The 57,671-nt window shown below is 69.7% G+C and carries 48 protein-coding genes and 1 pseudogene; 24 read left to right on the forward strand and 25 right to left on the reverse strand.

Going from position 1 to position 57,671, the window contains the following annotated elements; all coding sequences use genetic code 11:
• The first annotated feature begins 167 nt into the window (after window positions 1-167).
• The 4 genes from ACIPEK_RS34850 (at window position 168) to ACIPEK_RS34865 (ending at window position 6,237) form a co-directional block, all read left to right on the forward strand.
• Window positions 168-839: a LuxR C-terminal-related transcriptional regulator gene (locus tag ACIPEK_RS34850; RefSeq protein ID WP_402004681.1), complete on the forward strand. Its 672-nt coding sequence runs from the start codon at window positions 168-170 to the stop codon at window positions 837-839.
• Window positions 840-1,145: 306 nt separating this feature from the next.
• A complete protein-coding gene (locus ACIPEK_RS34855; RefSeq protein WP_402004567.1) occupies window positions 1,146-3,101 on the forward strand; it encodes a 2-oxoacid:acceptor oxidoreductase subunit alpha in 1,956 nt (651 codons plus the stop codon).
• Complete coding sequence (locus ACIPEK_RS34860) at window positions 3,094-4,152, forward strand: 2-oxoacid:ferredoxin oxidoreductase subunit beta (protein WP_351263972.1); 1,059 nt, start codon at window positions 3,094-3,096, stop codon at window positions 4,150-4,152. The genes ACIPEK_RS34855 and ACIPEK_RS34860 overlap by 8 nt, the downstream gene beginning before the upstream one ends.
• Window positions 4,153-4,281: 129 nt before the next feature.
• Window positions 4,282-6,237, forward strand: a complete 1,956-nt coding sequence (locus ACIPEK_RS34865) for an APC family permease (RefSeq protein ID WP_383073540.1) — start codon at window positions 4,282-4,284, stop codon at window positions 6,235-6,237.
• On the opposite strand, the gene ACIPEK_RS34870 is transcribed toward ACIPEK_RS34865, so the two are convergent.
• Window positions 6,225-6,623 (reverse strand): winged helix-turn-helix transcriptional regulator, encoded by a 399-nt coding sequence (locus tag ACIPEK_RS34870; RefSeq protein ID WP_383073538.1) that lies wholly within the window; start codon window positions 6,621-6,623, stop codon window positions 6,225-6,227. The genes ACIPEK_RS34865 and ACIPEK_RS34870 overlap by 13 nt on opposite strands.
• A gap of 108 nt (window positions 6,624-6,731) precedes the next feature.
• Between ACIPEK_RS34870 and ACIPEK_RS34875 the strand changes: the two genes are divergently transcribed.
• From ACIPEK_RS34875 to ACIPEK_RS34895, 5 genes and pseudogenes are all read left to right on the forward strand, one after another.
• On the forward strand, window positions 6,732-7,592 hold the full coding sequence (locus tag ACIPEK_RS34875) for an SDR family oxidoreductase (RefSeq protein ID WP_402004571.1): 861 nt from the start codon (window positions 6,732-6,734) through the stop codon (window positions 7,590-7,592).
• A 165-nt stretch (window positions 7,593-7,757) separates the two neighbouring features.
• Entirely contained in the window at window positions 7,758-8,744 is a 987-nt protein-coding gene (rarD, locus tag ACIPEK_RS34880; RefSeq protein WP_402004574.1) for an EamA family transporter RarD, read from the forward strand.
• A gap of 218 nt (window positions 8,745-8,962) precedes the next feature.
• Window positions 8,963-9,243: pseudogene (locus ACIPEK_RS34885) on the forward strand (winged helix-turn-helix transcriptional regulator); the annotation flags it as partial.
• A 70-nt stretch (window positions 9,244-9,313) separates the two neighbouring features.
• The gene (locus ACIPEK_RS34890) at window positions 9,314-10,879 is read left to right on the forward strand and encodes an FAD-dependent monooxygenase (protein ID WP_402004577.1); all 1,566 of its coding nucleotides are present in this window, start codon (window positions 9,314-9,316) and stop codon (window positions 10,877-10,879) included.
• 93 nt (window positions 10,880-10,972) lie between these two features.
• On the forward strand, window positions 10,973-11,239 hold the full coding sequence (locus tag ACIPEK_RS34895) for a hypothetical protein (protein ID WP_402004580.1): 267 nt from the start codon (window positions 10,973-10,975) through the stop codon (window positions 11,237-11,239).
• A 146-nt stretch (window positions 11,240-11,385) separates the two neighbouring features.
• On the opposite strand, the gene ACIPEK_RS34900 is transcribed toward ACIPEK_RS34895, so the two are convergent.
• Both ACIPEK_RS34900 and ACIPEK_RS34905 read right to left on the reverse strand, forming a co-directional pair.
• Window positions 11,386-12,093, reverse strand: coding sequence for a response regulator (locus tag ACIPEK_RS34900; RefSeq protein WP_402004583.1), 708 nt, complete (start codon window positions 12,091-12,093; stop codon window positions 11,386-11,388).
• On the reverse strand, window positions 12,090-13,292 hold the full coding sequence (locus ACIPEK_RS34905) for a sensor histidine kinase (RefSeq protein ID WP_402004586.1): 1,203 nt from the start codon (window positions 13,290-13,292) through the stop codon (window positions 12,090-12,092). Before ACIPEK_RS34905 ends, ACIPEK_RS34900 begins: the two co-directional genes overlap by 4 nt.
• Window positions 13,293-13,471: 179 nt before the next feature.
• Between ACIPEK_RS34905 and ACIPEK_RS34910 the strand changes: the two genes are divergently transcribed.
• On the forward strand, window positions 13,472-14,392 hold the full coding sequence (locus ACIPEK_RS34910) for an ABC transporter ATP-binding protein (protein WP_402004589.1): 921 nt from the start codon (window positions 13,472-13,474) through the stop codon (window positions 14,390-14,392).
• Window positions 14,389-15,162, forward strand: coding sequence for an ABC transporter permease subunit (locus ACIPEK_RS34915; RefSeq protein ID WP_402004592.1), 774 nt, complete (start codon window positions 14,389-14,391; stop codon window positions 15,160-15,162). The genes ACIPEK_RS34910 and ACIPEK_RS34915 overlap by 4 nt, the downstream gene beginning before the upstream one ends.
• Window positions 15,163-15,231: 69 nt before the next feature.
• Here the strand turns inward: ACIPEK_RS34915 and ACIPEK_RS34920 are convergent, their stop codons facing one another.
• Window positions 15,232-15,846 (reverse strand): CGNR zinc finger domain-containing protein, encoded by a 615-nt coding sequence (locus tag ACIPEK_RS34920; protein WP_402004594.1) that lies wholly within the window; start codon window positions 15,844-15,846, stop codon window positions 15,232-15,234.
• Window positions 15,847-15,868: 22 nt separating this feature from the next.
• On the opposite strand from ACIPEK_RS34920, the gene ACIPEK_RS34925 reads away from it, so the two are divergent.
• Entirely contained in the window at window positions 15,869-16,318 is a 450-nt protein-coding gene (locus ACIPEK_RS34925; RefSeq protein ID WP_402004597.1) for a VOC family protein, read from the forward strand.
• 183 nt (window positions 16,319-16,501) lie between these two features.
• Here ACIPEK_RS34925 and ACIPEK_RS34930 read toward each other — a convergent pair whose 3' ends face one another.
• Entirely contained in the window at window positions 16,502-17,437 is a 936-nt protein-coding gene (locus tag ACIPEK_RS34930) for a nitroreductase/quinone reductase family protein (RefSeq protein ID WP_402004600.1), read from the reverse strand.
• Between the two features lie 401 nt (window positions 17,438-17,838).
• Between ACIPEK_RS34930 and ACIPEK_RS34935 the strand changes: the two genes are divergently transcribed.
• A complete protein-coding gene (locus ACIPEK_RS34935) occupies window positions 17,839-18,651 on the forward strand; it encodes an HAD family hydrolase (RefSeq protein WP_402004603.1) in 813 nt (270 codons plus the stop codon).
• An 18-nt stretch (window positions 18,652-18,669) separates the two neighbouring features.
• Here the strand turns inward: ACIPEK_RS34935 and ACIPEK_RS34940 are convergent, their stop codons facing one another.
• The 4 genes from ACIPEK_RS34940 to ACIPEK_RS34955 all read right to left on the reverse strand — a co-directional run bounded on the left by ACIPEK_RS34940 (window position 18,670) and on the right by ACIPEK_RS34955 (window position 22,731).
• Complete coding sequence (locus ACIPEK_RS34940; protein WP_383073514.1) at window positions 18,670-19,293, reverse strand: TetR/AcrR family transcriptional regulator; 624 nt, start codon at window positions 19,291-19,293, stop codon at window positions 18,670-18,672.
• 195 nt (window positions 19,294-19,488) lie between these two features.
• Window positions 19,489-20,376, reverse strand: coding sequence for an ABC transporter permease (locus ACIPEK_RS34945; RefSeq protein ID WP_402004607.1), 888 nt, complete (start codon window positions 20,374-20,376; stop codon window positions 19,489-19,491).
• A complete protein-coding gene (locus ACIPEK_RS34950; protein WP_402004610.1) occupies window positions 20,363-21,346 on the reverse strand; it encodes an ATP-binding cassette domain-containing protein in 984 nt (327 codons plus the stop codon). The genes ACIPEK_RS34945 and ACIPEK_RS34950 overlap by 14 nt, the downstream gene beginning before the upstream one ends.
• Before the next feature lie 134 nt (window positions 21,347-21,480).
• A complete protein-coding gene (locus ACIPEK_RS34955; RefSeq protein ID WP_402004613.1) occupies window positions 21,481-22,731 on the reverse strand; it encodes an outer membrane lipoprotein carrier protein LolA in 1,251 nt (416 codons plus the stop codon).
• Window positions 22,732-23,136: 405 nt separating this feature from the next.
• Here ACIPEK_RS34955 and ACIPEK_RS34960 point away from each other — a divergent pair, with 405 nt between their 5' ends.
• The 5 genes from ACIPEK_RS34960 to ACIPEK_RS34980 all read left to right on the forward strand — a co-directional run bounded on the left by ACIPEK_RS34960 (window position 23,137) and on the right by ACIPEK_RS34980 (window position 29,692).
• Complete coding sequence (locus ACIPEK_RS34960) at window positions 23,137-23,910, forward strand: DeoR/GlpR family DNA-binding transcription regulator (protein WP_402004616.1); 774 nt, start codon at window positions 23,137-23,139, stop codon at window positions 23,908-23,910.
• A 115-nt stretch (window positions 23,911-24,025) separates the two neighbouring features.
• On the forward strand, window positions 24,026-25,576 hold the full coding sequence (locus ACIPEK_RS34965; protein ID WP_402004618.1) for an APC family permease: 1,551 nt from the start codon (window positions 24,026-24,028) through the stop codon (window positions 25,574-25,576).
• Entirely contained in the window at window positions 25,573-27,006 is a 1,434-nt protein-coding gene (locus ACIPEK_RS34970) for an FGGY family carbohydrate kinase (RefSeq protein WP_402004621.1), read from the forward strand. Before ACIPEK_RS34965 ends, ACIPEK_RS34970 begins: the two co-directional genes overlap by 4 nt.
• A complete protein-coding gene (locus ACIPEK_RS34975) occupies window positions 27,003-28,445 on the forward strand; it encodes an NAD(P)/FAD-dependent oxidoreductase (RefSeq protein WP_402004624.1) in 1,443 nt (480 codons plus the stop codon). The genes ACIPEK_RS34970 and ACIPEK_RS34975 overlap by 4 nt, the downstream gene beginning before the upstream one ends.
• On the forward strand, window positions 28,445-29,692 hold the full coding sequence (locus tag ACIPEK_RS34980; RefSeq protein WP_402004627.1) for an NAD(P)/FAD-dependent oxidoreductase: 1,248 nt from the start codon (window positions 28,445-28,447) through the stop codon (window positions 29,690-29,692). Before ACIPEK_RS34975 ends, ACIPEK_RS34980 begins: the two co-directional genes overlap by 1 nt.
• 582 nt (window positions 29,693-30,274) lie before the next feature.
• On the opposite strand, the gene ACIPEK_RS34985 is transcribed toward ACIPEK_RS34980, so the two are convergent.
• On the reverse strand, window positions 30,275-31,285 hold the full coding sequence (locus tag ACIPEK_RS34985; RefSeq protein ID WP_402004628.1) for a polyprenyl synthetase family protein: 1,011 nt from the start codon (window positions 31,283-31,285) through the stop codon (window positions 30,275-30,277).
• A 156-nt stretch (window positions 31,286-31,441) separates the two neighbouring features.
• On the opposite strand from ACIPEK_RS34985, the gene ACIPEK_RS34990 reads away from it, so the two are divergent.
• The 5 genes from ACIPEK_RS34990 to ACIPEK_RS35010 all read left to right on the forward strand — a co-directional run bounded on the left by ACIPEK_RS34990 (window position 31,442) and on the right by ACIPEK_RS35010 (window position 37,817).
• Window positions 31,442-32,941: a peptide MFS transporter gene (locus tag ACIPEK_RS34990; protein ID WP_402004630.1), complete on the forward strand. Its 1,500-nt coding sequence runs from the start codon at window positions 31,442-31,444 to the stop codon at window positions 32,939-32,941.
• Between the two features lie 9 nt (window positions 32,942-32,950).
• Window positions 32,951-34,945 (forward strand): CocE/NonD family hydrolase, encoded by a 1,995-nt coding sequence (locus ACIPEK_RS34995; RefSeq protein WP_402004632.1) that lies wholly within the window; start codon window positions 32,951-32,953, stop codon window positions 34,943-34,945.
• Between the two features lie 137 nt (window positions 34,946-35,082).
• Window positions 35,083-36,312: a fumarylacetoacetase gene (fahA, locus tag ACIPEK_RS35000; protein WP_402004634.1), complete on the forward strand. Its 1,230-nt coding sequence runs from the start codon at window positions 35,083-35,085 to the stop codon at window positions 36,310-36,312.
• Complete coding sequence (locus ACIPEK_RS35005) at window positions 36,309-36,986, forward strand: GPP34 family phosphoprotein (RefSeq protein ID WP_402004637.1); 678 nt, start codon at window positions 36,309-36,311, stop codon at window positions 36,984-36,986. The genes fahA and ACIPEK_RS35005 overlap by 4 nt, the downstream gene beginning before the upstream one ends.
• Before the next feature lie 222 nt (window positions 36,987-37,208).
• Window positions 37,209-37,817: a Uma2 family endonuclease gene (locus ACIPEK_RS35010; RefSeq protein ID WP_402004684.1), complete on the forward strand. Its 609-nt coding sequence runs from the start codon at window positions 37,209-37,211 to the stop codon at window positions 37,815-37,817.
• A 31-nt stretch (window positions 37,818-37,848) separates the two neighbouring features.
• On the opposite strand, the gene recQ is transcribed toward ACIPEK_RS35010, so the two are convergent.
• The 15 genes from recQ to ACIPEK_RS35085 all read right to left on the reverse strand — a co-directional run bounded on the left by recQ (window position 37,849) and on the right by ACIPEK_RS35085 (window position 56,039).
• Complete coding sequence (gene recQ / locus ACIPEK_RS35015; protein ID WP_402004640.1) at window positions 37,849-39,948, reverse strand: DNA helicase RecQ; 2,100 nt, start codon at window positions 39,946-39,948, stop codon at window positions 37,849-37,851.
• Window positions 39,949-40,102: 154 nt separating this feature from the next.
• Entirely contained in the window at window positions 40,103-41,767 is a 1,665-nt protein-coding gene (gene nuoN / locus ACIPEK_RS35020) for an NADH-quinone oxidoreductase subunit NuoN (RefSeq protein ID WP_402004643.1), read from the reverse strand.
• Complete coding sequence (locus tag ACIPEK_RS35025; RefSeq protein ID WP_402004646.1) at window positions 41,764-43,335, reverse strand: NADH-quinone oxidoreductase subunit M; 1,572 nt, start codon at window positions 43,333-43,335, stop codon at window positions 41,764-41,766. The genes nuoN and ACIPEK_RS35025 overlap by 4 nt, the downstream gene beginning before the upstream one ends.
• 4 nt (window positions 43,336-43,339) lie before the next feature.
• The gene (nuoL, locus tag ACIPEK_RS35030; RefSeq protein WP_402004648.1) at window positions 43,340-45,235 is read right to left on the reverse strand and encodes an NADH-quinone oxidoreductase subunit L; all 1,896 of its coding nucleotides are present in this window, start codon (window positions 45,233-45,235) and stop codon (window positions 43,340-43,342) included.
• 14 nt (window positions 45,236-45,249) lie between these two features.
• Window positions 45,250-45,549: an NADH-quinone oxidoreductase subunit NuoK gene (gene nuoK, locus ACIPEK_RS35035; protein ID WP_093543641.1), complete on the reverse strand. Its 300-nt coding sequence runs from the start codon at window positions 45,547-45,549 to the stop codon at window positions 45,250-45,252.
• On the reverse strand, window positions 45,546-46,373 hold the full coding sequence (locus tag ACIPEK_RS35040) for an NADH-quinone oxidoreductase subunit J (RefSeq protein ID WP_383073478.1): 828 nt from the start codon (window positions 46,371-46,373) through the stop codon (window positions 45,546-45,548). The genes nuoK and ACIPEK_RS35040 overlap by 4 nt, the downstream gene beginning before the upstream one ends.
• The gene (nuoI, locus tag ACIPEK_RS35045) at window positions 46,370-46,999 is read right to left on the reverse strand and encodes an NADH-quinone oxidoreductase subunit NuoI (RefSeq protein ID WP_402004651.1); all 630 of its coding nucleotides are present in this window, start codon (window positions 46,997-46,999) and stop codon (window positions 46,370-46,372) included. The genes ACIPEK_RS35040 and nuoI overlap by 4 nt, the downstream gene beginning before the upstream one ends.
• Window positions 46,992-48,392: an NADH-quinone oxidoreductase subunit NuoH gene (gene nuoH, locus ACIPEK_RS35050; RefSeq protein WP_383073476.1), complete on the reverse strand. Its 1,401-nt coding sequence runs from the start codon at window positions 48,390-48,392 to the stop codon at window positions 46,992-46,994. The genes nuoI and nuoH overlap by 8 nt, the downstream gene beginning before the upstream one ends.
• Complete coding sequence (locus ACIPEK_RS35055) at window positions 48,389-50,896, reverse strand: NADH-quinone oxidoreductase subunit G (protein ID WP_402004654.1); 2,508 nt, start codon at window positions 50,894-50,896, stop codon at window positions 48,389-48,391. Before ACIPEK_RS35055 ends, nuoH begins: the two co-directional genes overlap by 4 nt.
• Entirely contained in the window at window positions 50,893-52,263 is a 1,371-nt protein-coding gene (gene nuoF / locus ACIPEK_RS35060; RefSeq protein WP_402004657.1) for an NADH-quinone oxidoreductase subunit NuoF, read from the reverse strand. Before nuoF ends, ACIPEK_RS35055 begins: the two co-directional genes overlap by 4 nt.
• Entirely contained in the window at window positions 52,263-53,033 is a 771-nt protein-coding gene (gene nuoE / locus ACIPEK_RS35065) for an NADH-quinone oxidoreductase subunit NuoE (protein ID WP_351263978.1), read from the reverse strand. Before nuoE ends, nuoF begins: the two co-directional genes overlap by 1 nt.
• Window positions 53,034-53,062: 29 nt before the next feature.
• Window positions 53,063-54,385: an NADH-quinone oxidoreductase subunit D gene (locus tag ACIPEK_RS35070; RefSeq protein ID WP_114246031.1), complete on the reverse strand. Its 1,323-nt coding sequence runs from the start codon at window positions 54,383-54,385 to the stop codon at window positions 53,063-53,065.
• Window positions 54,385-55,110 (reverse strand): NADH-quinone oxidoreductase subunit C, encoded by a 726-nt coding sequence (locus ACIPEK_RS35075; RefSeq protein WP_402004660.1) that lies wholly within the window; start codon window positions 55,108-55,110, stop codon window positions 54,385-54,387. Before ACIPEK_RS35075 ends, ACIPEK_RS35070 begins: the two co-directional genes overlap by 1 nt.
• On the reverse strand, window positions 55,107-55,661 hold the full coding sequence (locus ACIPEK_RS35080; RefSeq protein WP_402004663.1) for a NuoB/complex I 20 kDa subunit family protein: 555 nt from the start codon (window positions 55,659-55,661) through the stop codon (window positions 55,107-55,109). Before ACIPEK_RS35080 ends, ACIPEK_RS35075 begins: the two co-directional genes overlap by 4 nt.
• 18 nt (window positions 55,662-55,679) lie before the next feature.
• Window positions 55,680-56,039 (reverse strand): NADH-quinone oxidoreductase subunit A, encoded by a 360-nt coding sequence (locus tag ACIPEK_RS35085; protein WP_003992243.1) that lies wholly within the window; start codon window positions 56,037-56,039, stop codon window positions 55,680-55,682.
• Between the two features lie 759 nt (window positions 56,040-56,798).
• Between ACIPEK_RS35085 and ACIPEK_RS35090 the strand changes: the two genes are divergently transcribed.
• Window positions 56,799-57,626, forward strand: coding sequence for a C40 family peptidase (locus ACIPEK_RS35090; RefSeq protein WP_402004666.1), 828 nt, complete (start codon window positions 56,799-56,801; stop codon window positions 57,624-57,626).
• Window positions 57,627-57,671 lie beyond the last annotated feature (45 nt).

Here is a 57,671-nt window from a genome sequence, read left to right on the forward strand (position 1 = left end):
CTTTTTTGTGTTTGTGGGGCGGTGGTGGCCGCGCGCCGCCCCCCCCGCCCGGCCGGCGGGCCGGCCCCCCCCCCCCCCCCGCGGGCCGGGGACACGGCACTGCCGATACTGGGATGCTGGACGTCATACAGGCGGGACCAGCGAGCAGTGGGGGATACAGCGTCATGGTGGAGGACAGGGTGCGAGTAGTCATCGCCGAGGATTCGGTACTGCTTCGGGAGGGGCTCACCCGGCTGCTGACCGATCTCGGGCATGACGTCGTCGCCGGGGTGGGGGACGCAGAGGCGCTGATCAAGACGGTGCACGACCTCGCCGGACAGAATGCGCTGCCCGATGTGGTGGTCGCCGATGTGCGGATGCCGCCCACCCACACCGACGAGGGCGTGCGGGCGGCGGTGCAGCTGCGCAAGGACTATCCCGGGATCGGGGTACTGGTCCTTTCGCAGTACGTCGAGGAGCAGTACGCGACCGAGCTGCTGGCCGGATCCAGCCGAGGCGTGGGGTATCTGCTGAAGGACCGGGTCGCCGAGGTCCGGGAGTTCGTGGACGCGGTGGTCCGGGTGGCGCAGGGCGGGACGGCACTGGACCCGGAAGTGGTGGCGCAGCTGCTGGGGCGAAGCCGTAAACAGGACGTCCTGGCCGGGCTGACGCCGCGCGAGCGCGAGGTGCTCGGCCTGATGGCGGAGGGCCGGACGAACTCCGCGGTGGCCAGGCAGCTGGTGGTGAGCGACGGGGCCGTGGAGAAGCACGTCAGCAATATCTTCCTGAAGCTGGGCCTGTCCCCCAGTGACGGGGATCACCGCCGGGTGCTCGCGGTGCTGACCTACCTGAACTCCTGATGAGCTGACACCCTGTCAGATGCTTGGTGAAGGTCACCGCGGGGGGCCGGAGGCGGCCGTCGCGGTGACCCGCACCCCGGGCAGGGCCGATCGGGGTCCTAGAACCAAAGAATGAGTGCACAGCGTCTTCACCGAACGGCTGAGGGGCTTGCGAAACATGACAAAGCGGTATCAAATCGCGTCTCAAAACGACGTCCACCATATGACCGGTTCAGGGAAGGCGACCCTTACCGACGTAGGGTGGGCCTTGGGACCGCCGGCGGGCCGGCGGGTCCCGAGCCGCCGCCCCGAGGGAGGTCCAGTTCAGTGACCAGCCAGGTCAGTAGCCCAGCCGAACAGGCCGATGAGGCCAGCGAGGCGCTCGTCGGGGGGCCGCGTGCCCCCCATCCCGATCACGCGGGCGCCGGCGAGAAGGAGATCCGCCGCCTGGACCGGGTGATCATCCGCTTCGCGGGTGACTCCGGAGACGGTATGCAGCTCACCGGTGACCGGTTCACCTCGGAGACCGCGTCCTTCGGGAACGATCTCTCCACGCTGCCGAACTTCCCCGCCGAGATCCGCGCCCCCGCAGGCACCCTGCCGGGGGTTTCGTCGTTCCAGCTGCATTTCGCCGACCACGACATCCTGACGCCGGGCGACGCGCCGAACGTCCTGGTCGCGATGAACCCGGCCGCGCTCAAGGCCAACATCGGCGATGTGCCGCGCGGCGCCGAAATCATCGTCAACACCGATGAGTTCACCAAACGCCCGATGGCGAAGGTCGGCTACGAGACCAGTCCCCTGGAGGACGGCTCGCTGGAGGCGTACAACGTCCACCCGGTGCCGCTGACCACCCTCACGATCGAGGCGCTGAAGGAGTTCGGGCTCTCCCGCAAGGAGGCCGAGCGCTCGAAGAACATGTTCGCGCTCGGGCTGCTCTCCTGGATGTACCACCGGCCGACCGAGGGAACCGAGGCGTTCCTTCGCGCCAAGTTCGCGAAGAAGCCGCAGATCGCCGAGGCGAACGTGACCGCGTTCCGCGCCGGGTGGAACTTCGGGGAGACGACGGAGGACTTCGCGGTCAGCTACGAGGTGGCACCCGCCTCGCAGACCTTCCCGCCGGGTACGTACCGCAACATCTCCGGGAACCTGGCGCTGTCCTACGGGCTGATCGCCGCCGGCCGGCAGGCGGATCTGCCGCTCTACCTGGGCTCGTACCCGATCACCCCGGCCTCCGACATCCTGCACGAGCTCAGCAAGCACAAGAACTTCGGTGTACGCACCTTCCAGGCCGAGGACGAGATCGCGGGCATCGGCGCCGCGCTGGGCGCCGCGTTCGGCGGATCGCTTGCGGTGACGACGACGTCCGGGCCCGGGGTGGCCCTGAAGTCGGAGACCATCGGGCTCGCCGTCTCCCTCGAACTACCACTGATCGTCATCGACATCCAGCGCGGCGGCCCGTCCACCGGTCTGCCCACCAAGACCGAGCAGGCCGACCTGCTCCAGGCGATGTACGGGCGCAACGGCGAGGCCCCGGTCCCGATCGTGGCCCCGAAGACCCCGGCGGACTGCTTCGACGCCGCGCTCGACGCCGCCCGGATCGCGCTGACGTACCGCACCCCGGTGTTCCTGCTCTCGGACGGCTATCTCGCCAACGGCTCCGAGCCGTGGAAGATCCCCGAGATCGACGAACTCCCCGATCTGCGCGTCCAGTTCGCCACCGGTACGAACCATGAACTGGCCGACGGCACCGAGGTCTTCTGGCCCTACAAGCGCGACCCGCAGACCCTGGCCCGCCCGTGGGCCGTCCCCGGCACCCCCGGTCTCGAACACCGCATCGGCGGCATCGAGAAGCAGGACGGCAGCGGCAACATCTCGTACGACCCCGCGAACCACGACTTCATGGTCCGCACCCGTCAGGCCAAGGTCGACGGCATCGAGGTCCCCGACCTCGAAGTCGACGATCCGGGCGAGGCGCGGACGCTCGTGCTCGGCTGGGGTTCCACCTACGGCCCCATCACCGCCGCCGTCCGCCGGCTGCGCGCCGCCGGACAGCCCATCGCCCAGGCCCACCTGCGCAACGTCAACCCCTTCCCGAGGAATCTCGGCGAGGTGCTGAAGCGTTACGACAAGGTGGTGGTGCCGGAGATGAACCTCGGCCAGCTGGCCACGCTCATCCGGGCCAAGTACCTGGTGGACGCGCGCAGTTACAACCAGGTCAACGGTATGCCGTTCAAGGCCGAGCAGCTTGCGACGGCTCTCAAGGAGGCCATCGATGCCTGACACCAATGAACTCCTGCAGCTGGTGCCCAAGGCCGAGGCCAAGCAGTCCATGAAGGACTTCAAGTCCGACCAGGAAGTGCGCTGGTGCCCCGGTTGCGGTGACTACGCGGTCCTCGCCGCCGTGCAGGGCTTCATGCCCGAGCTCGGACTGGCGAAGGAGAACGTCGTCTTCGTCTCCGGCATCGGCTGCAGCTCCCGCTTCCCGTACTACATGAACACCTACGGGATGCACTCGATCCACGGCCGCGCCCCGGCCATCGCCACCGGTCTCGCCTCCTCCCGCCGCGACCTGTCCGTCTGGGTCGTCACGGGCGACGGCGACGCGCTGTCCATCGGCGGCAACCACCTCATCCACGCGCTGCGCCGCAATGTGAACCTGAAGATCCTGCTCTTCAACAACCGGATCTATGGACTCACCAAGGGGCAGTACTCCCCCACCTCCGAGGTCGGCAAGATCACCAAGTCGACACCGATGGGCTCGCTCGACGCCCCCTTCAACCCGGTGTCCCTGGCCATCGGCGCAGAGGCGTCCTTCGTCGCCCGTACGATCGACTCCGACCGCAAGCACCTCACGAGCGTGCTGCGCGCGGCGGCCGACCACCCGGGCACGGCGCTGGTGGAGATCTACCAGAACTGCAACATCTTCAACGACGGCGCCTTCGAGGTCCTCAAGGACAAGGACCAGGCGCAGAACGCGGTCATCCGGCTGGAGCACGGGCAGCCGATCCTCTTCGGCTCGGACAGCGACAAGGGTGTCGTGCGCGACCCGGCCACGGGTGACCTCAAGGTCGTCGCGGTCACCGAGGAGAACCGGTCGCAGATCCTCGTCCACGACGCCCACGCCGCCAGCCCCACCACGGCCTTCGCGCTGTCCCGGCTCGCCGACCCCGACACCCTGCACCAGACCCCCATCGGGGTACTGCGCAGCGTCGACCGGCCGGTCTACGACACGCAGATGGCCGAACAGCTCGAGACCGCCGTCGAGAGGGACGGCAAGGGCGACCTGGCCGCACTGCTCGCGGGCAACGACAACTGGACGGTCGTCGGCTAGCTGATACCCCAGGGGTACATCGGCCGACGGCACCCCTCAGGGGTACTTCCCCTCGCCGGACGGGCTGAATTTCGGCCCGTCCGGCGATTGCGGTCAGGCGTGCGACCGGCCACCGCGCACCATGTGGCCATGGCCCTGGACCGCCCCGCGTACCGCATCAAGCGGCGTCTGCTCGGCAGAGCGCTCACCACCGAGCGCATCAGCGAGGAGAAGCTGAACAACCGGACGGCGCTCGGGGTGCTCGCCTCCGACTGCATCAGTTCGTCCGCGTACGGCTCCGAGGAGATGCTCCGGGTCCTCGTACCCGTCGTCGGCGCCGCCGCGTTCACCCTGCTCATGCCGGTGACCGGCGCGATCCTGCTCGTACTGCTCCTTCTCACGCTCTGCTACAGCGATGTCGTGATGATCTACACGCGGGCGGGCGGGTCGTACGTCGTCGCCCGGGAGAACTTCGGGCCCAACATCGCGCAGATCGCCGCCGTGGCGCTGCTCGTCGACTACATCGTCACCGTCGCCGTCCAGGTCTCGGCCGGCACCAACGCCCTGATCTCGCTCGCCCACCTGGCCGGCAACGACTTCACCGGCCTGGACCATCTCCAGCTCCCGGTCTCCGTCGCCGTCATCGTGCTGCTCGCGTACGGGAATCTGCGCGGGGTCCGCGAGGCGGGCCGGGCCTTCGCGCTGCCCGCCTATCTCTTCATGGCCGCCGTCGGCCTCGTGCTTCTCGTCGCGGCGGTGCGTGGGCTCACGGGCGAGCTGCCGCGCGCCGATCTGCACGCCGCCGGGGTCGTGCCGCTCGGCACTCCGGGCAACGGCTGGCTCTACGGCGCCTCGCTCTTCATCGTGCTGCGCTCGTTCGCCAACGGCGGGTCGTCCCTCACCGGGCTCGAAGCGATCTCCAACGGCATCTCCACGTTCCGTGAACCCCAGGGCCGCAACGCCCGCCGCACCCTCATCGTCATGAGCACGGTGCTCGGCATCCTCGTGCTCGGCGTCTCCACGCTGGCGCACTTCACCCATGCCGTCCCGTACACCGACGGCACGCCCACCGTCATCGCGCAGGAGGCCCATCTCGCGTTCGGCGGCGGGCCGCTCGGTACGGCCGGGCTGGTCTTCGTGCAGCTGGCGACCGCGCTGGTCCTCTACACCGGCGCCAACACCCCGTTCACCGGCTTTCCGTACCTCGCGAGTTTCGTCGCCAAGGACCGGTTCCTGCCCCGTGTGCTGACCCGGCGCGGGCACCGGCTGGCGTTCTCCAACGGCATCATCTCGCTGGCTGTCGTCTCCCTGGCGCTGCTGCTGGTGACCGGCGCCAGCGTGGACAAGCTGGTGGCGCTGTACGCGATCGGCGTCTTCACCGCCTTCACCATGGCGGGGGCCGGCCTCACCGCGTACCATCTGCGGCGCCGCGAGCCGTACCGCAGGCTCAAGATCGCGGTCAATGGGACCGCCGCGGTCATCTCGGCCGCCGTGGTGCTGATCTTCGCCGTCACCAAGTTCACCGAAGGCGCCTGGCTGGTCGTGGTGGTCTTTCCGCTCGGGGTGTGGGCGCTGATGCGGATCAACCGCGAGTACCGGCGCGAGGCCGCCGTGCTGCAGAGCATCCACGCTCCGGGCGCCGACCGGTCGCGGTTCCGCCGTCATCTGGTCTTCGTCCTCGTCGAGACGCTCGACCTGGCGACGCTGAAGGCCCTGCGGTACGCCCATGAGCTGCGCCCGGACGAGATCCGGGCGGTGCACTTCGCGATCGACGAGGCGTACGCCAGACGGCTGGCCGCCCGGTGGGAGGCGACGGCCGCCACGTCCGTGTCCCTGGAGCTGGTGACATGCCCGGACCGGCGGCTGCGCCATGCCATGAAGGAGCTCGTGTCCCGCACCACGGAAGACGGGGAAACCTGGCTGACGGTGCTGGTACCCCGGCGGCTGTACAGCAACGCGCTCGGGAAGCTGCTGCACCGGGGCACGGGTGAGCAGATGGCGAAGACGCTGGCGCAACTGCCGCACGTGGCGGTGACGATCCTGCCGTTCGACGTCTCGCGGGCGCTGCGGACGCTGGAGGAGGGCCGCGCGCCTCAGCCGGACTGAGCCTGCTCCTTCTTCTCGGCGTCATACGTCTCGCGCGCCGCGTGCACGGCGTCCAGGCGCCGCTCCGTCCAGCGGGCCAGCGCCCATACCTGCTCGGCGGCCTCCCGGCCCAGCCCGGTGAGCGAATAGTCCACCCGCGGCGGGATCACCGGCTTCGCGTCCCGGTGCACGAAGCCGTCGCGCTCCAGCGTCTGGAGGGTCTGGGCCAGCATCTTCTCGCTGACGCCGCCGACCTCGCGGCGCAGCTCGCTGAAGCGGTACGAGCGCTCCAGCAGGGCGGCGAGGACCAGGACGCCCCAGCGGCTGGTGACATGTTCGAGCACCAGCCGGGAGGGGCACATCTGCCGGTTCACATCGGGCTTCCTGCTCAGGTCACTCACGCTCATGCCAGTACCTTACTTCAAAGTGGGTACTTTCGATTGGTTAGTGCACCCCGTACAGTGAGTCTGCGAGCCCAAACAAGGACCAGTGCCCCCAAAGAGGAGAAACCCCCCATGAGCATCGTTGTCACCGGAGCCACCGGAGAGCTCGGCCGTCTCGTCATCGACCAGTTGCTCACCGCCGTGCCCGCGAACGAGATCGCCGCCGTCGTCCGCAACGAGGAGAAGGCCGCCCCGCTCGCCGCCCGCGGCGTCGAGCTCCGCGTCGCCGACTACGACCGTCCGGAGTCCCTCAAGGACGTCTTCCGGGCCGGTGACCGCGTCCTGCTCATCTCCGGCAGCGAGGTCGGCAAGCGCGTACCGCAGCACACCGCCGTCATCGACGCGGCCAAGGCGGCGGGCGTGGCGCAGCTCGCGTACACCGGCGTGCTGGGCGGCCCCGACGCCGACTTCAAGCTGGCCGACGAGCACAAGGTCACCGAGCAGCTGATCCTCGACTCCGGGCTGCCGCACACCTTCCTGCGCAACGGCTGGTACACCGAGAACTACACCGCCAACCTCGCCCCCGTCCTGGAGCACGGCGCCGTCGTCGCCAACGCGGGCGACGGACGGGTCGCCTCCGCCACCCGCGCCGACTACGCCGCCGCGGCGGCCGCCGTGCTGACCGGTGAGGGTCACATCGGCGCGGTCTACGAGCTGAGCGGCGATGTCGCCTGGTCGTTCGCGGACTACGCGGCGGAGGTCGCCAAGGCCACCGGCAAGGAGATCGTGCACAAGAACGTCCCGGCCGCCGTGCACCAGGAGATCCTGGTCGGCGCCGGTCTGCCCGAGGGGTTCGCGGCGATCCTCGTCGACGTCGACGCCGCGATCGAGCGCGGACTGCTCGCCGGTACGAGCGGTGACCTGGCCCGGCTGATCGGCCGGCCGACGACGCCGCTCGCCGAGACGGTGGCCGCGACGGTGGCCACGGCGTAACTCCGCCCCGTCACCGACACGGCGGACGCGACGCAACTTCGCTCCCCCGCACCTCACGGGCCCCATGTCATGACCGTATGGCGATACGGCTATGACATGGGGCCCTCCCGGCGCTACCGTCGTGCAGTCGGCGGAGCAGTTGACACAGACGTGCCGGGAGGGCCCGTGAAGGGAACAAATGAACAACGGGCCGGGCTGCTGTCCGGTATCGGCGCCTACGGCCTGTGGGGCGTCGTCCCGCTGTTCTGGCCGCTGCTGAAGCCCGCCGGCGCGATCGAGATCCTCGCCCATCGCATGGTCTGGTCCCTCGGGTTCGTCGGCATCGCACTGCTGGTGCTGCGCCGCTGGTCCTGGATCGGTGAGCTGGTACGGCAGCCGAAGAAGCTCGGCCTGATATCGGTCGCCGCGGCCGTGATCACGGTCAACTGGGGTCTGTACATCTGGTCCGTGAACAACGGCCATGTCGTCGAGGCCTCGCTCGGCTACTTCATCAATCCGCTGGTCACCATCGCCATGGGCGTTCTGCTCCTCGGCGAACGGCTGCGCCCCGCGCAGTGGGTGGCGGTCGGCACCGGTGTCGCGGCGGTGCTCGTGCTGGCGATCGGGTACGGACGGCCGCCGTGGATCTCGTTGACACTGGCGTTCTCCTTCGCGACATACGGCCTGGTGAAGAAGAAGGTCAACATGGGCGGCCTGGAGTCGCTCACCGCCGAGACCGCCGTACTGTTCGTGCCCGCGCTCGGCTATCTGCTGTGGCTGGGCGCGCAGGGCGATGCGACGTTCACCTCCGAGGGCCTCGGTCATTCGGCGCTGCTGGCCGCGACGGGTGTCGTCACAGCCACGCCGCTCGTCCTTTTCGGAGCGGCGGCCATCCGCGTACCGCTCTCCACGCTGGGCCTGCTGCAGTATCTGGCGCCGGTCTTCCAGTTCATCCTCGGCATCCTGTACTTCCACGAGGAGATGCCGCCGGAGCGGTGGGCCGGGTTCGCCCTGGTGTGGCTGGCGCTCACCCTGCTGACCTGGGACGCGTTCCGGACGGCGCGGCGGACGAGGGCGCAGGCGCAGACTCGTGCGGCCCGGCTGGCGGCGCAGCAGACACCGACGGCCGGGGATTCCGCTTCGTCCTCCTCCGCCGCAACCCCAGCGAAGTGACCAGCGCCCCCGCCGCCACCATCACCACCAAGACGACGAGCGCCGCCCGACAGGCCGCCAGGGAGGCTCCGGGCGAGCCGTCCGTACCCGCCGACGCGATCCCGTACACCGCCGTCACCGCCGAGATCCCGACCGCCGAGCCGAACCGGGTCGAGGTGTGCAGCAGCCCGCCCGCCAGGCCCTGTTCCCGGTCCGGTACGCCGTCGGTCGCCGCGTACTCCAGGCGCAGGCTCCGCTTCACCCAGCCCGTCGCGAGATCGACGGCATCAGCCGGCGGATGCTGACGGTCACCCTGCGCCAGCTGGAGCGCGACGGACCGGTCGAGCGGACGGTCCACACCGTGGTGCCGCCGCGCGTGGAGTACGAGCTGACACCGCTCGGAGGCACGCTGCACACCACGATCCGGGCGCTCGTCACCTGGACACAGGAGCACCGGGGCGAGATCGCGATGGCGCGCGCCGCCTACGACGCCCGCGAGGCCGCGGACGCACAATTTTAGTTACTGAGTTGCTTTTTTGACTTGGTTGCGTTTCTCTGGGGGTCCACGGACCCGTAACCGAGGAGCCTCCATGCCCGCATCCGCGCCCACCACCCACGTACTGATCGTCGGCTCGGGGCCGACCGGTCTGACCCTGGCCTGCGATCTGGCCCGGCGCTCCATCGACGTACGGATCATCGACAAGTCCCCGGAGTTTCCGCGCAGTTCACGGGCCAAGGGCCCCAACCCCCGCTCCCTGGAGGTCCTGGAGGACCTCGGCGTGGTGGACAGGGTCCTGGCCGCGGGCTCGGCGCCACTGCCCATGCGCAAATACCGGAACGGGCTGCCGATCGCCGACACCGACCCGTTCGGGGCGTCGCACCCGACTCCGGACACCCCGTACGACCGGGGGTGGCTGATCGCCCAGTGGCGGCTGGAGGAGATCCTGCGGGACCGCCTGGCGGAGTACGGAGTGCACGTCGAACTCGACGCGGAAGCCGATCGGTTGACGGCGGGCTCCGACTCGGTGACCGTCGGGCTCGCAGACGGCCGGAGCATCGAGGCGCGGTACGTGGTGGGCTGCGACGGCGGCCACAGCCCGGTGCGCAAGCTGCTCGGCGTCCGCTTCGAGGGGAAAACGACCGAGGAACAGATGATGGTCTGCGGGGACGTGGAGGCGGACGGCCCCGACCGCGGCTACTGGCACCAGTGGTTCGACGAGGACGGCGCCGTGATGCTGTGCCCGATCCCGGGTACGCGCTCGGGCTGGTGGTTCCAGGCGGGGCCGGAGCGGGACCGGGCGGGCGCCCCCGTACCGCCCTCGCTGGAGAGCTTCCGGCGGCTCTTCGCCAAGCACACCGGACTGCCGGGCGCCCGCCTGACGCAGGCCACCCTGCTGTCCACGTACCGGGTCAACGAGCGCATGGCCGACCGCTACCGGGTGGGTCGCGTACTGCTGGCCGGGGACGCCGCGCATGTGCACTCCATCGCGGGCGGACTGGGCATGAACACCGGGATCCAGGACGCGTTCAACCTGGGCTGGAAGCTCGCCCGGGTCGTCACCGGCCAGGCCGCTCCCGGCCTGCTGGACACGTACGAGGAGGAGCGGCTGCCCGTGGCCTCCTGGGCGCTGGACATCAGCTCCGAGCGACTGCGGGTCACCCTCGATGCGATCAGGCAGCCGGGCGGCGGCCTGGACTCGGCGTTCACCGGGGAGACCACGGGCCTCGGCCTGGGCTACCGCTGGAGCTCCCTCTCCCCCGCAGGCTCCACCGCCCGCCTGCGAGCGGGCGACCGCGCCCCGGACGCCCCCTGCCGCGACGCCGGGACGGGCGCACCGGCCCGGCTGTTCGAGGCGTTCGCCGGACCGCACTTCACCCTGCTGGGCTTCGGCCCGGCCACGACGGACGCGCTGCGGGCGACGGAAACGACGTACGGCGACGCGGTGCGGGCGTACGGGGTGGACGCGGAGGCACGGCACGGCCTGACCGACGACGCAGGCCACGCCCGCTCGGCGTACGGCATCGAAACGGGCGCCGACACCCTCGTCCTGGTCCGCCCGGACAACCACGTGGGGCTGATCGCGCCGGCCGACGACGGCCGGGCTGTCATGGACTACCTGGACCACCTGAGCGGTACGGCATTCAGGCGGCTTTGAGCGCGTCACGGCGAGCAATCCCGGAACTACCGCATGCTCATATTTTCCTGACATGTTATGAGCCGATTTACGCGCACGTCCGGGAACTCCCGCGTGCTCCTGCGCACCGCCACCGCGGCCCTGTCCACGCTGTCCTTCCTCGTCTGCGGAACCTCGCCCACCACGCACACGGACGACAGCGTGGAGCAGGTCCACCCGTCCGGCCTCGATTCCCTGCGCTCCGGTGCGACGGCCGACGTCCGCCGCACCGATCGCACGATCGCCACGTACCGCGTCCACGCCATCGAGGAGTACCTGGAGAAACGCTTCCCCGGCACTGTCGTCCACGGCCTCACGATCAAGCCCAAGTACGCAGCATGACGGCGTAGCGGTGGGGGACCCCTTACCCGGCTGCGCCCGGCGGTTGCGTGATGGTGCCGGGGCGTGGCGGAACATGGCGAGGCGTCAGCACTTCGCCTGGCCCGGGGCCCCCGTCCGCACTGCGACGGGGGCCCCGGGCCACCCCCTCAGGAACCGAGCGGTGGTCGTGCCACCGTGACCAGGCCGCTCTCGTACGCGACGATCACCAGTTGGGCGCGATCGCGGCAAGCGAGCTTGGTGAGCAGGTGGCTGACGTGGGTCTTCACGGTGGCAATGCCGAGATACAGCCGTTCGGCGATCTCGGTGTTGGACAGACCGCAGGCGATGAGGGTGAGGACTTCGCGTTCGCGCTCGGTCACGCCGTCCAGGGTGCGACGCAGCGGTCGCGAGGGCTCCGGGCGGCGGACGAACTCCGCGATCAGGCGTCGCGTCACGGCCGGTGCCAGCAGCGCCTCGCCGGCGGCGATGACCCGTATCGCCGCGAGCAGCTCGCCGGGCGGCGTGTCCTTGAGCAGGAAGCCGCTGGCGCCGGCTCGCAGCGCGGCGTAGACGTACTCGTCCAGGTCGAACATCGTCAGGATCAGCACTTTGACGTTCGCGGTCCCGGGAGAGCCGCAGATCCGCCGGGTCGCCTCGATGCCATCCATCCCGGGCATCCGCACGTCCATCAGGACCACGTCCGGCTGATCCTGCTCGGCAAACCGCACCGCCTCCGTCCCGGTCGCCGCCTCCGACGTGGTCACCAGGCCGGGCTCGGCATCGACGAGAACTCGCAGACTGCCGCGCAGCAGCGCCTGGTCGTCCGCGATCAGGACCCGGACCGGGTTACCGGGCGGATCGGCGGGCCGGATCATTCGTCCTCCTGGTACGGCAGGGACACGTGCACCGCGAAGCCTCCCTCCGGACGCGGTCCGGCGGTGAAAGTGCCGCCGTACACGGCGACGCGTTCGCGCATGCCGACGATGCCATGACCGCCGGGTGTCGTCGCGAGGGTCGCCCGGTCACCTCCATCGTCGATGACGGCGAGCCGGACGTCGTGGCCGTTCGCATCGACCACCACCCGGCAGCGGGTTGCCGGGCCGGCATGCTTGGCAACGTTGGTGAGCGCCTCCTGCACGATCCGGTAGACGGCCAGCGCGACTCCGCCGGGCAGGCTTTCGACACCGCGCATGGTCAGCTGCGCGCCGGCCTGCCCGACGAGCTCGGGGAGAGCAACGGCGCTGGGAACCGGGCCAAGAGCCGCCGCCTGCCGCTCGTCTTCGGAGGTGCGCAGCACACCGAGCATCCGGCGCATGTCGTTCAGCGCGATGCGGCTCGTGCGCTCGATGACCTGCAGTGCGTCGTACGCCTCTTGCGGCCTGATATGCAGCACGTGGTTGGCAACGCCGGCTTTGACCGCGATCAGGCCCATGCTGTGCGTGACGACGTCATGCAGTTCGCGGGCGATCCGCAGGCGTTCCTCCGTGACGGCCCGCTGCGCGAGCTGCTCGGCCGCCCGGACGGCGAATGCGCGCCTCTGCCGCGCGGCGCGCCCCAGCTCCCAGGCACCGAGCAGTGCGGCAAAGCCGAGCAACAGCAGACCCGGGCCGTCGCGCCACCAGTACGCTTCGCCGGCACGCGCCACTCCGACAGCGCCGGCCGCGGTCAGCACGGCGATCGTCAGGCCGGGCAGCCATCGTTGCCACCAACGGCGCAACGGCATCATGACAGCGACGGTGTAGATAGCGAACGCCGCCGACAGGAACGGGTCCCACGCCGCGTCCCGTACGACGGCCACGACGGTCACCGCCAGCACGACAACGAACACGGGCAACGGCCAGATCCGCCGTACGGCGACAGGCGCGGTGGCCGCGGCTATGAGCGCGAGCCGCTCCCACGGCACCGGGGCCGGGGGCGGCGGCGCGGACGACGACGAGATGGCCGTCGGCCCGGTCAACAGCAGCGCGACCGCGTAGACGAGCACGAACACGCAGTCCAGGGCAATGAGTTGGCGTCGGCTCAGCCGCCGGGCCAGGATCGGATGGTCGGGGTCCACCGCAGTACCTGCTTGCACCGCTCGACCCTATCCAGGCGTACGGCGCTCCACTTCCGTCCAGGGGTTGTCGCAGCCGCTCCTCCTGCAGTCGGATGCGCGGCCGCGCGTGACGGTCAGCCTCCACCCGCGGGTGGAGGAAGGACAGTCAGCCCCGAGCCGGATGCGGCGGGCGCCTCGCGTCGCGGACCATCACCGGCATGATCGAAGTAACCGACCTGACCAAGCGCTACGGGAGAACCACCGCTGTGGAGGGGCTCACCTTCCAGGTACGGCCCGGCCGGGTGACCGGATTCCTGGGCCCCAACGGCGCCGGGAAGTCCACCACGATGCGCATGATGCTGGGCCTGGACCGGCCGACGACCGGCGAGGTACGCATCGACGGCGCACCGTACCAGCGGCTTCACGACCCGCTGCGTACGGTGGGTGCGCTGCTCGACGCCAAGGCGGTGCACCCTGGCCGAACCGCGCTGAACCATCTGCGGTGTCTGGCCCGCAGCAACGGGATCCCGCCGCGTCGCGTCCATGAGGTGGTCGAGCTGGCCGGCCTGCGAAGCGCCGCGCGCCGTCGGGCGAGGACGTTCTCGCTGGGTATGAGTCAGCGGCTGGGAATCGCCGCGGCGTTGCTCGGCGACCCCGCCGTCCTGGTGCTCGACGAGCCTGTCAACGGGCTCGACCCGGAAGGCGTCCTGTGGATCCGGCAGCTCATGCGGGACCTGGCGGCACAAGGGCGCACCGTCCTGGTGTCCAGCCACCTGATGAGCGAGGCGGCGCTCACCGTGGACCACCTCATCGTCATCGGCCGCGGTCGGCTCCTCGCGGACACCAGCATGACCGCATTCATCGACAGGCACACGGACGCGGGCGTGCAGGTGCGCACGCCTGAACCGCAGCGGCTGCGCGAAGTGCTGGCCGGCGCAGGAATCACGGTCACCGACTGCGCCGACGGCAGCCTGAATGTGGCCGCCGCCGCGGAGCGGATCGGCGAACTTGTCGCAGCGCACGCGGTGACGGTGCACGAGGTGACGCGGAGTACCGCGTCTCTCGAAGAGGCGTTCATGCGGCTGACCGCCGACACGGTCGAATACCGGGCAGAACTGCCGGGAGGAACACCCCGATGACCAGCAATTCGCCCCGAGCGGTTCTCGCCTCCGAATGGACCAAGGCGTGGACCGTACGCTCGACCAGCCTCACCCTGCCGCTGGCCTTCGCGCTCAGCACCGGCCTCGGCACCCTCATCGCGCTCAACTGGCGCAGCAACATCGAGCACGTCGTCAACTTCGATCCACTGGTTGCCGGCCTGTACAGCGTGACCCTCGGACAGCTCGCCCTGGTTGTGTTCGGCGTCCTGCTCGTCGGCTCCGAGTACTCATCCGGATCGATCCGGGCGTCGCTGTCCGCGGTGCCCCGGCGTGGTCTGCTCTACGGCGGCAAGGTGCTGGTCGGGACGCTGGCTGCCCTCGCCGGCTCGACGGTCACCGTCATCGTCACGTTCGCCGGGGCGCAGGCGGCCCTCGGCCCGTACGGCACCACGCTCACTGCGGACGGGATCCCGACCGCCCTTGTCGGCGCCATTGCCTACCTGACGTTGATCTGCACCTTCTCCATGGGAATCGCGACCATCGTGCGCAGCTCGGCAATCTCGCTGGGCGTCCTGCTCCCGATGCTGTTCCTCGGCGCCCAAGGACTCGGCAACGTCCCCGTCCTGAAGCCCGTCCTGCAGTACCTGCCCGACCAGGCCGGCCTGGAACTGATGCGCATTGCCGGACCGCCCGGCGACGGACGATTCGGCCCCGACTACGGTTCCGGGACGGCTCTCGTCATCCTGCTGGCCTGGACTGCCGCCGCTCTGACAGGCGGCTACCTGGTCCTGCGCCGGCGTGACGCCTGACGCATGGTCCCGTATGGTCCGCGACCGCCATGGGCGGCCGCGGGACAGCCGAGGTGTCGGCATGAGTCCTCAGTTGTCGGCCGTGGCATGCCGGGCGCGGTGGGCCCGTACCTTGTGGAGGTTTCCGCAGCGCTCCATCGCACACCACCGCCGCCTGCCCGGCCGTGAGGTGTCGACGAAGAGCAACTTGCAGTTGTCGGAGCCGCATTCACGGATGCGGTCGGCGTACGGGCCGGTGAACAGCTCCACCGCATCGCGGGCGACGGTCGACAGAAGGGCCGTTCCCGTGGCATCCGGGCCCCAGGCGAGGGTGCCGGAGTCCACGGCGACACGAGGGACGAGCGGGGGCTCGGCCGCCGCAGCGTTCACCGTGGTGAGGTCCGCCGGGTCGAAGGGGCGGCCGTGTGCGCGAGCGACGGCCAGGTTCCAGAGGGCGGCGCGCAACTCGTGGGCCCGCCGCAGCTCCTCCGTACTCACCGAAAGGGACAGGCCGTCCGGCAGCCGGCTCTCGCCCGCCCATCGCACCAGGTCGGCGGGGGTGTGCAGCACCTCGTACGCCGCGTACCGCGCATACCCGCCGGTGGGCAGCAACTCCAGGCACAGGGCGCCCGGATCGAAGCGATAGGGACGGCCTGCCCGTGGGCGGAGAGTCAGCCCCGGTGCGCCCATTGCCGAGTCGGTCATGTAACCACTATAAACGGTACCCATGACCCTGAACTGGAAGCTCGTCATCGACTCGGCCGACCCGCACGCCCAGGCCGCCTTCTGGGGCGAGGCCCTCGGCTACCTGGTCGAGGACAACAGCGCACTGGTCGAGCGGGTTCTCGGCCTCGGCGCGGCGCCGGAGGAGGCGACGGTCCTGGTCGACGGCCGCCGCGCCTGGCGCGACCTCGTGGCGGTCCGTCACCCTGACGATCCGTACGAGAAGGAGAGCGGAATCGGCCTCGGGCGACGGCTGCTGTTCCAGCGCGTACCGGAGGCCAAGACCGTGAAGAACCGGCTCCACCTCGACGTGCACGCGGGCCCGGAGCGACGCGAGGCAGAAGTGACACGGCTGGAGGGGCTGGGCGCGAGGGTGCTCCGCAGGGTCGAGGAACCGGGCGGCACGTGGACCGTCCTCGCCGATCCCGAGGGCAATGAGTTCTGCGTGCAATAGCCTCGGGCGGTACTGCCGGTGCGGGGTTCTTCATTGCTGCCGGGCACCGGGACCGCTCCCGTGCCGGGCGCGGGAGGCCGGGCACGGCGGGCGGCTGTGCGGCGTGGCTCCCGCGCCGACCGCCGCCCGCCGAGTCCGGAGATCGCCACGCCGGCACGGAGGGCGTGGGGAGATCCTCGATTCCTACTCGCGAGGAGCCGGAGGAACCGGAGGAACCGGAGGAACCGGCGGCCATGGGACATCGGCCAGCAGGGGAAGGATCTGCTCCTCCTCGTAGTCGAGGTGCGCGTTCAGCTCCGTCGACATCCGGGCCAGCTCGGAGTGGAAGCGCTCGGGTTCGGTGATGCCGATGCCCGCCAGCAGGGCTGCCAACTCGCCCTGGATGCGTGCGACCGTGCGGTGTTCGTCGGCGAGCCGGGCGAAGGTGTCGGTCAAGTGCGGGTGGTGGCGGGCGATTCCGGGGAACAGATGCGCGTCCTCGCCGGCGTGGTGGAACTCCAGGGCCTGGCAGAACGCCAGGCAGCGCTGCCTGATCCGGAGCCCCAGGCTCGGGGCCGGCGGTTCACCGGGGCCCCGGTGGGCCGCCCGTGCGATGAAGTGGGCATCGGCCTCCGCCTTCACCTGGCGCAACTGGCCCCGCAGCCAGGTGTGGACCTCCATGACCTTGTCGGCAAGGCTGTTGACCTCGCGGGGGCCCTCCCAGCCGTCGGGCTCGGCGCGCTCCAGCACCACGACCGGCAGGGACCGGGTGGTCCTGGCCTGGTAGTCGCCGTATCCGGGCGCCGCTTCCACGGCGTGTGCGAACAGTTCCTCGCGCCGCGCTCCCTCGGCGGGAACCGCGAGGGCCTGGAAGGTACGGGTGCCGACCTCCACCCGTACCACGGGGTGGGCGAGCAGGTTGTGGTACCAGTCGGGGTGGGTCGGGGCACCGAGGTTGGAGCCGACGATCAGCAGCGAGTCGCCGTGGCGGACATAGCCGAGAGGAGTGGTGGTCTCCTTCCCCGACCTCGCGCCGGTGGTCGTCAGCAGGAGCAGATCGCCGCCCTCGAAGGGGCCACCGACCTTCCCTCCATTGGCGCGGAACTCCTCGATGACTGATTGATTGAAGGATGTGGGCATACGGTTCTGTGTCTCCGGAAGATGCGGATGAAGCCCGCAGTGACTGCGGGAACGACTGATCGTGCTGCGCACGGAACGGAGCCACCGCACGGCCGACCGCCGGACTCGGCCCGGCGGCACCCACGGTGCGCGATCACAGGACTTGGCGTCGGGGCGGCGCACATGACGGCGCCGGGACGCGCGAACGGCAGATGATGGCGTGCGGCTGCTGCGCTACGTCATGTACAGGGCGCGGAGTATGAACTCATCACGGACCCCTCGGATGAAGGGTGTTCGCCCGACCACCGGCCGGCCCACTGCTCTTTGGCCGGCGTCACGCGACACCGGTCTCATTACACGCAGCCGGCCATCGCCTGTCAACGCCGAAGTGCGCGCACCCGGGCGGACCTTAGGCTTGATCCATGCCCATCCCGCCCGCATATGCCCTCGTCGCCACGGACCTGGACGGCACCCTGCTGCGCCGCGACGACACCGTGAGCCCCCGCACCCGCGCCGCGCTCGCCCTGGCCGTACGGGCCGGGGCGCGGCATCTCGTGGTCACCGGGCGGCCCGTGCCAGGCATAAGGGGGCTGCTCGACGGGCTGGGCTACCGGGGGCCGGTGGTCTGCGGGCAGGGGACTCAGCTGTACGACGCCGGGTCCGGGCGGATGGTACGCACGCTCCCCCTGGACCGGGAGGCGGCCGACACCGCGCTCGGCAAGATCGAGGCCCAGGTGGGACCGGTCCACGCGGCCGTGGACCAGGACGGGACCGAGGGCCGGACACTGATCGAGCCGGGATATCGGATGCCCCACCCCACGCTTCCCGCCCAACGGACGTGTCATCGGCACGAGTTGTGGTCCGCACCCGTCATCAAGGTCCTCATCCGGCACCCGGAGCTCACGGACGACGCGCTGGCCGAGGCGGCCCGTACGGCGGTCGGCGATCTCGCCTCCGTCACGCTCTCCGGCCCCGGCACCGTCGAACTGCAGCCGTACGGTGTCGACAAGGGCAGCGGGCTCGCGCTGGCGGCCGAGTTCCTGGGCGTGGACGCGGGCACCACGATCGCCTTCGGAGACATGCCCAACGACCTGCCGATGTTCCGCGCGGCCGGTTACGGCGTCGCCATGGCCAACGCCCATCCGGACCTCCGGGCCGCGGCGGACGAGGTGACGTCGTCGAACGAGGGCGACGGGGTGGCGGAAGTGCTGGAGCGGGTGTACGGATCCCGGTGATCGTTCCGCAAGCAGTTCTCAGCCGTTCCCGCCCCCCGGCGGGAGCACCTCCGGCACCTCCGGGGCCCCCAGCGCCCGCAGCACATGCGCGACCAGTGCCGCGATCGTCTCCTCGTCCTGCACCGGTTTGCGCAGCACATGGCGGTAGTACACCGGCCCGTACAGCATCTCCACCGCCAGCGGAAGATCGGCGCCCGGTGGGATCTGGCCCTGCTCCTGCGCCCGGCGCAGGCGGGCGACCGCCTCGTTGAAGCGGGGGTCGATCAGTTTCGTTCTGACTGTTTCCGCGAGTGCGTCGTCGTGGTGGACCTCGGAGAGAATCCCGGCGTACGCGGGGCCGTAGGGCGGTGTGGAGAGCAGCTTCACCGCGCCCATCACATTGGCGCGCAGATCGGCGGCGATGTCGCCGGTGTCGACGAACGGCGTCGTGCCGACCAGCGCGTCGGTGAACGCCTCCAGCATCACCGCACTCTTCGACGGCCACCAACGGTAGATCGTCTTCTTGCTGACACCCGCTCTGGCCGCGATGGCCTCGACCGTGACCCGGCCGTACCCCTTCTCCGTACACAGCTCGAGGGCGGCTTCCAGGATCGCCCGTCGTGATCTCTCGCTGCGACGCAGTGAACTCGGCGATGTGATCATTCGGTGAGCATAGGTGTATTTGAGCCAATCCTTGTTGACAGTCCGTCGCCAGAAGTCGAACAATACTGAGGCGGAAACGGAACGTGCCGTGTCGTATCGTTCCTGCTGTTCGCACCGTTCGTGCCGTTCGTGCCGCGACGAGCCGATCGGGGGACGGCTCGCCCGGCCGACGGCGCGAGTGCGAAGTGCCGTGCGTCAGGCGGTGATGTCCTTCGCCGTGAAGCGGGCCCAGGCCGCCGAGCCGAACACCGCCGCGTACAAGCCCTGCAGTCCCAGGTTCTTGACCACCTCGTCCCAGTACACGGGGTCGCGCAGCAGGTCCGCGTACGACATCCAGTAGTGCGGGAAGAGATACGGATGGATGCCGCTCAGCTGCGGGATCGTGTCCACGATCTGCACGGTGATCAGCATCCCGACAGTGGCGGCCATGGCCGCGATCCCGCTGCTGGTGAGGGTCGAGATGAACAGACCGATCGCCGCGAATCCGATCAGTGACGCCGCGACCACCACCGCGATCAGTCCGGCCCGCAGCAGCCCTTCGCCGAACCCGATCCGGGTCCCCGAGATGGTGGTGACCTCACCCACCGGGAACAGCAGCGCGCCCACGGCGAGCGCCGAGAGGGCCACGACCAGGGTCGCGACCAGGCAGAACGTGAGGACGGAGGCGTACTTCGTCAGCAGCAGCCGGGTCCGGCCCGCCGGGGCGACCAGCAGATAGCGCAGGGTGCCGGCGTTGGCCTCGCCCGCGATCGAGTCGCCCGCGACGACCCCGACGGCCATCGGGAGGAAGACCGGGAGCGTCACGGCGAGGGCCGCGAAGACCAGGAACAGGCCGTTGTTGGTGACCTGGGAGAGGAAAGCGGGGCCTCCCCCGCCACCGCCCGGTCCGGGCGAGGAGCCGTGATTCGTCTCGATCTTCACCGCGATCCCGATCAGCACGGGAACGGCGGCCAGCACCCCGAGCAGCGCGAGGGTGCGCCAGCGGCGGAGTGTGGTGGTCAGTTCGGAGCGGAGGATTCCGAAGGTCCACAGCGGATTGCGCGCCCTGCCCGCCCCTACGATTACGGCTTCAGCCTGCGACATCGAAACCCTCTCCGGTGAGTGCGACAAAGGCGTCCTCCAACGAGGCCCGTTCGACGCCGAAGGACCGCAGGCGTACGCCGGCGTGCACCAGCGCCGCACTGAGGTCCGCGAGTTCGACGTCTCCCGGCGGGGCCTCGGCGCTCACCCGGTCGCCGTCGACCGTGATACCGGTGACGCCCAGCTCCTTGAGGACGCGGGCGGCTTCCCCCGGGTCGGGGGTGGTCACGGCCAGCCGGCCGCGCGCCCCGGCCGCCAGATCCGCGACCGGGCCCTGGGTGATCAGCCGGCCCCTGGCCATCACCGCGGCATGTGTGCAGACCTGCTCGATCTCGTCGAGGAGGTGGGAGGAGAGAAAGACGGTGGTGCCCTCCGCCGCCAGTTCTCTGACCAGGGCACGGATCTCGCGCATGCCCTGCGGGTCCAGGCCGTTCGTCGGCTCGTCCAGGACGAGCAGGCGGCGCGGCTGGAGCAGGGCGGCGGCGAGCCCGAGGCGCTGCTTCATGCCGAGCGAGTACGCCTTGGCCTTCTTGCCGGCCGCCGCGGCGAGCCCGACCCGGTCCAGGGCCTGCCCGACCCGGTCCCGGCGGGTGCGCGGATCGGCGGTCGGGTCGGCGGAGTCGTAGCGCAGCAGATTGTCCCGGCCGCTCAGGAAGCCGTACAGGGCGGGCCCCTCGATCAAGGCTCCGACCTGCGGAAGTACGGCGCGGGCCGCGCCCGGCATGGGGTGGCCGAGGACCTGCGCGGTGCCGGACGTCGGGTCGATCAGGCCCATCAGCATCCGGATGGTCGTGGTCTTCCCCGAGCCGTTGGGGCCGAGGAATCCGAAGACACTGCCGCCGGGGACGCTGAGGTCGAGGCCGTCGACGGCGAGTTGGCCGCCGCGGTACCGCTTGGTGAGACCCCGTGTCTCGATCACGGCCCCGGGGTCGGTCACCGCCCTCGGCTCGGTCACGGTCCCAGGCTCTGTCATGCGTACTCCCCCATGGGTCGGGTAGGGCCTGTCCGGCGGATCAGGGCCGGACAGCGCCTCAGCGGACCGCCCCGCCGTACGGAGGGTACGGCGGGGCGGGTGGCCTGCGGCGGGAAGCGCGACGCGCCCCGGCGTCAGGCGGCGTTGTCAGCCGCCTTGACCAGCGCGTCCGACGTGACCGCGCCGACGTACACCGTGCCGTCCTCCGTCATCAGCGCGTTGACCAGGCGGGTCTTGAAGACCGTGCCCGAGCCGAACTTTCCGGAGACCTTGTCGCCCAGCGAGTCCAGGAACTGCTGCGCCTCGGCCGGTACGTCACCCGACGCCTTCGTGGGGAGTCCGGTGCCGCCCGGGGTCCTGATCTCGGCGATCGCGTTCCAGCCCTCACCGATGACCTTCGTGTCCTTGGAGCCCTGGCCCCCGGCGCCCAGTCCCTCGGCGCCCGGGAACATGCCCAGGCCCCCTGCCCCGTCGGTCTTGCGCTGTGCCTTCGCGTCGTCGGCCTCGGTCACCTCGGCACCCTTGGGCGGGGTGAACGTGAACGAGGAGGCGGCCGGCTTCGCGAAGTCGACCTTGGTGAAGCCGGCGTCGACGACGGCCTTGCCACCACTGCTCGGAAGCAGCGTGAACTTCAGCGGCACACCGGTCTTCGCGTCGACCGCGACCGTGACCGAGCCGATCGTGGAGCCGCTCTGCCTGGGCTTGATGAGCAGCTTGTACGCGTCACGTCCGGCGACCTGCGCCGTGCCGTCGACCGTCACCGATGTGGTGGGGCCGGCGGCCTTCAGGACCTGTTCGGCGAGCGCCTTCGGCGTGGTCGGCACGCCCTCGGGAGCCCGGGTCGAGTGCCCGGACTCCTTCCCGCTCCCGTCCTCGGTGGCGTGGTAGGCCTGGTTGGTCCCGCTGTCGTACGCCCAGACCTGATCACCGTTGTGGATCAGGCTGTACTCCGCCGCGTTTTCCAGGATCGACACCCGCTGCTTGTCGGGGCCGTCGGCGGCCACCCGCAGGGTGTGCGTGCCGGACGCCAGCTCCGTCATCTTCGTCTGCGGGTCGGCGGTCGAATCGCCCTTGGCGCTGCCGGTGTCGCCCTGGACGAAGGAGCCGGCCAGACCGCCGAGCGACGGGATGCCGAGGTCCGTGCTGATCTTCACCGTGCCGGAGAGCTGCTGGGTGTCCGAAGCGGCTATCTTCTCGATGAGCTGCTGTGCGGTGATCTTCGGCAGATCGGGGTCACCGGTGCTCGCGAGCGCCGGGACGAGCCCGATCGTCGCGGCCGCCACTCCCGCCACCGTGACCGGGACGATGTAGCGCGCCGCCTTTCGACGGCCCGCGGCTGCGCCCCTGGTCCCGCCGTTGGTCTCTACGCTGTCGTTCGGTGCCATGTGTGCCCTACCTCCGTGGTCGGCGGCTTCCGTCCGGATGCACTCGTCCACTCCGTGCCGCCATTCTCACCGATTCGTTCAGGAGTGGTCGTTCCCCATCTGACCAAACCTGCGGCGCGCAATCGTCACTCCCGGGGAGCAACTCCACCTACCTCTTCGGTATGACACCACCCGGGCGCACCTTCCCCGTCCCGTAGGGGTGGGCCCCCGGCTCCAGGACCGACACGCCGGCCGGGCCGGGCCGGGCGGGCAGAGCCGGAAACCGCGTCACATGCCCGCCGATCGGGTCACGGCGCGGGAGACAGGTGAATTACACGCCAACTCTTGACGATTTTCGGTCACGCGTCCACACTTTCAGGCATCTCCAGTCACTTTTCCACGAAACCAGTCAGCGAGGTTGCCGGGATGCTGCCAGCCGAACGCCACCGTCGGATCTCCACCGCCGTGGAGCGCAGCGGCACGATCAGCACCGAGAGTCTGGCCGAGCAGCTCGGCGTCTCGGCCGAGACCGTGCGCCGGGATCTGGCACAGATGGAGAAGCAGGGGCATCTCATGCGGGTGCGCGGCGGTGCGGCAGCGCTGTCCGTCGTCCGCGGCCTGAGCGGCGAAGAGGCATCCTTCACGGAGCGGTCCGCCTCGCAGCAGCAGGCCAAGACGGCGATCGGGCGAGCCGCGGCGGACCTGGTCCGCTCCGGCATGACCGTCGTGATCGACGTCGGCACGACGGCTCTGCAGGTCGCCTGCGCCCTGGCACCGGACTTCCGGGGGACGGTGGCGACCCCGTCCCTGCTCGTCGCGGCCGAGCTGTCCACCCGCCCCCATGTCGACGTGCTGGTTCCCGGCGGACGAATCCGGGGCGGCGACCTGGTCTGCTCCGGCCCGCTGACAGTGGACTTCTTCAACGGCCTCTACGCCGACATGGCGTTTCTCGGCTCCGGCGGTGTCGACAGCTCCGCCGGGATGACCGACTTCTACTTCGAGGAGAACGCGACCAAGCGCGCGATCCTCGCCCGCAGCGCGCTCAGCTACGTCCTGGCCGACGGGAGCAAACTCGGACGGGTGGCTCCGCACCGCGTCTGCGGATTCGACGACTGCACCGGCCTGATCACCGACCAGGCGCCCGAACCGTCCCTGGCTTCGGTCATCGAGCAGTCGGGCGCAGTGGTGATCTCGGCCTGACACTCCTGAGCGCCTCGGCGCTCTCTCCTCGGCGATGTCTCCGTGCGAGACGCGCCCCGTGCAGCGAACGGCAGTTTCCGTAACGAGCGGTAGTTTCCGAAAGGACAGCAGTGCCATGGTCACGACCAAGACCGATGTCGTACAGGGTGACGACCCGTCATCCACAACGGGCTCCGGCTACAAGCAGGAGATGCGCCGGGAGCTGAGCCGGTACGCCTCTTTCGCCATGGCCTTCGGCTTCGTCTCGATCGCCACGGGTATCTTCACCACCTACGGCTCCGTGCTGAACAGCTCGGGCCCGCGCGGCATCTTCGCCTGGCCGATCAGCGTCATCGGCCAGCTGTCGGTCGCGCTCGTCTTCGGCGCTCTCGCCGCCCGTATCCCCATCAACGGATACGCCTACCAGTGGGTGTCCCGACTGGTGAACCCGGTCTGGGGCTGGGTCATGGGCTGGATCTCGTTCTCCTTCCTCGGAGTCGTGGTGGTCGCGGTGGACTACACCGTCGCCGCGACGATCCTGCCGGAGCTTCTCCAGTACCGGGGGACGACCCAGAACGCCTGGGCGATCACCGCCGTGGTCATCCTGCTCCAGGCGATTCTCGTGGCCGCCTCGACGCATCTGACGCACAAGGTCAACAAGGTCGCCGTCACCGTGCAGCTCATCGGCATGATCTCGTTGACCGTGCTGCTCTTCGTCGTCGGAGCGTTCACGGGCAAGCTCGACTTCTCCACGCTGTTCAGCGCCGCGCCGGCCGCGACCGACGGCTACTACAGCCTGGGCACCGCCACCGAGGCGGGGCCGTTCGCCCTCGCGTTCCTCCTGGGCGCCTTCACCATTGTCGGGTTCGAGTCCGCGGCCAACCTCGCCGAGGAGACCAAGGACCCGGCACGGGTGATCCCCAAGGCCATGGCCCAGGCCGTGCTCTCCCTCGGCGTCCTCGGATTTCTGTTCCTCGTAGCGATCACCGCCCTCATCGACGACCCCGCGAAGCTCGCCACGTCCGCCACCCCCGTGGCGACCGTGATCACCGCCGTGCTCGGATCGACGGTCGGCAAGGCGCTCCTGGTCCTGGTCGTGATCTCGATCTTCTCCTGCGGCCTGGTCATCACCATGAGCGGCACCCGGCTGGTGTGGGCCATGTCCCGCGACGAGCGCTTCCCCGGGTGGCAGGCGCTGCGCAAGGTCAGCCCGTCCCGTGGCACCCCGCTCAATGCCACGATGTTCATCTTCGTCATCGCGCAGCTGATCCTCGCCAGCTTCTCCAGCTCCACCGACGCCCTGTTCTCGCTCTTCTCCGCCGCCACTCTGCTGCCCGCGATCATCTACGCCGGCACGGTGCTCATGTACATCGTCAAGCGGAAGTCGCTGCCGCCCACGCAGGGTTTCTCCCTCGGGCGCTGGGAGATACCGGTCATCGTGGTCGCCTCCGTGTGGCTGGGATACGAACTCCTCATCTTCCGTGACCAGTCGTTCCGCGACCCCTGGCTCTACGTCCTCGTCCTCTTCGCCCTCGGGGCCGCCTACCTCGCCTATCTGCTGGTCCGGCGCGGCGTGTCCGGCATGTCGATGCCCGACATGATCAACATCGACGAAACCCTCGACGTCACCGCAGACCCCGCTGCGCCGGGCGCGGTGGGCACGACCGCCAAGGAAAGCAACCGATGAGCACCATTCTGGCCATCGACCAGGGCACCTCCGGTACGAAGGCAATCGTGGTCGACGAGCGAGGCGGGACCATCGCCATCGCCGAGGAGGAGCTGCGGCCGGCCTACCTCGCCGGCGGGGGCGTCGAACAGGACCCGCAAGAACTGCTCGACTCGGTCCTCACCGCCGGACGGCGTGCCATCGCCGCCGCAGGAAGGCCCGTCGACGCGGTCGCCCTCGCCAACCAGGGCGAGACCGTACTGGCCTGGGACCCGCGCACCGGCACCCCGCTGTCCCGGGCGATCGTCTGGCAGGACCGCAGGGCGGAGTCGATCTGCACCGCTCTGGCCGAGCACGCCCCCTGGGTGGCTCAGCGCAGTGGGCTCGTGCTCGACTCGTACTTCTCGGCGCCGAAGATGGCCTGGCTGCGACGACACGTCACCACCGAAGGGGTGGTGACGACCACCGACACGTGGCTGCTGCACCAGCTGACCGGCGAGTACGTCACCGATGCCTCGACCGCGAGCCGGTCGCTGCTGATGGACCTCGACCATGTCTCCTGGGACCCGGAGCTGGTGGATCTGTTCGGTCTGGGCGCCGAGAAGCTGCCGCGGATCGTGGGCTGCGACGAGGTCATCGGCACGACCGGTGCCTTCGGACACGAGGTGCCGGTCGCCGGCCTGGTCGTCGACCAGCAGGCAGCTCTGCTCGCCGAGGGCTGCCTGGAGCGGGGAACCGCGAAGTGCACCTACGGCACAGGCGCGTTCCTGCTGGCCAACACCGGCGACACCGCCCTGCGTTCACGGGCCGGGCTCACCTCCTCGGTGGCCTGGCGGACCGCGGCGCAGACGCCGTACTGCGTGGACGGCCAGGTGTACACGGCGGCGTCGGCCGTCCGCTGGATCCGGGACCTGGGATTCATCGGGTCCGCGAGCGAGCTGGACACCGTAGCGGCGAAGGAGTCCGACGGCACCCTGTGCGTACCGGCCCTGGCGGGCCTCGCGGCACCGTGGTGGCGTCCCGACGCCACCGCAACGTTCACCGGGATGACCCTGTCCACCGGCAGGGAACACCTGGTCCTCGCCGTGCTGCAGGGCATCGCCGCCCAGGTCGCCGCCCTGTGCGGCCTGGTCGAGTCCGACCTCGGTACGCCGCTCAGCCGGCTGCGCGCGGACGGCGGGCTGACCCGCAGCCGCACCCTGATGCAGGCCCAGGCCGATCTGGCCCAGGTACCTGTCGACATCTACCCGTCCTCGCACGCCACCCCGCTCGGCGCGGCCGCGCTGGCCAGGCTGGCCCTCACCCCGGGCATGGACCTGGCGGAAGCCGTCGGTGACTGGAAGCCGGTCACCGTCTACGAACCGGTCTGGTCGGCCGACCGGGCCGCGCACTACCGCAGTACATGGGCGGCGGCCGCCGAGGCCACCGCCCGCAAGGGAGAACTCGGATGACCGACACCACACCGCACGAGCCGGACCATGTCTACGACGTCGTCGTCATCGGCGCAGGCATCGTCGGCTCGGCAATCGCCCGCGACCTGTCCGGCCATCAGCTGTCGGTCGCGCTCGTCGAGGCGCGCGACGACGTCGGCGACGGAACCAGCAAGGCGAACACCGCGATCCTGCACACCGGATTCGACGCGAAGCCGGGCACGCTGGAGTCCAGGCTCGTCAAGCGCGGATATCACCTGCTGTCGGAGTACGCCCGCTCGACCGGCATCCCGGTCGAGCACACGGGCGCGATCCTCGTCGCGTGGAACGCGGAGGAGCTGGCCGCCCTGCCCGCCCTCAAGGAGAAAGCCGAGCAGAACGGCTACGACCGGTGCCGGATCGTCGGCGCCGACGAGGTCTACGAGCTGATCCCATCCCTCGGCGAGGGAGCGCTCGGCGGACTCACGGTCCCCGACGAGTCGATCATCTGCACCTGGACCACGAACCTGGCCCTGGCCACCGACGCGAGGCAGCGCGGCGCCGAGGTCCTGCTCAACCACGCCGTCACCGCGGTGTCGGTGAACACCCGGTCCACCACGCTGACCACCACGGGCGGCTCCGTACAGGCCCGTTGGGTGGTCAACGCGGCGGGCCTCGGCGCCGACCGCATCGACCGGCTCTTCGGCCACGAGCGGTTCACCGTCACCCCGCGCCGCGGTGAACTGTTCGTCTTCGACAAGCTCGCTCGCCCGCTGGTCGACAAGATCGTCCTGCCGGTTCCCACGTCCCGGGGCAAGGGGGTGCTCATCTCTCCCACCATCTACGGCAACGTCATGCTGGGGCCCACCTCGGAGGACCTCACCGACCGCACCGCGACCGGAACGTCCGAGGACGGATTCGCTTTCCTGCTGGAGAAGGGCGAGCGCCTCATGCCCCGGCTGCTCGCCGAGGAGGTGACCGCTTCCTACGCGGGGCTGCGGGCCGCCATCGACCACGGGGACTATCTCATCGAGCCCACCCCCTCGCAGCGGTACCTCCTCGTCGGCGGAATCCGCTCGACCGGGCTGACCTCCGGCATGGCCATCGCCGAGCACGTCCACGCGGTGCTCGAAAAGGCCGGACTCGTCCTCACCTCACGCACCGACCTGCCCGGCGCTCCGCAGATGGCCAACATCGGCGAGGCGACCGTACGTCCCTACCAGGACGCCGACCGCATCGCCGCCGATCCCGAGTACGGCAAGGTCGTCTGCTTCTGCGAGCGCGTCACCGCCGGTGAGATCCGCGACGCCTTCCAGTCGCCCCTGCCCGCACGCAACCTGGAGGGCCTGCGCCGCCGCACCCGGGCCATGAACGGCCGCTGCCAGGGCTTCTTCTGCGGCGCGGCTGTCAACCGACTCCTGAACGAAAACGGTTGCGGCGGCACTGCCGCCGCGCCGGCGCGGCCCGAGGTGAACTCCTGATGACCACCACCACACTCACACCGGACGTCCTGATCATCGGGGGCGGCCCCGCCGGTCTCACGGCTGCCGCCGCCCTCGCACCCCGCATCCGCGGCGAGGTCCTGGTGCTCGACCGGGAGAAGGACGCCGGAGGCATCCCCCGCCACAGCGACCACACCGGATACGGCCTGCGGGACCTGCGCCGGGTCATGACCGGCCCGAAGTACGCACGCCACCTCGTCGAACAGGCCACTTCGGCCGGGGCCACCATCCGCACCGAGACCATGGTCACCCACTGGGCGGGCGACCGGGCCGTGGAGGTCACCGGTCCGCAGGGGCGGCTGCGTGTGGAGGCCAAGGCCGTCGTGCTCGCCACCGGCGCACGCGAACGGCCCCGCGCGGCCCGGCGCATCCCCGGCGACCGGCCGCAGGGCGTCTACACCACCGGGCAGCTGCAGAACGCCGTCCACCTCCACCACAGCGAGATCGGCAGCCGGGCCGTCATCGTCGGAGGGGAACTGGTCAGCTGGTCCGCCGCCGTCACCCTCCGCGAAGCCGGCTGCGCCACCGAGCTGATGGTCAGCCAGTACCCCAGGACGGAGTCGTACGCAGCCTTCAACGTCGCCGGCCGCGCCCTGCTGCGCGTTCCCGTCGCCAACCGCAGCCGGGTCACCCGCATCATCGGCAAGGGCCGGGTCGAGGCCGTCGAGATCGAGAACCTCGACACCCACGCCCGGCGCACCGTCGCCTGCGACACCGTGGTCTTCACCGGAGACTGGATCCCCGACCACGAACTCGTCCGCAGCGGCGGACTCGACCTGGACCCGGGAACCCTCGGCCCGCTGACCGACACCGCCCTGCGGACCAGCCGCCCCGGCGTCTTCGCCGCGGGCAACCTCCTCCACCCGGTCGACACCGCCGACGTCGCGGCCCTTGACGGCCTGCACGTCGCGGACCAGGTCGAAGCATGGCTGACCGGGGCCGGCGAGCCTGCCCCGGGCCTGCGCATCCTCGCCGAGGCGCCGCTGCGCTGGGTGGCACCGGGGCTGCTGCGCCCGGGTGACCCGGCTCCTCCGCGTGGGCGCCTGCTGCTGTGGACGGACCGGTCCATCCGGTTCCCGCACGTGATCGTCCGCCAGAACGGGCGGGTCGTCTCGGAACGGACCCTGCCCTGGCCCGCCGCGCCCGGCCGCGTCTTCCGCGTGCCGTGGTCCGTGATGAAGGGCCTCAGCGCCCAGGGCGGCCCGGTCACCATCGGCCTGCGCTGACGAGCGGCCCGCACCCTGGGTATGAACGTGCCCGGGTGCGGGCCCGTCCCCGTTGCCGCCCGGGACATCTGCGGATGACCGTCGGCCAGGACCACGTACGCCCTCGGCGCACCGGGGGCGGCAGAACGCAGCCCCCGGTGCGCCGTGCCTCGGGCAACGGCGGGAAGTCCCGCCGGGCCGAGGCCGAGGTACGGACGTGCCCGGGTGCGGGCCCGTCCCCGTTGCCGCCCGGGACATCTGCGGATGACCGTCGGCCAGGACCGTGTACGCCCTCGGCGCACCGGGGGCGGCAGAACCCGCAGCCCCCGGTGCGCCGTGCCTCGGGCAACGGCGGGAAGTCCCGCCGGGCCGAGGCCGAGGTACGGGCGTGCCCGGAATGCGGCACCAGGGGCGCCCTCTTCCGGGCGGGTCATACCGGCGGGACCCGCCGGGCGCCGGCCCGGGACGGGCGAGGCGCCACCGGCCCGAATCCGGTACGGCCGAGAACACCTCCGGACCGCGTCCCGGTCCGGTGAACAACACGTTCGGCCCCGGAGCTCACCCGACCACCGCGAAAGCGGCGCACCGAAGGCGGGGACGGGCTCAGCCGGCCCGGTGCACCACCGCGTCGCACAGCTCCTCCAGCGCGGCCTTCGCGTAGCCCCCGGGCAGCGGCGCCAGCGTCGCACGCGCCTCCTGCGCGTACCGGATGGCGTCCCGTCGGGCCTGCTCCAGCGCCGGGTGCGCGCGCAGCCTGCGCAGCGCCTCGGCGTGCCGGGCGTCGTCGCTCAGGTCGCCGTCGAGCAGCTCGACCAGTTCCAGGTCGTCCGGCTTTCCGTCGGCCGCGGCCCGGGCCCGCAGATGGAGCACGGGGAGCGTCGGGATACCTTCGCGCAGGTCGGTGCCGGGGGTCTTGCCGGACTCATGGGAGTCGGAGGCGATGTCGAGCACATCGTCGGCGAGCTGGAAGGCGACGCCGAGCCGCTCCCCGTACTGGGTGAGGATGTCGACGGCCGTCTCGTCCGCGCCGGCCGTCATCGCGCCGAACCGGCAGGCCACCGCGACCAGCGAGCCGGTCTTGCCGCGCATCACTTCGAGGTAGTGCTCGACCGGGTCGCGCCCGTCGCCCGGCCCCGCGGTCTCCAGGATCTGGCCGGTGACCAGCCGCTCGAACGCCTCCGCCTGGATGCGTACGGCCTCCGGACCGAGGTCGGCCAGTATGTGCGAAGCGCGGGCGAAGAGGAAGTCGCCGGTCAGGACGGCCACCGAGTTGCCCCAGCGGGTGTTGGCGCTGTCGACGCCACGGCGCACGTCCGCCTCGTCCATCACGTCGTCGTGGTAGAGCGTCGCGAGATGGGTCAGCTCGACGACGACGGCGGCGGGCACGACGCCCGGCGCGTCCGGGTCGCCGAACTGGGCGGCCAGTATGGCCAGCAGCGGCCGGAATCGCTTGCCCCCGGCGCGTACGAGATGCTGCGCGGCCTCCGTGATGAAGGACACGCCGCTCTTGGTGGCATCGAGCAGCCCCGACTCGACAGCAGCCAAACCGGCCTGGACATCGGCCTCAAGAGCGTGGTCCCGCACGCTCAGTCCGAACGGCCCGACGACGGTCACGAGGGGATCTCCTGTCTGCTGACGATCACACGGAATGTCGATCTGTCGCTGTCATCACTCAAGTCAGCGTATCCGGTCCCCTTTCGATCACCGTGGGCGCCTTCCCGCCACCGCCGGTATGTTCGGGATCAGCTCATACGATCAGGAGTTCTCCCTTTGTCCCTCACGGCAACCGACACTGAACCGACTCAGCCGCCACCCAGCGACGACCATGCCTTTTTCGGCCAGCCACGGGGTCTGATGACCCTCTCCGGCCTGGAGGTCTGGGAACGGTTCTCGTTCCTCGGCATGCAGGCGATCCTGGTCCTCTACTTCGCCGACACCGTCGCCCACGGCGGCATGGGCATGGAGGCGGGCACCGCGGCGTCCGTCTCGGCCGCCTACGGCACCCTGGTCTACCTGGTCTCCGTGGCCGGCGGCTGGCTGGCCGACCGGATCCTCGGCTCGTACCGTGCCGTCCTGTACGGCGGAATTCTCATCGCGTGCGGGCATTACGCCATGGCGGTGCCCACCGACGCCATGACATGGACCGGCCTCGGTCTGATCAGCGCCGGCACCGGTCTGCTCAAGCCCAATGTGGCGACCATGGTCGGCAAGCTCTACCGCACCGACGACGAGCGCCGCGACGCCGGCTTCGCGCTCTACTACATGGGCATCAACATCGGGGCGTTCCTCGGCCCGCTGGTCACCGGCTGGCTCGGGGACCATGCGAGCTGGCACTGGGGCTTCTCGGCCGCCGCCATCGGCATGACGCTCGGTCTGATCCAGTACGTACTGGGCCGGCGTCACCTGGCCGGGCGAAAGCACAGCGCCGAATTCGCGCTGGCTCCGGAGCCGATGCGCCGCGCCGTCCGGCTGATCGTGGCCGGTGCCGTCGTGGTCGCCGCCGTCGCCACCGCGCTGGCCCTTGCGGGGTGGCTGACCATGGGCCGTTTCGTCGACCTGCTCACCATCGTCTCGGTGATCGCACCGGTCGTGTACTTCGTGGTGATGTTCCGCAGCCCGCGGGTCACCAGCGAGGAACGCGGCAGGCTGCGCCCGTACGTGGTGCTGTTCCTGGCCTCCGTCGTCTTCAACTTCATCCTCTTCCAGGCGTACTCGACGATGATTCTGCTCGCGTCGACCAACGCCCGTACCGAGATCCTCGGCTTCCACTTCCCGGCGAGCTGGTACGCCTCCGCGCTCGGCGCCTTCGAGGTCGCGCTCGCCCCGGTGGTCGCCGCCGTCTGGGCCCGGATGGGCCCGCGTCAGCCGCACGCCTCCAACAAGATCGCGATCGGGGTGGTCCTCGGCGGGCTGTCGTTCCTGCTGATGGTGCTGCCGACCTCCGGGCACTCCGGCGACACCTTCAAGATGGCCGCCTGGTGGATCGTCGGCTCGTATCTGCTGCTCGGCCTCGGCGACATCCTGCTGGAGACCTCCGGCATGTCCGCGACCACGAAGCTCGCGCCCAAGGCGTTCGCCAGCCAGACCATGGCGCTCTGGTTCCTCTCGCTGGCCCTCGCCAACGGCATCCAGGCCCAGATCGTGAAGCTGTACGGCGAGGTCTCCAACCCCGCCTACTTCGGTGTCAATGGCGCAATCGCGGTGGTGGCCGGTGTGGCCGTCATCGCCGCCGCACCCTGGCTCAAGCGCACCATGCACCCCGTCCACTGAGGTACCGCCATGCACATCCGCACCACGTATCCGTATGACACCACCCGTGAGGACGTCTACATTCCGCTGCCGGACGGCACCCGGCTCTACGCCCGGATCTGGCGGCCCCTCACCGACGAGCCCGTCCCCGCGCTCCTCGAATATCTGCCGTACCGGCTGAGCGACTGGACGGCACCGCGCGACTGGCAGCGCCACCCCTGGTACGCGGGCCATGGCTACGCCTCCGTCCGGGTGGACGTACGCGGACACGGCAACAGCGAAGGGATGCCGGGCGACGAGTACGACGCGACGGAGCTGGCCGACGGGGTCGCCGTCATCCACTGGCTGGCCGAGCAGGAGTGGTGCTCCGGCCGGGTCGGCATGTTCGGCATCTCCTGGGGCGGCTTCAACTCGCTCCAGATCGCGGCACTGGCCCCCGAGCCGCTGAAGGCCGTCGTCACCGTCTGCTCGACCGACGACCGCTACGACAACGACGTCCACTACATGGGCGGCTCGGTCCTCGCCATCGACATGCACGCCTGGGCGGCCACCATGCTGGCCTTCGTCGCCCGGCCGCCGGATCCGGCACAGGTCGGCGAGGGCTGGAAGGACATGTGGCTGAACCGGCTGGAAACGGTCGAACCATTCATCCACACCTGGCTGGCCCACCAGACCCGCGACGACTACTGGAAGCACGGCAGCGTCTGCGAGGACTACTCCGCGATCACCGCGAACGTCCTCGCGGTGGGCGGCTGGCACGACCCGTACCGCGACACCGTCCTGCGGCTCGTCGAACACCTCGGCCCGGACAAGGTCCGCGGGCTGATCGGCCCCTGGTCGCACCAGTACCCCGACCGGGGTCTGCCGCCCGGTCCGGCGATCGGCTTCCTCCAGGAGACGCTGCGCTGGTGGGACCAGCACCTGAAGGACAAGGACACCGGCATCATGGCCGAGCCCCTGCTGCGGTCCTGGATCAGCGAGTCCCACCGGCCCGCCACGGTGTACGAGACATTGCCCGGCCGCTGGGCCGGTGAGACCAGTTGGCCCTCGGAGAACATCGCGCCGGTCGCGTACGCCCTCCAGGGCGGTCCGCAGATCGTCGACTCGCCCCAGCAGACCGGTCTGGACGCCGGGCGCTTCTTCCCGTTCGGCAACGACGCCGACCTGCCGCCCGACCAGCGCGACGAGGACGCCAAGTCGGTCTGCTTCGAGTTCCCGGTCGAGGATGCCCCGATCGAGATCCTCGGCCGCCCCCGGGTGAAGCTGCGCATCCGGATGGACGTGCCGCGGGGCCAGGCGATCGCCCGGCTCTGCGACGTCGCACCGGACGGCTCCTCCACCCTGGTGACCCGCGGCGCGCTCAACCTCTCCGCACGGCACGGCCGCGACCGTGCGGACGGCTGGCCGGTGGGCGGGACCGAGGACGTGACCTTCGACCTGAACGGCATCGGGCACACCTTCCCGCCCGGCCACCGGATCCGGCTCGCGGTCTCCTCCTCGTACTGGCCGTGGATCTGGCCGCAGGCCGGGTCGGTCGGCTTCACCCTGGACGCCGACGGCAGCTTCGTCGAACTGCCGGTGCGCCGGCACACCGAGGACCCCGCGATCCGGTTCGAGGAGCCGGAGCAGTCGGAGCCGCTCGGCGTCGTCCACCCGGTGACGCTCGACGAACAGCGCCCCGAACGCCTGGTGGTCCGCGATGTCGCCAAGGGCGAATGGCGGCTGGAGGTCGACCCTCGCTACGGCGGCACCCGCGTCTACCCGGACGGCCTGGAATTCACCGAGGACGCCGTGGAGACGTACACGATCCAGGAGAACGACCCGCTCTCCGCACGCACCCGCTCCGACTGGTCGATCCGGCTGCACCGGCCGGAGATGGCGTGGGACGTACGGATCGAGACCCGGTCCGAAATCAGTGCAGACGACACCGACTTCATCACGTCCGACGAGGTGCTGTGCAAGGACGGCGGCGAGGTCGTCTTCCACCGGACCTGGGAGAAGCGGATCCCGCGCATGGCCGGGTGAACCCACCGCCGTGCCCCCGTACAGCAGGGGGCACGGCGGAACTTTCCGGGCATCAGGAGCAGTTGGGACACTCCCGCGGGGTAGCAACACCGACGTAACGTGTCCCCCAAGCGACCTGGAAAGCGAGGCAGCAACACATGCCCGAGCAGAGCAGCCCGCTCGATCTGGCCGAGGGCGACCCCTTCGGTCCGCACAACCTTCCGTACGGTGTGTTCTCCACCCCCGACCACCCCGAGGACCGTCGGGTCGGCGTCCGCATCGGCAGCCACGTACTGGACGCCGGAGCGGCGGCACACGCACTCGGATCGCCCTACGCGCAGCTTCTCGCCCAGCCGGACCTGACCGCTTTGCTGGCCGCCGGCCGCACCACCTGGCGGGACGTCCGACGGGCGCTGACCGCATGGGTGACGGTCCCGGCACACCGCGCGGACATCGAACCGCTGCTGCACCCGGTCGAGTCCGTGACGCTCCATCTGCCGTACGAGGTCGCGGACTACGTCGACTTCTACGCGAGCGAGAACCACGCCACCAACGTCGGAAAGATCTTCCGGCCGAACGGTGACGCGCTGACGCCCAACTGGAAGCACCTCCCGATCGGCTACCACGGCAGGTCCGGCACCGTCGTCGTCTCCGGCACGGATGTGGTGCGCCCGTCCGGCCAGCGCAAGGCCCCCGCCGACGCGGCCCCCGTCTTCGGACCTTCCATCAAGCTCGACATCGAGGCCGAGGTCGGCTTCGTCGTCGGAGTGGGCTCCGAGCAGGGCCGTCCGGTCCCGCTCGGCGACTTCCGCGACCATGTCTTCGGGCTCTCGCTGCTCAACGACTGGTCGGCACGGGACATCCAGGCCTGGGAATACGTCCCGCTCGGCCCGTTCCTCGGCAAGTCCTTCGCCACGTCCGTATCCGCATGGGTGACCCCGCTCGAAGCCCTGGAGGCGGCCCGGATCGCACCCCCGGCCCGCGACTTCCCGCTGCTCCCCTACCTGGAGGACGCGGCCGAGGAGGAGGCCGGCGGCCTCGACCTGCGGATCTCCGTCACGATCAACGGACAGCTGGTCGCCGAGCCGCCGTTCGCCACCATGTACTGGACGGCGGCCCAGATGCTGGCCCAGATGACGGTGAACGGCGCGTCGCTGCGCACCGGTGATCTGTACGGCTCCGGCACGGTCAGCGGCGCCGAGCCCGGACAGCGCGGCTCGCTCCTGGAACTGACCTGGAACGGCCGCGACCCGCTGGACCTCCCGGACGGCAAGCGGACGTTCCTGGAGGACGGCGACACGGTGACGATGACGGCCTGGGCACCGGGCCCGGACGGCACGCGGGTCGGCCTCGGCGAGGTCACGGGACGGATCGTGCCCGCGTCATGAACCCGCTCGCCCCGGAGCTCACTCTCCCCGAGGAACTGCTGCTGCTCGCGCTGGACCCGCAGCGCGGCAAGCCGTACTGCCGAAACCGTTTCCTGGAGTACGGGGTGGCGGGCGCGGTCCTCGCGGAGCTGGAGCTCCGGGGCCGGATCGCCGAACAGCTCGGCCGGATACGGGTGATCAGCCCGCAGGCTCCCCAGGACCCGCTCCTCGCGCAGGTCCTGGGGAGCCTGCCGGCCCCGGACGCGGGCGGGCTCGTGGGCGGCGTCAGCGCGAAGGCGTGGATCCGGCGGACCGGCCGATACGTCGATGAGCTGTGCCTGGAGCATCTGGTGGGCCGCGCGGTCCTGCGCAGGGAGACCCACCGGCTCCTCGGTCTGCTCCCCTACCACCGCCACCCGGCGGCGGACCCGGCCCTGCCGGCCGCGGTCCAAGAACGCTTCGCGGCCGCCGAGGCGGCCGGTTTCGCGGACCGGCGCAGCCGCACCCTGGCCGCGCTGGTCTCGGCGACCGGCCTGTCGGGCACCGTGGCACAGGGCGGCTGGAGAAGCCGTTCGACGATGCGCGACCTGGTGCGCGACGAGTGGACCGCGTACGCGGTGCGCCAGAACGTACGCCAGGACCAGACCAACCGGAGCGGCTCAGGCACGGGAGGCGGCGGAGGCGGGGACGACTGACCGGGGCGGCGGCCGGATGCAGCGGCGGGGACGGGGACGACCGGCCCGGACGGCGTGGCCGGGGGCAGCGACCGACCGGTGGCCGGCTGACCAAGGCAGACACCGGCCGGGGCGCCCGACGGTAAGCGGTGCGCAGGGCGTTCACACGTTCGGGCGAGCCATATCCCATTCCTGGCGGATACGCTGGAAAATCCCACCAGACTCTGCGTCATGGGAGCACTGATGAGCATCGAGCCCGAGGCCCCCGAGCCCCGGTGGGCGGTTCCGCCCGTGGGCGGCTGGACCGCCGATGACCTGGACACACTCCCGAATCTGCCTCCGCACACGGAGCTGATCGACGGGAGCCTTGTTTTCGTGAGTCCGCAGACCCTGTTCCATTCACGAGCGGTCAGCTTTTTCGAATGGCAGCTGCAGTCGCTGGTGCCGCCCGGCCTTGAGGTCGTGCGCGAGTTCACCATCGACATCGATCGCTACAACCGGCCCGAACCCGATGTGATCGTCGTGGACGGCGAGATCATCCAGGACCCGAACCAGACCCGCTTCCCCGCCGAGTCCGTACGGCTGGCGATCGAGGTCGTCTCCCCGGAGTCCCTGACCCGGGACCGGGAGACCAAGCCCGTGAAGTACGCGCGGGCCAGGATCCCGCACTACTGGCGAGTGGAGAATCACGACAGCCGGGCGGTGGTCTACGTCTTCGAGCTGGAGCCGTCGACCGGTGCCTACACCTCAACCGGCATCTTCCACGACCGGATGAAGGTCTCCGTTCCCTTCCCGGCCGATCTGGATCTCACCGCCATCACCGCGCGCCGCCGGGCAGCGGCTCCGGAGTAGCTCCGGCGCCGCCACCGCCCGGCCCCGACACTCACTCGTACTCGGGCGGTTCCTCGTCCCAGCCCCACTCCGGGCCGGCATCGGGGACCGTCACGGATGCGGCCGGGCGCGGGGCGGGCGCCTGCGCGGACGGGCGCGGGGCCGTGGGCGCCTCCACGACCGGGGTGGCCTCGCCGGCGGTCTCCGGCAGCTCGGCCGCCGACGCGACCCGGCCCCCCGGAGCCGCCGACGCCGCCGGGACCGGTGCGGCAGGGACCATCGCAGGACCGGTCTCGGGGCCCGCCGTGACATCCCCGAACGACGCGAGCACCTCCAGCACCCCCTCCCCGTACGTCGCCAGCTTCTTCTCGCCCAGGCCGCTGATGCCGCCCAGCGCGGAAACCGAGTCGGGCCGCACCGTGGCGATCTCGCGCAGCGTCGCGTCATGGAAGATGACGTACGCCGGGACGCCCTGTTCCTTCGCCTGGGCGCCGCGCCAGGCCCGTAGCGCTTCGAAGACCGGGACGGCCTCGGGCGCCAGCTCGGCGGCGGCCGCCTGGGGCTTCGTCTTGCGTTCGCTCTTCGTGGAGCGCGACGCGGGCTTCGGCGCCTCCTTGCGCAGCAGCACCTCGCGCTCCCGGCCGAGCACCGAGCCGCTCTCCTGAGTCAGCACCAGCGTGCCGTACTCGCCCTCGACCGCGATCAGCCCCTGGGCGAGCAACTGCCGTACGACTCCGCGCCATTCGGCCTCGGCCAGCTCCTCGCCGATGCCGAAGACCGAGAGCTGGTCGTGGTCGAACTGGATGATCTTCGCCGTCTTGCGGCCGAGCAGGATGTCGATGATCTGGCCCGCACCGAACTTCTGCCCCCGCTCCCGCTTCAGCCGCACGACGGTCGACAGCAGCTTCTGCGCGACCACCGTGCCGTCCCAGGTCTCGGGCGGGGTGAGGCAGGTGTCGCAGTTGCCGCAGGCCGCCGCCACGGGCTCCTGGCCGAAGTACGTCAGGAGCTGGGCGCGGCGGCACTGGACCGTCTCGCACAGGGCCAGCATCGAGTCGAGGTGGGAGGCCGCGCGGCGGCGGAACGCCTCGTCGCCCTCGCCGCCCTGGATGAGCTTGCGCTGCTGGACCACGTCCTGGAGTCCGTACGCCATCCAGGCCGTGGACGGCTGCCCGTCACGTCCGGCGCGGCCGGTCTCCTGGTAGTAGCCCTCGACCGATTTCGGCAGGTCCAGGTGGGCGACGAAGCGTACGTCCGGCTTGTCGATGCCCATGCCGAAGGCGATGGTCGCGACGACGACCAGGCCCTCCTCGCGCAGGAAGCGGGACTGGTGGAGGGCGCGCGTGCCCGCGTCCAGACCGGCGTGGTACGGGACGGCCTCGATTCCGTAGCGGCAGAGATACTCGGCGGTCTTCTCGGTCGAGTTGCGTGACAGGCAGTAGACGATGCCCGCGTCCCCGGCGTGCTCCTCCTTGAGGAAGGAGAGCAGCTGCTTCTTCGGGTCGGCCTTCGGCACGATCCGGTACTGGATGTTGGGCCGGTCGAAGCTGGCGACGAAGTGCTTCGCGTCGGGCATGCCCAGGCGCTGCGTGATCTCCTGGTGCGTGGCGTTGGTCGCGGTGGCCGTCAGGGCGATGCGCGGTACGTCGGGCCAGCGCTCGCCGAGGACGGAGAGGGCCAGGTAGTCCGGGCGGAAGTCGTGGCCCCACTGGGCGACGCAGTGCGCCTCGTCGATCGCGAAGACGGAGATCTCGCCGCGGGCGAGCAGGCCGAGCGTGGTGTCCAGGCGGAGCCGCTCCGGGGCCAGGTAGAGCACGTCGAGCTCGCCGGCGACGAACTGGGCCTCCATCGAGCGGCGCTCGTCGAAATCCTGCGTGGAGTTGATGAAGCCGGCCCGCACGCCGAGCGCCCGCAGCGCGTCCACCTGGTCCTGCATCAGGGCGATCAGGGGTGAGATGACAATGCCTGTACCGGCTCTGACCAGGGCCGGGATCTGGTAGCAGAGGGACTTTCCGCCACCCGTCGGCATGAGCACGACGGCGTCCCCGCCCGCCACCACATGATCGACGATCGCTTCCTGCTCGCCGCGGAACGCCTCGTACCCGAACACCCGGTGCAGCGTCTGCCGCGCGTCGCTCTCGGTCACATCCATGGTCCCGCCCGTCGCGCCCATTGCCCTGTCCCCCGAAGTCGTGCCGTTCTGTCCTGCCGCCGTCCCCTGCCACGATAGGCGCCGCCTACGACAATGCCGGACGGGCTTGACTTCTCGGGCCCGTCCGGCGTTGTCCCAGCTGTGTACGTGTGTGCTACCTCACGAACACTCCCGCCTGGCTCGCCAGGTCCAGGAAGTACTGCGGGGCCAGGCCCAGCACCAGCGTGACCGCGACCCCGACCCCGATCGTCGTCATCGTCAGCGGGGACGGGACGGCGACCGTCGGGCCGTCCGCCTTCGGCTCGCTGAAGAACATCAGCACGATGACCCGGATGTAGAAGAACGCGGCGATCGCCGACGAGATCACACCGACCACGACCAGGCCGCCCGCGCCGCCGTCCGCCGCAGCCTTGAAGACGGCGAACTTTCCGGAGAACCCTGAGGTGAGCGGGATACCGGCGAAAGCCAGCAGGAACACCGCGAAGACCGCGGCGACCAGCGGCGAGCGCCGGCCGAGCCCGGCCCACTTCGACAGATGTGTCGCCTCGCCGCCCGCGTCGCGCACCAGGGTGACGACGGCGAACGCGCCGACCGTCACGAAGGAGTACGCGCCCAGGTAGAAGAGGACCGACGAGATGCCGTCCGGGGTGGTCGCGATGACACCGGCGAGGATGAAGCCGGCGTGTGCGATCGAGGAGTAGGCGAGCAGCCGCTTGATGTCGGTCTGGGTGATGGCGACGATCGCACCGCCCAGCATCGTGACGATCGCGACGGCCCACATGACCGGGCGCCAGTCCCAGGCGAGGCCCGGCAGCACCACGTACAGCAGACGCAGCAGCGCACCGAACGCGGCGACCTTGGTGGCCGCGGCCATGAAGCCGGTGACCGGGGTCGGTGCGCCCTGGTAGACGTCCGGGGTCCACATGTGGAACGGGACGGCGCCGACCTTGAAGAGCAGACCGGTCAGGATCATCGCCCCGCCGATCAGGAGCAGCGCGTCGTTGCCCATGGTGTCGGCGAGCGCCGGGTCGATCTTCGTGACGGAGCCGTCGACCACGTTCGCGATGGTGGCGTACGAGACGGAGCCCGCGTACCCGTACAGCAGGGCGATCCCGAAGAGCAGGAACGCCGACGAGAAGGCGCCGAGCAGGAAGTACTTCACCGCTGCCTCCTGCGACATCAGCCGCTTGCGGCGGGCGACGGCGCACAGGAGGTAGAGCGGGAGGGAGAAGACCTCCAGGGCCACGAAGAGCGTCAGCAGATCGTTGGCTGCCGGGAAGACCAGCATGCCGGCCACCGAGAAGAGGACCAGCGGGAAGACCTCGGTGGTGGTGAATCCGGCCCTGACCGCGGCCTTCTCGCTGTCGCTGCCGGGGACCGAGGCGGCCTGTGCGGCGAACGAGTCGACTCGGTTGCCGTGCGCGGCGGGGTCGAGCCGCCGCTCGGCGAAGGTGAAGACGGCGACCAGTGAGGTCAGCAGGATGGTGCCCTGCAGGAAGAGTGTCGGCCCGTCGATCGCGAGGGCGCCCATCGCGGCGATGTGCGCCTTCGTCGTGCCGTATCCCCCGGCCGCCAGGCCGATGACCGCGGCGAACGCGGCGGCGAGGGCGACGACCGTCAGGAAGACCTGCGTGTAGTAGCGGGCCCGGCGCGGCACGAAGGCCTCGACGAGTACGCCCACGACGGCGACACCGATCACAATGAGGACCGGGGTCAGCTGGGCGTACTCGATGACCGGTGCCTTGAACTTCTCGGCCGGGGCGGCCGATGTCACCCCGCCCGCCATTGTCCACAGGCTGTGGACAGCTGTTGCGCTCACTTGGCGGCCTCCACCTCAGGCTGGGGGTCCTTCTTCTGGACGTCCGACATGGTGTGCTGCACCGCCGGGTTGACGATCTCCGTCAGCGGCTTCGGATAGACACCCAGGAAGAGCAGCAGCGCGATCAGCGGGAGGACCACTGCCAGCTCCCGGACCTTGAGGTCCGCCATGCCCTGGACTTCGGCCTTCACCGGTCCGGTCATCGTCCGCTGGTAGAGGACGAGGACGTACAGCGCGGCGAGCACGATGCCGGTCGTGGCGATGATGCCTGCCGCCGGATACGCGCTGAACGTGCCGACGAGGACCAGGAACTCACTGACGAACGGGGCGAGCCCGGGCAGCGACAGGGTGGCCAGACCGCCGATCAGGAAGGTGCCGGCCAGGACCGGCGCCACCTTCTGCACCCCGCCGTAGTCGGCGATGAGCCGCGAACCGCGCCGGGTGATCAGGAAGCCCGCCACCAGCATCAGCGCGGCGGTCGAGATCCCGTGGTTGACCATGTAGAGCGTGGCGCCCGACTGGCCCTGGCTGGTCATCGCGAAGATGCCCAGGATGATGAAGCCGAAGTGCGAGATCGACGCATAGGCGATCAGCCGCTTGATGTCGCGCTGGCCGACGGCGAGCAGCGCCCCGTACACGATGCTGATCAGCGCCAGGACGAGGATCACCGGCGTCGCCCACTTGCTGGCCTCCGGGAAGAGCTGGAGGCAGAAGCGGAGCATCGCGAATGTGCCGACTTTGTCCACGACCGCGGTGATCAGGACGGCGACCGGGGAGGTCGCCTCGCCCATGGCGTTGGGCAGCCAGGTGTGCAGCGGCCACAGCGGGGCCTTCACAGCGAAGGCGAAGAAGAACCCGAGGAAGAGCCAGCGTTCCGTGCTGGTCGCCATGGAGAGCGAGCCGCTCGCCCGGGCCTCGGCGATCTCGGAGAGCGAGAACGTCCCCGCGACCACGTACAGGCCGATCACGGCGGCCAGCATGATGAGGCCGCCGACCAGGTTGTAGAGGAGGAACTTGACGGCGGCGTAAGAGCGTTGCGCCGCCGCGTTCTCGTCGCTGCCGGTGTGTGCCCGGTCCCCGAAGCCGCCGATGAGGAAGTACATCGGGATGAGCATGGCTTCGAAGAGAATGTAGAAGAGGAAGACGTCGGTGGCCTCGAAGGAGAGGATCACCATCGCTTCGACCATCAGGATCAGGGCGAAGAAGCCCTGCGTCGGCCGCCAGCGCGAGGACTTGTTCTCCAGGGGGTCGGCGTCGTGCCAGCCGGCCAGGATGACGAAGGGGATCAGCAGGGCGGTGAGCGCCATGAGCGCCAGCCCGATGCCGTCCACGCCCAGTTCGTACCGGACGCCGAAGTCCTTGATCCAGGCGTGCGATTCGGTGAGCTGGTAGCGGGCGCCGCCGGGCTCGAAGCGGGCGAGCGCGATGCCCGCCAGTACGAGCGTGGCCAGCGAGAAGAGCAGCGCCAGCCATTTGGCGGTGGTACGCCGGGCGGCCGGGACAGCGGCGGTGGCGATCGCACCGATCGCCGGGAGCGCCGCCGTCGCTGTCAGGAGGGGAAAGGACATGTGATCAGACCGCCCTCATCAGCAGGGTCGCGGCGATGACAATCGCTGTACCGCCGAACATCGAGACCGCGTAGGAGCGGGCGTAGCCGTTCTGCAGCTTGCGCAGCCGGCCGGAGAGCCCGCCCATCGAGGCGGCCGTGCCGTTGACGACGCCGTCGACCAGGGTGTGGTCGACGTACACCAGGGAGCGGGTGAGGTGCTCGCCGCCGCGGACCAGGACCACATGGTTGAAGTCGTCCTGGAGGAGATCGCGGCGGGCGGCCCGGGTGAGCAGCGAGCCGCGCGGGGCGACGACCGGAACGGGCTTGCGTCCGTACATCACCCAGGCGATGGCGACGCCGATGACGAGCACCACCATGGTGGCGGCGGTGACCGTCGTGGCGCTGACCGGCGCGTGGCCGTGGCTGTGGCCGGTGACCGGCTCCAGCCAGTTCAGGAAGCGGTCGTTGAAGGAGAAGAGGAATCCGGCGAAGACCGAACCGAACGCGAGGACGATCATGGGGATGGTCATCGACTTCGGGGACTCGTGCGGATGCGGCTCGTGTCCCTCCGCGTCGGGCTGCCAACGCTTCTCGCCGAAGAACGTCAGCAGCATCACGCGCGTCATGTAGAACGCGGTGATCGCGGCGCCCAGCAGGGCCACCGAGCCGAGGATCCAGCCCTCGGTGCCGCCCTTGGCGAAGGCCGCCTCGATGATCTTGTCCTTGGAGAAGAAGCCGGACAGACCGGGAAAGCCGATGATCGCCAGATAGCCGAGGCCGAAGGTGATGAAGGTGACCGGCATGTACTTCCTGAGGCCGCCGAACTTCCTCATGTCGACTTCGTCGTTCATGCCGTGCATGACCGAACCGGCGCCGAGGAAGAGCCCGGCCTTGAAGAAGCCGTGCGTCACCAGGTGCATGATCGCGAAGACGTAGCCGATCGGGCCGAGCCCGGCGGCCAGGATCATGTAGCCGATCTGCGACATCGTCGACCCGGCGAGGGCCTTCTTGATGTCGTCCTTCGCACAACCGACGATCGCACCGAAGAGCAGCGTGACCGCACCGACGACCACGACGGCCAGCTGTGCGTCCGGCGCCGCGTTGAAGATCGCGCCGGAGCGGACGATGAGGTAGACGCCCGCGGTCACCATGGTCGCGGCATGGATGAGGGCCGAGACCGGGGTCGGGCCCTCCATCGCGTCACCGAGCCAGGACTGCAGCGGCACCTGGGCCGACTTGCCGCAGGCCGCGAGCAGCAGCAGCAGGCCGATCGCCGTCAGCTTGCCCTCGCTCGTCTGGCCGGTCGCCCCCAGGACGGGACCGAAGGCGAAGGTGCCGAACGTGGTGAACATCAGCATGATCGCGATCGACAGGCCCATGTCGCCGACCCGGTTGACCAGGAATGCCTTCTTGGCGGCCGTGGCCGCGCTGGGCTTGTGCTGCCAGAAGCCGATGAGCAGGTACGACGCCAGACCGACGCCCTCCCACCCGACGTACAGCAGCAGGTAGTTGTCCGCGATGACCAGGATCAGCATCGCCGCGAGGAAGAGGTTCAGATAGCCGAAGAAGCGGCGCCGGCGCTCGTCGTGCTCCATGTAGCCGATCGAGTAGATGTGGATCAGGGTGCCCACACCGGTGATCAGCAGCACGAACGTCATCGACAACTGGTCGAGCTGGAAGGCCACATCGGCCTGGAAGCTCTCGACCGGAATCCAGCTGAACAGCTTCTGGTGCAGCACCCGGTCCTCCGCGCCCTTCCCCAGCATGTCGAGGAAGAGCACGACACCGATGACGAACGACACGGCGGCGAGCAGGGTGCCGACCCAGTGTCCGGCGCGGTCCAGCCGTCGGCCGCCGCAGAGCAGGACCGCGGCTCCGAGCAGAGGCGCCGCGACGAGCAGCGCAATCAGGTTCTCCACGATTCAACGTCCCCTTACAGCTTCATCAGGCTGGCGTCGTCGACCGAGGCCGAGTGGCGGGAACGGAACACCGACACGATGATCGCGAGCCCCACCACGACCTCGGCGGCGGCGACGACCATCGTGAAGAAGGCGATGATCTGCCCGTCGAGATTGCCGTGCATCCGGGAGAAGGTCACGAACGCGAGGTTGCAGGCGTTGAGCATCAGCTCCACGCACATGAACACCACGATCGCGTTCCGTCGGATCAGCACCCCGGCCGCACCGATGGTGAACAACAGGGCGGCGAGATAGAGGTAGTTGACCGGATTCACTTGGCGACCTCCTCATCTTCGTTGTCACGGCCGAGCCGCTCCTCGGAGCGCTGCTCCAGCGCCTTGAGCTGGTCCAGCGACTCGTGCGACACATCGCGGATCTGCCCGCGATTGCGCAGCGTCTGCATGACGGTGAGCTCGGACGGTGTGCCGTCCGGGAGCAGACCCGGGATGTCCACGGCGTTGTGCCGGGCGTAGACACCGGGGGCGGGCAGCGGCGGCAGCTGCTTGCCGCGTACGCGCTCCTCGGACATCTCCCGCTGGGTCTTGGCCCGTTCGGTGCGCTCCCGGTGGGTGAGCACCATCGCGCCGACCGTCGCCGTGATCAGCAGGGCGCCGGTGATCTCGAAGGCGAAGACGTACTTGGTGAAGATGAGGCTGGCCAGTCCCTCGATGTTCCCGCCGTGCTCGGCGTTGGCGGTGCCGAGCCCGTTGAAGCTGTTCAGCGAGGCGTTGCCGATGCCCGCGATGAGCAGGACGCCGAAGCCGATCCCGCAGCCCGCGGCCAGCCAGCGCTGGCCCTTGAGGGTCTCCTTCAGGGAGTCGGCCGCCGTGACGCCGACGAGCATGACCACGAAGAGGAACAGCATCATGATCGCGCCGGTGTAGACGACGATCTGGACGACGCCCAGGAAGTAGGCGCCGTTGGCCAGATAGAACACCGCCAGGACGATCATTGTCCCGGCGAGGCTCAGCGCGCTGTGCACGGCTTTCTTCATCAGTACGGTGGACAGCGCGCCGAGCACGGCGACGACGCCCAGCACCCAGAACTGGACGGCCTCACCGGTCGAGGTCTGGGAGGCCGCCGCGGCCAGGCCGGTCATGCGCCCACCTCCCGCGCCGAGCCGCTGTTCTCGTCGGCGCCGTCCGCCGGCTTCTCGCCCTTGGAGACCGCGACCTGGCGTTCCGTACCGGGCGCGGCCTCGGTGACGAGACCCCGGTAGTAGTCCTGCTCGTCCATCCCCGGGTAGATCGCGTGCGGGGTGTCGACCATGCCCTCCTCCAGGCCCGCGAGCAGCTCGTCCTTGGTGTAGATGAGGCTCTCGCGGGTGGTGTTGGCGAGCTCGAACTCATTGGTCATCGTCAGCGCCCGGGTCGGGCATGCCTCGATGCACAGTCCGCAGAGAATGCAGCGCGCGTAGTTGATCTGGTAGACGCGGCCGTAGCGCTCCCCCGGGGAGTAGCGCTCCTCGTCGGTGTTGTCCGCGCCCTCCACATAGATCGCGTCCGCCGGACAGGCCCAGGCGCACAGCTCACAGCCGACGCACTTCTCCAGACCGTCCGGGTGGCGGTTGAGCTGATGCCGGCCGTGGAAGCGCGGCGCCGTCACCTTGTGCGTTTCCGGATACTGCTCGGTCAGCCGCTTCTTGAACATGGCCTTGAAGGTCACGCCGAAGCCGGCGACAGGGTTCTGGAACTTCTCGCCCGAGGGCTCTGATGACTCAGACACCGTCAGCCTCCTTTCCGTCACTCGAATTTCCGTCACTCTGAGTATCCGATCCGCCACTGACAACGAGCTCCCGCTCGCCCCGCGGCCTGCGGCGCGGCACCGGCGGCAGGGTCTGTCCGGGCAGCGGCGGCACCGGGAATCCGCCCGCCATCGGGTCGAACGCCGGCTCCGGGCCGGCCTCCGCCTCCGCGGCCCGGCCCTTCTTGTCGCGGAAGATGTCGGCGACGAAGGAGATCAGCAGGATCGCGATCACGGCCCCGGCCACGTACAGCACGATCTTCGAGAAGTCGTACCCCTCGTTGCGCAGCGCCCGCACCGTCGCGACCAGCATCAGCCAGAGCAGCGAGACCGGGATCAGGACCTTCCAGCCGAGCTTCATCAGCTGGTCGTAGCGGACCCGGGGCAGCGTGCCGCGCAGCCAGATGAAGAAGAACAGCAACAGCTGGACCTTGATGACGAACCAGAGCATCGGCCACCAGCCGTGGTTCGCGCCCTCCCAGAAGGTGCTGATCGGCCACGGGGCCCGCCAGCCGCCCAGGAACAGAGTCGTGGAGACCGCGGAGACGGTGACCATGTTGACGTATTCGGCGAGCATGAACATCGCGAACTTGATCGATGAGTACTCGGTGTTGAAGCCGCCGACCAGGTCGCCCTCGGACTCCGGCATGTCGAACGGGGCCCGGTTGGTCTCACCGACCATCGTGACGATGTAGATGATGAAGGAGACCGGCAGCAGGATGATGAACCAGCGGTCCTGCTGCGCCTCCACGATCTTCGAGGTCGACATCGACCCGGAGTAGAGGAAGACCGAGGCGAACGCTGCGCCCATCGCGATCTCGTAGCTGATCATCTGCGCGCACGAGCGCAGACCGCCGAGGAGCGGGTACGTCGATCCGGACGACCAGCCTGCCAGCACGATGCCGTAGATCCCGACCGAGGCGACCGCGAGGACGTAGAGCATCGCGATCGGCAGGTCGGTGAGCTGCATCGCCGTACGGTGCCCGAAGATCGAGACCTCGTCGGACGGGCCGAACGGGATCACCGCGATCGCCATGAACGCCGGGATGGCGGCGACGATCGGCGCGAGCACGTACACGACCTTGTCGGCGCGCTTGACGACGACGTCTTCCTTCAGCATCAGCTTGATGCCGTCGGCGAGCGACTGGAGCATGCCCCAGGGGCCGTGCCGGTTGGGGCCGATGCGCAGCTGCATCCAGGCGACGACCTTGCGCTCCCACACGATGGAGAAGAGCACGGTCACCATCAGGAACGCGAAGCAGAACACCGCCTTGATGACGACGAGCCACCACGGGTCGGTGCCGAACATCGACAGATCCTCGGCGGCGAGTACGGCACTGTGCGGTGCCGCGGCCAGTTGAGCGAAGGCAGTCACGCCCCCACCTCCGGTGTGACGTCGGGAGTACCCGGTGCGGCGGGGCCGATCCGGACCAGACCGCCGGGCCGGGCGCCGGTGTCGGCCGGGACGCCCCGCCCGACGGAGTTCAGCGGCACCCAGACCACCCGGTCCGGCATGTCGGTGACCTTCAACGGGAGTTCGACGCTGCCCGCCGGGCCGGTGACGGCCAGCAGATCGCCGTCCTTCACGCCCGTCTCGGCCGCGGTGACGGCGGAGAGCCGGGCGACCGAGGCGTGCCGGGTGCCGGCCAGTGCGTCGTCGCCCTCCTGGAGCCGGCCCAGGTCGAGCAGCATCCGGTGGCCCGCGAGGACCGCCTCGCCGTCGCCGGGCCTGGGCAGCGGCCGGGCCGGCTCGTTCGGGTCGGTGGCGTGCGTACCGGTCCAGCCGCCGAGCCGGTCCAGCTCGCGGCGTACGGACTTCAGATCCGGCAGCGCGAAATGGGTGTCCATGGCGTCGGCCAGCATGTGCAGCACCCGCGCGTCGGTCGGCGCGAGCGACCGCGTCATCTGCTCGGGCTTCAGCGCGGCCTCGAACATCCGCGCCCTGCCCTCCCAGTTGAGGAAGGTGCCGGCCTTCTCGGCGACCGCGGCGACCGGGAAGACCACATCGGCCCGCTCGGTCACCTCACTGGGCCGCAGCTCCAGCGAGACCAGGAAACCGACCCGGTCCAGGGCCTCCAGGGCCCGGGCCGGGTCCGGCAGGTCCACCGGCTCGACCCCGGCGACGACCAGCGCGCCCAGTTCGCCGGTGGCCGCGGCCTCCACGATCTGGCCGGTGTCGCGGCCGAAGCGGGACGGGAGTTCGGCGACGCCCCAGACGGCCGCCACCTCGTCCCTGGCCCTCGGGTCGGTCGCCGGACGGCCGCCGGGCAGCAGCGACGGAAGCGCGCCCGCCTCCACCGCACCGCGCTCGCCGGCCCGGCGCGGAATCCACACCAGCGTGGCCCCGGTCGCGGTGGCTGTCCGTACCGCGGCGGTGAGCCCGCCCGGCACGGCCGCCAGCCGCTCACCGACCACGATCACGGCACCCCCGCCGCGCAGCGCCTCGGCCGCCGCGGCTCCGTCGCCGTCGAGCCCGACGCCGCCCGCGATCGCGTCCAGCCACTCGGTCTCGGTGCCGGGGGCGGCGGGAAGCAGTGTGCCGCCCGCCTTCGTGAGGCCGCGCGTCGCGTGCGAGGCGACGGCGAACGTGCGCTGTCCGTGCTTGCGGTTCGCCTTGCGCAGCCGCAGGAAGACGCCGGGCGCCTCCTCCTCCGACTCGAACCCGACCAGCAGCACCGTCGGGGCCTTCTCCAGCGAGGTGTACGTGACCCCCGAGCCGTCCAGGTCCCGGCCGCGCCCGGCCACGCGGGCGGCCAGGAAGTCGGCCTCCTCGCTGCTGTGCACCCGGGCCCGGAAGTCGACGTCGTTGGTGTCCAGCGCGATCCGGGCGAACTTGCTGTACGCGTACGCGTCCTCGACGGTCAGCCGGCCGCCCGTGAGGACACCCGTCCTGCCGCGTGCGGCGGCGAGTCCGGCGGCCGCGGCGTCCAGCGCCTCGGGCCAGCTCGCCGGTTCCAGGACGCCGTCCGCGTTGCGTACCAGCGGAGTGGTGAGCCGGCCTGGCTGTTGCGTGTAACGGAAACCGAAGCGGCCCTTGTCGCAGACCCACTCCTCGTTGACCTCGGGATCGTTGGCGGCGAGCCGCCTCATGACCTTGCCGCGCCGGTGGTCGGTACGGGTCGCGCAGCCGCCCGCGCAGTGCTCGCACACCGACGGCGACGACACCAGGTCGAAGGGCCGGGAGCGGAACCGGTACGCCGCCGAGGTCAGCGCCCCGACCGGGCAGATCTGGATGGTGTTCCCGGAGAAGTACGACTCGAAGGGGTCGCCCTCGCCCGTGCCGACCTGCTGGAGCGCGCCGCGTTCCAGCAGCTCGATCATCGGGTCACCGGCCACCTGGTTGGAGAACCGGGTGCAGCGCGCGCAGAGCACACACCGCTCACGGTCCAGCAGCACCTGGGTGGAGATCGGGACGGGCTTCTCGAACGTGCGCTTCTTGCCGTCGAAGCGGGAGTCGGCGCCGCCGTGCGACATCGCCTGGTTCTGCAGCGGGCACTCACCGCCCTTGTCGCAGACCGGGCAGTCCAGCGGGTGGTTGATGAGCAGCAGCTCCATCACACCCTTCTGCGCCTTCTCGGCGACGGGCGAGGTGAGCTGCGACCTCACCACCATGCCGTCGGTGCAGGTGATGGTGCAGGACGCCATCGGCTTGCGCTGGCCCTCGACCTCGACGATGCACTGGCGGCAGGCGCCGGCCGGGTCGAGGAGCGGGTGGTCGCAGAAGCGCGGGATCTCGATGCCGAGGAGTTCGGCGGCCCGGATGACCAGGGTGCCCTTGGGCACGCTGATCTCGATGCCGTCGATCGTCAGCGTGACGAGGTCCTCGGGCGGAAGGGCCGCCTCGCCGCCCCCGGAGGGCGCACTCGTGGTGACTGTCATGCGTTCACCCCCTGGTGAGCGTTCTTGTCGTCGGCCCATGCGGTCGACCTGGCGGGATCGAAGGGGCAGCCCCTGCCCGTGATGTGCTGCTCGTACTCCTCGCGGAAGTACTTCAGCGAGGAGAAGATCGGCGAGGCGGCGCCGTCGCCGAGGGCGCAGAAGGACTTGCCGTTGATGTTGTCGGCGATGTCGTTCAGCTTGTCGAGGTCGGCCATCTGTCCCTTGCCGGCCTCGATGTCGCGGAGCAGCTGGACGAGCCAGTAGGTGCCTTCGCGGCACGGTGTGCACTTGCCGCAGGACTCATGGGCGTAGAACTCGGTCCAGCGGGTGACGGCCCGCACGACGCAGGTCGTCTCGTCGAAGCACTGGAGCGCCTTGGTGCCGAGCATGGAACCGGCGGCGCCGACACCCTCGTAGTCGAGCGGCACATCGAGGTGCTCGTCGGTGAACATCGGGGTCGAGGAGCCGCCCGGGGTCCAGAACTTCAGGCGGTGGCCGGGGCGCATCCCGCCGCTCATGTCGAGCAGCTGGCGCAGCGTGATGCCGAGCGGGGCCTCGTACTGGCCGGGGCTCGCGACGTGCCCGCTGAGCGAATACAGCGTGAAGCCCGGGGACTTCTCGCTGCCCATCGACTTGAACCAGTCCTTGCCCCGGTTCAGGATCGCGGGAACCGAGGCGATGGACTCGACGTTGTTCACCACAGTGGGGCAGGCGTACAGACCGGCGACCGCGGGGAAGGGAGGTCGCAGCCGGGGCTGGCCGCGTCGCCCTTCGAGCGAGTCGAGCAGTGCGGTCTCCTCACCGCAGATGTACGCGCCCGCGCCCGCGTGCACGGTGAGTTCCAGGTCGAGCCCCGAGCCCAGGATGTCCGTCCCGAGGAAGCCCGCCTCGTACGCCTCGCGCACGGCCTCGTGCAACCGCCGCAGTACGGGGACGACTTCACCGCGCAGATAGATGAACGCATGCGAGGAACGGATCGCGTAGCAGGCGATCACGATGCCCTCGATGAGGCTGTGCGGGTTGGCGAAGAGGAGCGGGATGTCCTTGCAGGTCCCGGGCTCCGACTCGTCGGCGTTGACCACCAGATAGTGCGGTTTGCCGTCGCCCTGCGGAATGAACTGCCACTTCATGCCGGTGGGGAAGCCCGCGCCGCCGCGGCCGCGCAGACCGGAGTCCTTGACGTACGCGATGAGGTCGTCCGGCGACATGGCGAGGGCCTTGCGCAGACCCTCGTACCCCTCGTGACGCCGGTAGGTCTCCAGGGTCCAGGACTGCGGCTGGTCCCAGAAGGCGGAGAGGACGGGGACGAGCAGCTTCTCGGGGCTGCCCCCGCTGCCGTTGTCGTTGATTTCGGTTGCCAACGTCATCACTCTCCCTCCTCGCCTGTCGGGCCGGACGGGTGCTCCGGGTCCTGCGGGGCATCGGCGTGCCCGGACTCGCCCCGCGGGGCGACGACCCTCGGGTGCGGGTCCTCGCCCCTGGCGAGCCGGAGGCCGATCAGCGAGGCGGGGCCCGCGCCGCCGGACGCCTCGACGGCGCCGGGGCGCTCGTCGGGGAAGCCGGCCAGAATCCGGGACGTCTCCTTGTACGAGCACAGGGGCGCGCCACGGGTGGGTTCGACGGTGCGCCCGGCGATCAGGTCGTCGACCAGCCGCGTCGCGCTCTCGGGCGTCTGGTTGTCGAAGAACTCCCAGTTGACCATCACCACGGGAGCGAAGTCGCAGGCCGCGTTGCACTCGATGTGTTCGAGGGTGACCTTGCCGTCCTCGGTTGTCATATCGGGCCCGTCGTTGCCGACGCCGAGGTGTTCCTTGAGCCGGTCGAAGATGGCGTCGCCGCCCATCACCGCGCACAGCGTGTTGGTGCAGACACCGACCTGGTAGTCACCGCTCGGCTTGCGCCGGTACATCGTGTAGAAGGTGGCGACCGCGGTGACCTCGGCCGTGGTGAGGCCGAGCAGCTCGGCGCAGAACGCCATGCCCGTACGGGAGACGTAGCCCTCCTCGGACTGCACCAGGTGCAGCAGCGGAAGCAGCGCGGAGCGGCTGCCGGGGTAGCGTGCGATCACCTCCTTCGCGTCCGCTTCGAGCCTGGCGCGCACCTCGTCCGGGTAGGCGGGGGCGGGGAGCTGCGGCATCCCCAGACTGACTTCCTGACGTGTTTCGGTCACCGGTCGACGCCTCCCATCACGGGGTCGATGGACGCGACGGCGACGATGACGTCGGCGACCTGGCCGCCCTCGCACATCGCCGCCATGGCCTGCAGATTGGTGAAGGACGGGTCGCGGAAGTGGACCCGGTAGGGCCGGGTGCCGCCGTCCGAGACGACATGGACGCCGAGCTCGCCCTTGGGCGACTCGACGGCGGTGTACGTCTGTCCGGCCGGGACGCGGAAGCCCTCGGTCACCAGCTTGAAGTGGTGGATCAGGGCCTCCATGGAGGTGCCCATGATCTTCTTGATGTGGTCGAGCGAGTTGCCGAGCCCGTCCGGACCGAGCGCGAGCTGCGCCGGCCAGGCGATCTTCTTGTCGGCGACCATCACCGGTCCGGGGGCGAGCCGGTCGATGCACTGCTCGACGATCCGCAGCGACTGACGCATCTCCTCGAGCCGGATGAGGAAGCGGCCGTAGGCGTCGCAGCTGTCGGCGGTGGGGACGTCGAACTCGTAGTTCTCGTATCCGCAGTAGGGGTCCGTCTTGCGCAGGTCGTGCGGGAGTCCGGCGGAGCGCAGGATCGGGCCGGTGGCACCGAGTGCCATGCAGCCGGTCAGGTCGAGATAGCCGACGTCCTGCATACGGGCCTTGAAGATCGGGTTGCCGGTGGCCAGCTTGTCGTACTCCGGCAGGTTCTTCTTCATGGTCTTCACGAACTCGCGGAGCTGGTCGATCGCGCCGGGCGGCAGGTCCTGGGCGAGTCCGCCGGGCCGGATGAACGCATGGTTCATCCGCAGGCCGGTGATCAGCTCGAAGAGATCGAGAACGAGTTCACGATCACGGAAGCCGTAGATCATGATCGTGGTGGCGCCGAGCTCCATGCCGCCGGTGGCGATGCACACCAGGTGCGAGGAGATCCGGTTGAGCTCCATCAGGAGCACGCGCAGGATGCTGGCCCGGTCGGGGATCTGGTCCTCGATGCCGAGGAGCTTCTCGACGCCCAGGCAGTACGCCGCCTCGTTGAAGAACGGCGTCAGGTAATCCATGCGCGTCACGAAGGTGGTGCCCTGGGTCCAGTTCCGGAATTCGAGGTTCTTCTCGATGCCGGTGTGGAGGTAGCCGATCCCGCAGCGGGCCTCGGTGACGGTCTCGCCGTCGATCTCCAGGATCAGCCGCAGCACCCCGTGCGTGGACGGGTGCTGGGGGCCCATGTTGACGATGATGCGCTCGTCGTCGGACTTGACCGCCGACTCGACGACCTCGTCCCAGTCGCCGCCGGTGACTGTATATACAGTCCCCTCGGTCGTCGCCCGAGGTGTTGCATGGGGAGTAGACATCAGGAGTACGACCTCCGCTGGTCCGGAGCCGGGATCTGGGCGCCCTTGTACTCGACGGCGATGCCACCGAGCGGGTAGTCCTTGCGCTGCGGGAAGCCCTGCCAGTCGTCCGGCATCATGATCCGGGTGAGGGCGGGGTGCCCGTCGAAGATGAGCCCGAAGAAGTCGTACGCCTCACGCTCGTGCCAGTCGTTGGTCGGGTAGACCTCGACGAGGGACGGGATGTGCGGATCGTTGTCCGGGGCCGACACCTCCAGGCGGATCAGCCGGCCGTGCGTGATCGAGCGCAGGTGGTAGACGGCGTGCAGTTCCCGGCCCTTGTCGCCGAGGAAGTGGACGCCGCTCACCCCCGTACAGAGCTCGAAGCGCAGCGCCGGGTCGTCGCGCAGGGTCCGGGCGACCCGGACGAGGTGCTCCCGGGCGATGTGGAAGGTGAGTTCGCCGCGGTCGACGACGGTCTTCTCGATGGCGTTCCCGGGAAGCAGGTCCTGTTCCTCCAGGGCCCCTTCGAGCTCGTCGGCCACCTCGTCGAACCAGCCGCCGTACGGGCGGGACGTGGCGCCCGGCAGCGCCACCGTGCGGACGAGGCCGCCGTAGCCGGAGGTGTCGCCGCCGTTGTTGGCGCCGAACATGCCCTTGCGTACGCCGATGACCTCGCCGGTCTCGTCGCGCGGTGCGGGCACGCCGTTGTTGCTCTGCTCGTCGTGGTTCTGGTTCTCACTCACCGCATGAGCCCCTTCATCTCGATCAGGGGCAGTGCCTTGAGCGCCGCGTCCTCCGCCTCGCGGGCGGCCTCCTCCGCGTTGACCCCGAGCTTGGAGCTCTGGATCTTCTGGTGGAGCTTGAGGATCGCGTCCATCAGCATCTCGGGCCGCGGCGGGCAGCCCGGCAAATAGATATCAACCGGGACAATATGATCAACACCCTGAACAATGGCGTAATTGTTGAACATCCCGCCCGATGATGCGCAAACCCCCATGGAGATGACCCACTTGGGGTTCGGCATCTGGTCGTAGACCTGCCGCAGGACGGGCGCCATCTTCTGGCTGACCCGCCCTGCCACGATCATCAGATCCGCCTGTCGCGGCGATCCGCGGAAGACCTCCATCCCGAAACGGGCCAGGTCATAACGCCCGGCTCCGGTCGTCATCATCTCGATGGCGCAGCAGGCGAGGCCGAAGGTGGCAGGGAAGACGGAGGACTTCCGCACCCAGCCGGCGGCCTGCTCGACAGTGGTCAGCACGAAGCCGCTGGGCAGCTTCTCTTCGAGTCCCATGGTGTGCCCCTCAGCCCCTCAGTCCCATTCCAGGCCGCCGCGACGCCACACATACGCGTAGGCGACGAAGACGGTGAGCACGAAGAGCAGCATCTCCACGAGCCCGAAGATCCCCAGGGCGTCGAAGGTGACCGCCCAGGGATAGAGGAAGACGATCTCGATGTCGAAGACGATGAAGAGCATCGCCGTCAGGTAGTACTTGATGGGGAAGCGGCCGCCTCCGGCTGGAGTGGGGGTGGGTTCGATACCGCACTCGTACGCTTCGAGCTTTGCTCGGTTGTACCGCTTCGGGCCGATAAGCGTGGCCATGACCACGGAGAAGATCGCAAACCCTGCCCCGAGGGCGCCGAGCACGAGGATGGGCGCGTAGGCATTCACGCTCCTCGCTCCTTCCAGTCGTCCTTGACCGTTGGACCGCATCGGGCGATTCGGCTCGCCACCCCACCAAGATCGTGCACATGTGAGGCAGTTCACAAGCCCGACTGCCCCGCATCCTATGCCCGTCATCCTGTGATCTGCGACACGGGGTACGACAGCGAGTTTGTGATCTCCACCACCCGGCGAAGGGTCACGAAGCCGCCTGAGCGGTGATCTTCGTACGCAAAGCGGCCGAGCGATCACGAGACGTGACATCTGATGTTGTCTGTGCTGGTCAGGAAGGTGTTGCACTAACAATCAGATACCCACTCAGGCAAATTGGCAATGGACATCCTGAGAGTGATAAGGGGATCTGCCCCACTCTGGGCTCACCCGCGCGAGGGGCCCCGGGGAGCGAAGTGGACGCGTGCACACATTCACGATCTTCCGGATGAATGGACGGCCACCCGGGATCCGGCACCGCCTCGGGCGTCGGGCGCACCCACACCCCCACACCGCAGCCGTGCTGTGACCTGCGTCACTTCGTTCGGGCTTCAATAAAAGCGGGCTTGGCCATCGGCGTAAGCGGATGGTAAGCAGCGGGCAATTCGGGCGTATTACCGAAAGTCCGTGATCACAGCGGTAATCAAGCATGCCCGGTTTGCCCGTTACGGCGTCAATAAGGGCCGCCGGAAAGCGGATTCACAGATTCCGGACGTAACTGTGTCGCAACACACGTTTCTTGATGGGAGCCCCGGGGCCCTGATAGCGCTAGTACTCATGTCCCACACCGCTCACATACCCAGCCACCGGAAGCCCCGCCGAAACGCGCCGAAGACGGCGCTGCGGGCCGGAGTTGCCGGTGGCGTCCTCAGCACCATCGCGGTCGCAGGCGCTGCCGGTCCGGCCCAGGCCGAGCCGGTGACCCAGACCATCGAGATGCCCACCATCACCGCCGGGCTCTCCACCGCCGTCGCCGCGTCCGCTCAGGCCACGCAGCAGGTCGCCCAGGACCTGCAGACGCAGGCCCAGGAGGACGCCGCAGCCGCCACCGCGGCCAAGACCGCCAAGAAGGCCAAGGCCGAGGCAGTCCGCAAGGCAGAGGCCAAGAAGAAGGCGGAGGCGGCCGCCAAGGCCAAGGCGGAGGCCGCCGAGCGCGCTTCCCGCACCGCCGCCCGTACGACGCTCAGCGCGACCTCCGGCTCCACCGCCGTGGCCTCGGCCTCTTCCTCCTCCTCGTCGTCGAGCGCGACCGGCTCCGCCGCGTCCGTCATCGCCTTCGCGCAGGCCCAGGTCGGCGACGCGTACGTGTCCGGCGGCACCGGCCCCAACTCGTGGGACTGCTCCGGCCTCGTCCAGGCCGCGTTCCGTTCCGTCGGCGTCGACCTGCCGCGCGTCTCGCAGGCCCAGTCCACCGCTGGCACCCAGGTCTCCCTGAGCAACCTCCAGCCGGGCGACATCCTGTACTGGGGCGGCGCGGGCAGCGCGTACCACGTCGGGATCTACGTGGGCGGCGGCCAGTTCGTCGGTGCGCAGAACTCCAGCACCGGTGTGGTGCAGCGTCCGCTCTCCTACGACCCGCCGTCGGGCGCGGTCCGCGTTCTCTGATTCGGCGGAACACCTGGGTTCACGGATTCACAAGCGCCTTAGCGG

Source organism: Streptomyces sp. NPDC088246 (assembly GCF_044741025.1).
Lineage (GTDB): Bacteria > Actinomycetota > Actinomycetes > Streptomycetales > Streptomycetaceae > Streptomyces.

Bases quoted from the DNA above. Each gene is read 5' to 3' on its own strand.
- ACIPEK_RS34860 (WP_351263972.1), top strand. From the start codon at position 3,094: ATGCCTGACACCAATGAACTCCTGCAGCTGGTGCCCAAGGCCGAGGCC.
- ACIPEK_RS34865 (WP_383073540.1), top strand. From the start codon at position 4,282: ATGGCCCTGGACCGCCCCGCGTACCGCATCAAGCGGCGTCTGCTCGGC.
- ACIPEK_RS34870 (WP_383073538.1), bottom strand. From the start codon at position 6,623: ATGAGCGTGAGTGACCTGAGCAGGAAGCCCGATGTGAACCGGCAGATG.
- ACIPEK_RS34875 (WP_402004571.1), top strand. From the start codon at position 6,732: ATGAGCATCGTTGTCACCGGAGCCACCGGAGAGCTCGGCCGTCTCGTC.
- ACIPEK_RS34890 (WP_402004577.1), top strand. From the start codon at position 9,314: ATGCCCGCATCCGCGCCCACCACCCACGTACTGATCGTCGGCTCGGGG.
- ACIPEK_RS34900 (WP_402004583.1), bottom strand. From the start codon at position 12,093: ATGATCCGGCCCGCCGATCCGCCCGGTAACCCGGTCCGGGTCCTGATC.
- ACIPEK_RS34910 (WP_402004589.1), top strand. From the start codon at position 13,472: ATGATCGAAGTAACCGACCTGACCAAGCGCTACGGGAGAACCACCGCT.
- ACIPEK_RS34915 (WP_402004592.1), top strand. From the start codon at position 14,389: ATGACCAGCAATTCGCCCCGAGCGGTTCTCGCCTCCGAATGGACCAAG.
- ACIPEK_RS34920 (WP_402004594.1), bottom strand. From the start codon at position 15,846: ATGACCGACTCGGCAATGGGCGCACCGGGGCTGACTCTCCGCCCACGG.
- ACIPEK_RS34925 (WP_402004597.1), top strand. From the start codon at position 15,869: ATGACCCTGAACTGGAAGCTCGTCATCGACTCGGCCGACCCGCACGCC.
- ACIPEK_RS34930 (WP_402004600.1), bottom strand. From the start codon at position 17,437: ATGCCCACATCCTTCAATCAATCAGTCATCGAGGAGTTCCGCGCCAAT.
- ACIPEK_RS34935 (WP_402004603.1), top strand. From the start codon at position 17,839: ATGCCCATCCCGCCCGCATATGCCCTCGTCGCCACGGACCTGGACGGC.
- ACIPEK_RS34940 (WP_383073514.1), bottom strand. From the start codon at position 19,293: ATGATCACATCGCCGAGTTCACTGCGTCGCAGCGAGAGATCACGACGG.
- ACIPEK_RS34945 (WP_402004607.1), bottom strand. From the start codon at position 20,376: ATGTCGCAGGCTGAAGCCGTAATCGTAGGGGCGGGCAGGGCGCGCAAT.
- ACIPEK_RS34950 (WP_402004610.1), bottom strand. From the start codon at position 21,346: ATGACAGAGCCTGGGACCGTGACCGAGCCGAGGGCGGTGACCGACCCC.
- ACIPEK_RS34955 (WP_402004613.1), bottom strand. From the start codon at position 22,731: ATGGCACCGAACGACAGCGTAGAGACCAACGGCGGGACCAGGGGCGCA.
- ACIPEK_RS34960 (WP_402004616.1), top strand. From the start codon at position 23,137: ATGCTGCCAGCCGAACGCCACCGTCGGATCTCCACCGCCGTGGAGCGC.
- ACIPEK_RS34965 (WP_402004618.1), top strand. From the start codon at position 24,026: ATGGTCACGACCAAGACCGATGTCGTACAGGGTGACGACCCGTCATCC.
- ACIPEK_RS34970 (WP_402004621.1), top strand. From the start codon at position 25,573: ATGAGCACCATTCTGGCCATCGACCAGGGCACCTCCGGTACGAAGGCA.
- ACIPEK_RS34975 (WP_402004624.1), top strand. From the start codon at position 27,003: ATGACCGACACCACACCGCACGAGCCGGACCATGTCTACGACGTCGTC.
- ACIPEK_RS34980 (WP_402004627.1), top strand. From the start codon at position 28,445: ATGACCACCACCACACTCACACCGGACGTCCTGATCATCGGGGGCGGC.
- ACIPEK_RS34995 (WP_402004632.1), top strand. From the start codon at position 32,951: ATGCACATCCGCACCACGTATCCGTATGACACCACCCGTGAGGACGTC.
- fahA (WP_402004634.1), top strand. From the start codon at position 35,083: ATGCCCGAGCAGAGCAGCCCGCTCGATCTGGCCGAGGGCGACCCCTTC.
- ACIPEK_RS35005 (WP_402004637.1), top strand. From the start codon at position 36,309: ATGAACCCGCTCGCCCCGGAGCTCACTCTCCCCGAGGAACTGCTGCTG.
- ACIPEK_RS35010 (WP_402004684.1), top strand. From the start codon at position 37,209: ATGAGCATCGAGCCCGAGGCCCCCGAGCCCCGGTGGGCGGTTCCGCCC.
- recQ (WP_402004640.1), bottom strand. From the start codon at position 39,948: ATGGATGTGACCGAGAGCGACGCGCGGCAGACGCTGCACCGGGTGTTC.
- ACIPEK_RS35025 (WP_402004646.1), bottom strand. From the start codon at position 43,335: ATGTCCTTTCCCCTCCTGACAGCGACGGCGGCGCTCCCGGCGATCGGT.
- ACIPEK_RS35040 (WP_383073478.1), bottom strand. From the start codon at position 46,373: ATGACCGGCCTGGCCGCGGCGGCCTCCCAGACCTCGACCGGTGAGGCC.
- ACIPEK_RS35055 (WP_402004654.1), bottom strand. From the start codon at position 50,896: ATGACAGTCACCACGAGTGCGCCCTCCGGGGGCGGCGAGGCGGCCCTT.
- nuoF (WP_402004657.1), bottom strand. From the start codon at position 52,263: ATGACGTTGGCAACCGAAATCAACGACAACGGCAGCGGGGGCAGCCCC.
- nuoE (WP_351263978.1), bottom strand. From the start codon at position 53,033: ATGCCGCAGCTCCCCGCCCCCGCCTACCCGGACGAGGTGCGCGCCAGG.
- ACIPEK_RS35070 (WP_114246031.1), bottom strand. From the start codon at position 54,385: ATGTCTACTCCCCATGCAACACCTCGGGCGACGACCGAGGGGACTGTA.
- ACIPEK_RS35080 (WP_402004663.1), bottom strand. From the start codon at position 55,661: ATGGGACTCGAAGAGAAGCTGCCCAGCGGCTTCGTGCTGACCACTGTC.
- ACIPEK_RS35090 (WP_402004666.1), top strand. From the start codon at position 56,799: ATGTCCCACACCGCTCACATACCCAGCCACCGGAAGCCCCGCCGAAAC.